Annotated in this window: 55 protein-coding genes, 4 tRNA genes and 1 pseudogene (1 of these 60 only partly in view); 15 read left to right on the forward strand and 45 right to left on the reverse strand. The window is 72.5% G+C overall.

The annotated features are described in order from the left end of the window. Window positions 1-689 (reverse strand): annotated as a pseudogene (locus ACYVDA_RS16920) (hypothetical protein); the annotation flags it as partial. Window positions 690-830: 141 nt separating this feature from the next. Then, window positions 831-1,829, reverse strand: coding sequence for a zinc-binding metallopeptidase family protein (locus ACYVDA_RS16925; protein ID WP_460819621.1), 999 nt, complete (start codon window positions 1,827-1,829; stop codon window positions 831-833). Window positions 1,830-1,896: 67 nt separating this feature from the next. Here ACYVDA_RS16925 and ACYVDA_RS16930 point away from each other — a divergent pair, with 67 nt between their 5' ends. Then, on the forward strand, window positions 1,897-2,631 hold the full coding sequence (locus ACYVDA_RS16930) for a dienelactone hydrolase family protein (protein ID WP_460819622.1): 735 nt from the start codon (window positions 1,897-1,899) through the stop codon (window positions 2,629-2,631). Window positions 2,632-2,670: 39 nt separating this feature from the next. Here the strand turns inward: ACYVDA_RS16930 and ACYVDA_RS16935 are convergent, their stop codons facing one another. Genes ACYVDA_RS16935 through ACYVDA_RS16945 form a run of 3 tightly spaced genes read right to left on the reverse strand, consistent with a single transcriptional unit; the run spans window position 2,671 to window position 5,932 of the window. Continuing rightward, complete coding sequence (locus ACYVDA_RS16935; protein WP_460819623.1) at window positions 2,671-3,372, reverse strand: glycosyltransferase family 2 protein; 702 nt, start codon at window positions 3,370-3,372, stop codon at window positions 2,671-2,673. Further along, window positions 3,369-4,781, reverse strand: coding sequence for a PIG-L family deacetylase (locus ACYVDA_RS16940; RefSeq protein WP_460819624.1), 1,413 nt, complete (start codon window positions 4,779-4,781; stop codon window positions 3,369-3,371). Before ACYVDA_RS16940 ends, ACYVDA_RS16935 begins: the two co-directional genes overlap by 4 nt. After that, window positions 4,778-5,932: an acyl-CoA dehydrogenase gene (locus ACYVDA_RS16945; RefSeq protein ID WP_460819625.1), complete on the reverse strand. Its 1,155-nt coding sequence runs from the start codon at window positions 5,930-5,932 to the stop codon at window positions 4,778-4,780. Before ACYVDA_RS16945 ends, ACYVDA_RS16940 begins: the two co-directional genes overlap by 4 nt. Before the next feature lie 172 nt (window positions 5,933-6,104). Between ACYVDA_RS16945 and ACYVDA_RS16950 the strand changes: the two genes are divergently transcribed. After that, on the forward strand, window positions 6,105-6,803 hold the full coding sequence (locus ACYVDA_RS16950; RefSeq protein ID WP_460819626.1) for a response regulator transcription factor: 699 nt from the start codon (window positions 6,105-6,107) through the stop codon (window positions 6,801-6,803). A 3-nt stretch (window positions 6,804-6,806) separates the two neighbouring features. Here the strand turns inward: ACYVDA_RS16950 and ACYVDA_RS16955 are convergent, their stop codons facing one another. Genes ACYVDA_RS16955 through ACYVDA_RS16975 form a run of 5 tightly spaced genes read right to left on the reverse strand, consistent with a single transcriptional unit; the run spans window position 6,807 to window position 10,930 of the window. Beyond that, a complete protein-coding gene (locus ACYVDA_RS16955; protein WP_460819627.1) occupies window positions 6,807-7,235 on the reverse strand; it encodes a type II 3-dehydroquinate dehydratase in 429 nt (142 codons plus the stop codon). Continuing rightward, a complete protein-coding gene (gene aroB, locus ACYVDA_RS16960; protein ID WP_460819628.1) occupies window positions 7,232-8,356 on the reverse strand; it encodes a 3-dehydroquinate synthase in 1,125 nt (374 codons plus the stop codon). Before aroB ends, ACYVDA_RS16955 begins: the two co-directional genes overlap by 4 nt. Beyond that, window positions 8,353-8,853, reverse strand: coding sequence for a shikimate kinase (locus ACYVDA_RS16965; RefSeq protein WP_460819629.1), 501 nt, complete (start codon window positions 8,851-8,853; stop codon window positions 8,353-8,355). The genes aroB and ACYVDA_RS16965 overlap by 4 nt, the downstream gene beginning before the upstream one ends. Further along, window positions 8,853-10,031: a chorismate synthase gene (aroC, locus tag ACYVDA_RS16970; RefSeq protein WP_460819630.1), complete on the reverse strand. Its 1,179-nt coding sequence runs from the start codon at window positions 10,029-10,031 to the stop codon at window positions 8,853-8,855. Before aroC ends, ACYVDA_RS16965 begins: the two co-directional genes overlap by 1 nt. A 44-nt stretch (window positions 10,032-10,075) precedes the next feature. Continuing rightward, complete coding sequence (locus tag ACYVDA_RS16975) at window positions 10,076-10,930, reverse strand: prepilin peptidase (RefSeq protein ID WP_460819631.1); 855 nt, start codon at window positions 10,928-10,930, stop codon at window positions 10,076-10,078. Window positions 10,931-11,179: 249 nt separating this feature from the next. Here ACYVDA_RS16975 and ACYVDA_RS16980 point away from each other — a divergent pair, with 249 nt between their 5' ends. Further along, entirely contained in the window at window positions 11,180-12,673 is a 1,494-nt protein-coding gene (locus ACYVDA_RS16980) for an HNH endonuclease signature motif containing protein (RefSeq protein ID WP_460819632.1), read from the forward strand. Window positions 12,674-12,832: 159 nt separating this feature from the next. Here ACYVDA_RS16980 and ACYVDA_RS16985 read toward each other — a convergent pair whose 3' ends face one another. From ACYVDA_RS16985 to ACYVDA_RS17055, 15 genes are all read right to left on the reverse strand, one after another. Further along, the gene (locus tag ACYVDA_RS16985) at window positions 12,833-13,663 is read right to left on the reverse strand and encodes a shikimate dehydrogenase (protein WP_460819633.1); all 831 of its coding nucleotides are present in this window, start codon (window positions 13,661-13,663) and stop codon (window positions 12,833-12,835) included. 3 nt (window positions 13,664-13,666) lie between these two features. Beyond that, entirely contained in the window at window positions 13,667-14,884 is a 1,218-nt protein-coding gene (mltG, locus tag ACYVDA_RS16990) for an endolytic transglycosylase MltG (protein ID WP_460819634.1), read from the reverse strand. A gap of 10 nt (window positions 14,885-14,894) precedes the next feature. Next, window positions 14,895-15,377: a Holliday junction resolvase RuvX gene (gene ruvX / locus ACYVDA_RS16995; RefSeq protein ID WP_460819835.1), complete on the reverse strand. Its 483-nt coding sequence runs from the start codon at window positions 15,375-15,377 to the stop codon at window positions 14,895-14,897. Further along, window positions 15,374-18,049 carry an alanine--tRNA ligase gene (alaS, locus tag ACYVDA_RS17000; protein ID WP_460819635.1) on the reverse strand — a complete coding sequence of 892 codons (2,676 nt, stop codon included), beginning with the start codon at window positions 18,047-18,049 and terminating at the stop codon, window positions 15,374-15,376. Before alaS ends, ruvX begins: the two co-directional genes overlap by 4 nt. 2 nt (window positions 18,050-18,051) lie before the next feature. Continuing rightward, on the reverse strand, window positions 18,052-18,345 hold the full coding sequence (locus tag ACYVDA_RS17005; protein ID WP_460819636.1) for a DUF6167 family protein: 294 nt from the start codon (window positions 18,343-18,345) through the stop codon (window positions 18,052-18,054). Further along, entirely contained in the window at window positions 18,342-18,860 is a 519-nt protein-coding gene (locus ACYVDA_RS17010) for a hypothetical protein (RefSeq protein WP_460819637.1), read from the reverse strand. The genes ACYVDA_RS17005 and ACYVDA_RS17010 overlap by 4 nt, the downstream gene beginning before the upstream one ends. 11 nt (window positions 18,861-18,871) lie before the next feature. After that, window positions 18,872-20,281 carry a replication-associated recombination protein A gene (locus ACYVDA_RS17015; RefSeq protein ID WP_460819638.1) on the reverse strand — a complete coding sequence of 470 codons (1,410 nt, stop codon included), beginning with the start codon at window positions 20,279-20,281 and terminating at the stop codon, window positions 18,872-18,874. Window positions 20,282-20,288: 7 nt separating this feature from the next. After that, entirely contained in the window at window positions 20,289-21,248 is a 960-nt protein-coding gene (locus ACYVDA_RS17020) for an ABC transporter permease (RefSeq protein ID WP_460819639.1), read from the reverse strand. Between the two features lie 13 nt (window positions 21,249-21,261). Next, entirely contained in the window at window positions 21,262-22,215 is a 954-nt protein-coding gene (locus ACYVDA_RS17025; RefSeq protein ID WP_460819640.1) for an ABC transporter permease, read from the reverse strand. Continuing rightward, window positions 22,212-23,333, reverse strand: a complete 1,122-nt coding sequence (locus tag ACYVDA_RS17030; protein WP_460819641.1) for an ABC transporter ATP-binding protein — start codon at window positions 23,331-23,333, stop codon at window positions 22,212-22,214. Before ACYVDA_RS17030 ends, ACYVDA_RS17025 begins: the two co-directional genes overlap by 4 nt. Then, window positions 23,330-24,370 carry an ABC transporter ATP-binding protein gene (locus ACYVDA_RS17035; protein ID WP_460819642.1) on the reverse strand — a complete coding sequence of 347 codons (1,041 nt, stop codon included), beginning with the start codon at window positions 24,368-24,370 and terminating at the stop codon, window positions 23,330-23,332. The genes ACYVDA_RS17030 and ACYVDA_RS17035 overlap by 4 nt, the downstream gene beginning before the upstream one ends. A gap of 5 nt (window positions 24,371-24,375) precedes the next feature. Beyond that, window positions 24,376-26,202 (reverse strand): ABC transporter substrate-binding protein, encoded by a 1,827-nt coding sequence (locus tag ACYVDA_RS17040; protein WP_460819643.1) that lies wholly within the window; start codon window positions 26,200-26,202, stop codon window positions 24,376-24,378. Between the two features lie 139 nt (window positions 26,203-26,341). Further along, complete coding sequence (aspS, locus tag ACYVDA_RS17045; RefSeq protein ID WP_460819644.1) at window positions 26,342-28,138, reverse strand: aspartate--tRNA ligase; 1,797 nt, start codon at window positions 28,136-28,138, stop codon at window positions 26,342-26,344. Further along, complete coding sequence (hisS, locus tag ACYVDA_RS17050; RefSeq protein ID WP_460819645.1) at window positions 28,135-29,511, reverse strand: histidine--tRNA ligase; 1,377 nt, start codon at window positions 29,509-29,511, stop codon at window positions 28,135-28,137. Before hisS ends, aspS begins: the two co-directional genes overlap by 4 nt. A gap of 4 nt (window positions 29,512-29,515) precedes the next feature. Beyond that, the gene (locus ACYVDA_RS17055; RefSeq protein WP_460819646.1) at window positions 29,516-30,232 is read right to left on the reverse strand and encodes an MBL fold metallo-hydrolase; all 717 of its coding nucleotides are present in this window, start codon (window positions 30,230-30,232) and stop codon (window positions 29,516-29,518) included. 165 nt (window positions 30,233-30,397) lie between these two features. Between ACYVDA_RS17055 and ACYVDA_RS17060 the strand changes: the two genes are divergently transcribed. Continuing rightward, on the forward strand, window positions 30,398-32,005 hold the full coding sequence (locus tag ACYVDA_RS17060) for a DUF349 domain-containing protein (RefSeq protein ID WP_460819647.1): 1,608 nt from the start codon (window positions 30,398-30,400) through the stop codon (window positions 32,003-32,005). Between the two features lie 343 nt (window positions 32,006-32,348). Here the strand turns inward: ACYVDA_RS17060 and ACYVDA_RS17065 are convergent, their stop codons facing one another. The 12 genes from ACYVDA_RS17065 to pgsA all read right to left on the reverse strand — a co-directional run bounded on the left by ACYVDA_RS17065 (window position 32,349) and on the right by pgsA (window position 44,723). Next, window positions 32,349-34,607, reverse strand: coding sequence for a RelA/SpoT family protein (locus ACYVDA_RS17065; RefSeq protein WP_460819836.1), 2,259 nt, complete (start codon window positions 34,605-34,607; stop codon window positions 32,349-32,351). A gap of 298 nt (window positions 34,608-34,905) precedes the next feature. After that, window positions 34,906-35,451: an adenine phosphoribosyltransferase gene (locus ACYVDA_RS17070; RefSeq protein ID WP_460819648.1), complete on the reverse strand. Its 546-nt coding sequence runs from the start codon at window positions 35,449-35,451 to the stop codon at window positions 34,906-34,908. Between the two features lie 43 nt (window positions 35,452-35,494). Further along, a complete protein-coding gene (gene secF, locus ACYVDA_RS17075; protein WP_460819649.1) occupies window positions 35,495-36,739 on the reverse strand; it encodes a protein translocase subunit SecF in 1,245 nt (414 codons plus the stop codon). An 8-nt stretch (window positions 36,740-36,747) separates the two neighbouring features. Continuing rightward, window positions 36,748-38,526 carry a protein translocase subunit SecD gene (secD, locus tag ACYVDA_RS17080; protein WP_460819650.1) on the reverse strand — a complete coding sequence of 593 codons (1,779 nt, stop codon included), beginning with the start codon at window positions 38,524-38,526 and terminating at the stop codon, window positions 36,748-36,750. A gap of 10 nt (window positions 38,527-38,536) precedes the next feature. Next, window positions 38,537-38,926 carry a preprotein translocase subunit YajC gene (gene yajC / locus ACYVDA_RS17085; protein WP_460819651.1) on the reverse strand — a complete coding sequence of 130 codons (390 nt, stop codon included), beginning with the start codon at window positions 38,924-38,926 and terminating at the stop codon, window positions 38,537-38,539. A 152-nt stretch (window positions 38,927-39,078) separates the two neighbouring features. Beyond that, window positions 39,079-40,161, reverse strand: a complete 1,083-nt coding sequence (gene ruvB, locus ACYVDA_RS17090) for a Holliday junction branch migration DNA helicase RuvB (protein ID WP_460819652.1) — start codon at window positions 40,159-40,161, stop codon at window positions 39,079-39,081. 9 nt (window positions 40,162-40,170) lie between these two features. Continuing rightward, a complete protein-coding gene (gene ruvA, locus ACYVDA_RS17095) occupies window positions 40,171-40,785 on the reverse strand; it encodes a Holliday junction branch migration protein RuvA (protein ID WP_460819654.1) in 615 nt (204 codons plus the stop codon). Then, entirely contained in the window at window positions 40,782-41,342 is a 561-nt protein-coding gene (gene ruvC, locus ACYVDA_RS17100) for a crossover junction endodeoxyribonuclease RuvC (protein ID WP_460819837.1), read from the reverse strand. The genes ruvA and ruvC overlap by 4 nt, the downstream gene beginning before the upstream one ends. 117 nt (window positions 41,343-41,459) lie before the next feature. Further along, entirely contained in the window at window positions 41,460-42,224 is a 765-nt protein-coding gene (locus tag ACYVDA_RS17105; RefSeq protein ID WP_460819655.1) for a YebC/PmpR family DNA-binding transcriptional regulator, read from the reverse strand. A gap of 1 nt (window position 42,225) precedes the next feature. After that, window positions 42,226-42,876, reverse strand: coding sequence for a pyridoxal 5'-phosphate synthase glutaminase subunit PdxT (gene pdxT / locus ACYVDA_RS17110; RefSeq protein WP_460819838.1), 651 nt, complete (start codon window positions 42,874-42,876; stop codon window positions 42,226-42,228). 253 nt (window positions 42,877-43,129) lie between these two features. Next, window positions 43,130-44,047, reverse strand: coding sequence for a pyridoxal 5'-phosphate synthase lyase subunit PdxS (gene pdxS / locus ACYVDA_RS17115; RefSeq protein WP_460819656.1), 918 nt, complete (start codon window positions 44,045-44,047; stop codon window positions 43,130-43,132). Window positions 44,048-44,090: 43 nt separating this feature from the next. Continuing rightward, the gene (gene pgsA, locus ACYVDA_RS17120; RefSeq protein ID WP_460819657.1) at window positions 44,091-44,723 is read right to left on the reverse strand and encodes a phosphatidylinositol phosphate synthase; all 633 of its coding nucleotides are present in this window, start codon (window positions 44,721-44,723) and stop codon (window positions 44,091-44,093) included. A 111-nt stretch (window positions 44,724-44,834) separates the two neighbouring features. On the opposite strand from pgsA, the gene ACYVDA_RS17125 reads away from it, so the two are divergent. Both ACYVDA_RS17125 and ACYVDA_RS17130 read left to right on the forward strand, forming a co-directional pair. Then, window positions 44,835-44,972, forward strand: a complete 138-nt coding sequence (locus tag ACYVDA_RS17125; protein WP_460819658.1) for a hypothetical protein — start codon at window positions 44,835-44,837, stop codon at window positions 44,970-44,972. Beyond that, a complete protein-coding gene (locus tag ACYVDA_RS17130) occupies window positions 44,969-46,117 on the forward strand; it encodes a N(5)-(carboxyethyl)ornithine synthase (RefSeq protein WP_460819659.1) in 1,149 nt (382 codons plus the stop codon). The genes ACYVDA_RS17125 and ACYVDA_RS17130 overlap by 4 nt, the downstream gene beginning before the upstream one ends. Window positions 46,118-46,121: 4 nt before the next feature. On the opposite strand, the gene ACYVDA_RS17135 is transcribed toward ACYVDA_RS17130, so the two are convergent. The 3 genes from ACYVDA_RS17135 to ACYVDA_RS17145 form a co-directional block, all read right to left on the reverse strand. Continuing rightward, window positions 46,122-46,664 carry an HIT family protein gene (locus ACYVDA_RS17135; RefSeq protein WP_460819660.1) on the reverse strand — a complete coding sequence of 181 codons (543 nt, stop codon included), beginning with the start codon at window positions 46,662-46,664 and terminating at the stop codon, window positions 46,122-46,124. After that, the gene (gene thrS, locus ACYVDA_RS17140; protein WP_460819661.1) at window positions 46,661-48,655 is read right to left on the reverse strand and encodes a threonine--tRNA ligase; all 1,995 of its coding nucleotides are present in this window, start codon (window positions 48,653-48,655) and stop codon (window positions 46,661-46,663) included. The genes ACYVDA_RS17135 and thrS overlap by 4 nt, the downstream gene beginning before the upstream one ends. Window positions 48,656-48,776: 121 nt before the next feature. Further along, window positions 48,777-48,848: transfer RNA gene (locus ACYVDA_RS17145), tRNA-Val, on the reverse strand. Window positions 48,849-49,187: 339 nt separating this feature from the next. Here ACYVDA_RS17145 and ACYVDA_RS17150 point away from each other — a divergent pair. Further along, window positions 49,188-49,613, forward strand: coding sequence for an SsgA family sporulation/cell division regulator (locus ACYVDA_RS17150; protein ID WP_460819662.1), 426 nt, complete (start codon window positions 49,188-49,190; stop codon window positions 49,611-49,613). Window positions 49,614-49,679: 66 nt separating this feature from the next. Here ACYVDA_RS17150 and ACYVDA_RS17155 read toward each other — a convergent pair whose 3' ends face one another. Beyond that, window positions 49,680-50,510: an aminotransferase class IV gene (locus ACYVDA_RS17155; protein WP_460819663.1), complete on the reverse strand. Its 831-nt coding sequence runs from the start codon at window positions 50,508-50,510 to the stop codon at window positions 49,680-49,682. Between the two features lie 148 nt (window positions 50,511-50,658). Here ACYVDA_RS17155 and ACYVDA_RS17160 point away from each other — a divergent pair. From ACYVDA_RS17160 to ACYVDA_RS17190, 7 genes are all read left to right on the forward strand, one after another. Further along, window positions 50,659-50,731: transfer RNA gene (locus ACYVDA_RS17160), tRNA-Gly, on the forward strand. Between the two features lie 35 nt (window positions 50,732-50,766). Continuing rightward, window positions 50,767-50,837, forward strand: a tRNA-Cys gene (locus tag ACYVDA_RS17165). A gap of 15 nt (window positions 50,838-50,852) precedes the next feature. Further along, window positions 50,853-50,924, forward strand: a tRNA-Val gene (locus tag ACYVDA_RS17170). A gap of 220 nt (window positions 50,925-51,144) precedes the next feature. Next, window positions 51,145-51,933, forward strand: coding sequence for a class I SAM-dependent methyltransferase (locus ACYVDA_RS17175; RefSeq protein ID WP_460819664.1), 789 nt, complete (start codon window positions 51,145-51,147; stop codon window positions 51,931-51,933). A gap of 159 nt (window positions 51,934-52,092) precedes the next feature. Beyond that, window positions 52,093-52,248, forward strand: coding sequence for a hypothetical protein (locus ACYVDA_RS17180; RefSeq protein ID WP_460819665.1), 156 nt, complete (start codon window positions 52,093-52,095; stop codon window positions 52,246-52,248). 28 nt (window positions 52,249-52,276) lie between these two features. Beyond that, window positions 52,277-52,429, forward strand: coding sequence for a hypothetical protein (locus ACYVDA_RS17185; RefSeq protein WP_460819666.1), 153 nt, complete (start codon window positions 52,277-52,279; stop codon window positions 52,427-52,429). Window positions 52,430-52,555: 126 nt separating this feature from the next. Next, entirely contained in the window at window positions 52,556-53,020 is a 465-nt protein-coding gene (locus ACYVDA_RS17190) for a hypothetical protein (protein WP_460819667.1), read from the forward strand. A gap of 28 nt (window positions 53,021-53,048) precedes the next feature. Here the strand turns inward: ACYVDA_RS17190 and ACYVDA_RS17195 are convergent, their stop codons facing one another. From ACYVDA_RS17195 to ACYVDA_RS17205, 3 genes are read right to left on the reverse strand one after another with little or no spacing between them, the layout of a single operon-like run. Further along, window positions 53,049-53,891: an alpha/beta fold hydrolase gene (locus tag ACYVDA_RS17195; protein ID WP_460819668.1), complete on the reverse strand. Its 843-nt coding sequence runs from the start codon at window positions 53,889-53,891 to the stop codon at window positions 53,049-53,051. A 25-nt stretch (window positions 53,892-53,916) separates the two neighbouring features. After that, entirely contained in the window at window positions 53,917-54,630 is a 714-nt protein-coding gene (locus tag ACYVDA_RS17200) for an enoyl-CoA hydratase (RefSeq protein WP_460819669.1), read from the reverse strand. 44 nt (window positions 54,631-54,674) lie between these two features. Next, a complete protein-coding gene (locus tag ACYVDA_RS17205; RefSeq protein ID WP_460819670.1) occupies window positions 54,675-55,130 on the reverse strand; it encodes an NUDIX domain-containing protein in 456 nt (151 codons plus the stop codon). Between the two features lie 147 nt (window positions 55,131-55,277). Between ACYVDA_RS17205 and ACYVDA_RS17210 the strand changes: the two genes are divergently transcribed. Continuing rightward, the gene (locus ACYVDA_RS17210) at window positions 55,278-55,655 is read left to right on the forward strand and encodes a LapA family protein (protein ID WP_460819671.1); all 378 of its coding nucleotides are present in this window, start codon (window positions 55,278-55,280) and stop codon (window positions 55,653-55,655) included. Here ACYVDA_RS17210 and ACYVDA_RS17215 read toward each other — a convergent pair. Continuing rightward, window positions 55,642-56,001, reverse strand: the 3' portion of a protein-coding gene (locus ACYVDA_RS17215) for a mismatch-specific DNA-glycosylase (protein ID WP_460819672.1). It continues 168 nt past the right edge of the window; the window shows 360 of its 528 coding nt (coding positions 169-528); its start codon lies off the right edge, out of view; it ends in the stop codon at window positions 55,642-55,644. The genes ACYVDA_RS17210 and ACYVDA_RS17215 overlap by 14 nt on opposite strands.

Consider the following 56,001-nt stretch of genomic DNA (forward strand, 5'->3'; position numbering starts at 1 on the left):
ACGTGTTGTCTTCCTAAGACCGCTTGGCCTCCGACTTCGGTCCCGCGCGCACGCCGACCGGGCGCGGCCGCGCCCTGCCGCCCGGGGGCCGTCGTGGTGCCCGTCGCGGTGCTGCTCGAGGAGGAGCCGTTCCCGCGGCCGGCGTTGCTGCTGCCGGGCGTGACGCCGCTGGGCGTCGTACCGCCCCGCGTGGCCGTGCCCCGGGGCGAGCCGGACGCGCCGCCGCTGCCGGACGGCGAGCCGGTGGTGCCGCCGGTGCTCGAGCCGGTCGCGACGCCCGGGTGCGCGGGGTCGGACGCCGTGACGGGCCGAGGTCCTGCGGCCCGCACCGTCATCGCGGCCGGTCGGGCCGCCGACCGGACCGTGGTGGTGGACGTGCTGCCCGGGGCCGGGTCCAGACCCAGGGCCAGGGTCAGCGGGAGGTCGCCAGCCCGGTCACCGCGACGCGCCGCCGCGGTGCCGGCCAGGCCGTCGCGAGCGGTGGTGTCCTCGCCGGACGCGCCACCGGAGCCGCCCAGCTGTCCCAGTCGGCCCAGTCCCGGCAGCCGGACGTCGGTCATCAGGGTGCCGACCAGGGCCACCATCACCAGCGCCAGCACCGCGCACGCGGCCCGCACCGACCACGACGTCAGCAGGGGGCGGGTCGAGGTGGCCGCGGTGAAGACGGGCCGGGTGGGAGCACTGGGCACGGGTTCCTCCGGACGGGACGGGCGGACGCGGACGGCGGCCCCGCGCGTCGACGCGTCCCCCCGGGCCCGAGGGAGCGTACGCCGATCCGCCCCGGACGGACAAAGCCGACGTCTCACCCCGCAGGCGTCGAGCCCGGCCGGTCAGCCGTCCGCGCGCAGCGTCGTCAGCGTGGAGACGAACTGCAGCTTGTCCAGGACCGGGCCCGGGATCACGAAGGGGTAGAGGTCGTCCTGGCCCATGCTGCGGTTGATCATGTTCAGCGCCACGCTCAGCGGCATCCAGATCCCGACCACCACGTCGCGGAAGTGCGTGAACGAGGTCAGCGTGCCGACGGTGGCCAGGCCGTACTGCGAGGCGGTCTCGATGGTGTCGCAGATGTGCAGGTAGTGGGCCCAGCTCTCGGCGAAGTCCTCGAAGGGGTGCATCGTGGCGTAGCTGGAGATGTAGCGCTCCTCCCACCCCTCGGGCGGGCCCTCGGCGTAGTGCCGGTCGATCTCGGCCTGGTAGTCCTTCGACTCGTCGCCGAACAGCTCGCGGCAGGCGGCGATCTTCTCCTCGCCGCGGACCAGCTGCCACTCGAAGTAGTGCCCGGACTCGTGGCGGAAGTGGCCGAGCATGGTCCGGTAGGGCTCGTCGAGCTGCTCGCGGAGGCGCTCGCGGTGGCCGGCGTCGCTCTCGGCCAGGTCGATGGTGATGATGCCGTCCGCGTGCCCGATCGTGACGTTCTCCGACACGCTGCTGAGCAGGTCGAAGGCCAGCCCGTTCTCGGGGTCCTCGTGCTTGCCCACGACCTGGAACCCCAGGGTGTCCAGCTCGGTGACCAGCTGGCGCTTGGCGCGCTCGGCGGCCCAGAACTGGCGCAGGCCCACGGCGTCGGAGTCGTGGGGGCGGGTCCGGGTCAGGTCGCAGCTGAAGCACTGGCCGCCCTCGGTCGGGGCCAGCCACGTGCAGCCCGACAGGGTGATGTTGCGGCAGACCCAGTGCTCCTGGCCGTCGGCGGCGACGTAGCGACCGGCGTCGTCGACCGGCACGATCGTGCGCTCCTCGCGGGAGTAGCCGAGCCGGGTGCCGCAGCTGACGCAGCGGGAATTCTCGAAGTGGAGCGGGTTGTCGCACACGCGACAGCGGTAGGCCTTCACGACCCGACCCTGGCACATCGGCTCAACGGCCGCCCCACCCGCCCGGGGGGTGGCAGGATCGCTGGGCATGAGCCCCCTCGACACCTGGACCACGGGTGAGCACCGCCACGGCGAGCAGACCTTCCCGACCTTCCGCAAGGGCACCGGCCCCGGGGTCGTCGTCGTCCACGAGATCCCCGGTCCCACCCCGGAGGTGATCGCGTTTGCCGAGGAGGTCGTGGCGGCCGGCTTCACCGTGGTGATGCCCCACCTGTTCGGCGTGCCCGGCAAGCCGGTGGGGGCGGCGTACGCCCTGGACAGCCTGCGCAAGGTCTGCATCAGCCGGGAGTTCACCTCGATGGCCACCGGGGTGACGACGCCCGTGGCGGGCTGGCTGCGCAGCCTGGCCCGCGAGCTGCACGAGGAGCTCGGCGGCCCGGGGGTCGGCGCCCTCGGGATGTGCTTCACCGGCGGCTTCGCCCTGGCGATGATGGTCGACGACTCGGTCGTGGCCCCCGTCCTGGCCCAGCCCTCGGCGCCCTTCCCGATCGGTCCGCGCCGCTCGCGCGACGTCAACCTGAGCCCCGAGGACCTGGCCGTGGTCAAGGAGCGCGCGGCGGCCGGCTGCCCGGTCCTGGGTCTGCGGTTCACCGGCGACGCGGCGGTCGGCCGACGCTTCGAGACCCTGACCGAGGAGCTCGGCGGGGCCTTCGTCAAGGTCGAGTTCCCCGGTCGCCAGCACGCCACGCTCACCCTGCACCGGCAGCAGGAGGCCGTCGACCGCGTCCTCGGCTTCTTCGACGAGCGGCTGCGCACCGGCTGAGGCCTAGAGAGCCCGGTGGTCCCGGTGGCCCGCCGGGGCTCAGGCCGTGTCGAACGCCCCGAGGTGCAGGTCGCTCAGGAAGCCGGCGAAGCCCTCCGGCGCCCGACCGTGCCAGCGACCCGACGTGCGCACGCGGGTGCGGTCGGTGGCACGCCACGGCACCCCCGCCGCGCGCATCCGCTCCACGAGGTCGACGTCCTCACCGGTCGCCAGGGGCGCGAACCCCCCGACCAGGTCGTACGCCGCCAGCGTGAACCCCAGGTTGGCGCCGTGCACGAACCCGTGACCCTCCCCCAGCGGGTGCAGCGCGTGCCACGCCAGCAGGTCGCCGGCCGGGAGGTCGCGGGGGTCGGGGGTGACCGTGCCGACCACCAGGTCGAGCCCCTGCTCGGCCAGCGCGAGCTGGGTGCTCAGCCAGCGCCGCGGCACGACCGTGTCGGCGTCGGTGCACGCCACCCAGGTCGGGAGCCCGCGGTCCAGGCGCCCGAGTCCGTGCGCGCGGGCCAGACCCACGACGCCGGCACCGACGACGTGGGCTCGCACGTCGGGGAAGGACGCGACCACCTCGGCCGAGCGGTCGGTGCACGAGTCGAGGACGACGGTGACGCCCACCGGGCAGCCCTGGACGCGACCGGCGAGGCGGGCGGCGACCAGAACCGACTCCAGGCACGCCGCGAGATGGGCCTCCTCGTCGCGCGCGGGGACCACCACCTCGACCCGGTCGAACCGGGACCGTCTCACGCGGAGTCCTCCGGGCCGGTGGCGTCGCGCGCGGGATCGGGCCACTGCCCGGGGTGGCACAGGACCAGCACCTCGACGTCGCGGTCGGCGTACGTCGCGGCGACCGGGAGCCCGCTCGCCTCCACGAACCGGGCGTGCACCGCCTCGGCGTCCAGGACCCAGCCCTCCACCGGGTGGCGCCAGTGGCACAGCACCAGGACGCCGTCGTGGCCGAGCGAGGCCCGCACGCGCTCGACCAGCGCGTCCAGCGCGACCGGGCTCAGGAAGTAGCCCATCTCCGAGACCACGACGAGGTCGAAATCGGGTCGGTCCGGCCACTCCCACGGGACGTCGTGGTCGGCGACCTCGACGTGGGGCGCGTCGGCGAACCGGGCCCGGGCCAGCGCCAGCGCGGCCTGGGACCGGTCGACGGCGACCACCCAGCCGGAGCGTCGGGCCAGGGCCTCGGCGAGGGCCCCGGTGGAGCACCCGAGCTCGAGCACCCGCTCGAAGCGGGGACGGGGCAGCAGCGAGAGCAGGAGGTCACGCTTGCGGCGCTCGTACCACCGGGTCTCGGCGCCCCACGGGTCGTCGTCGTCGCGGTGCAGGCGGTCCAGCGCGTCGTCGGGGCACTCGCGCGAGGGCGTGCGGACGAAGGTCTCGCGGCGTCCCCGGAAGTGCTCCAGCAGCCCGTCCGGGAGGACCTCACCGTCGCCGGCGGACGCCGACAGCGGCCGCACCTGGCTGACGTGGGCCTCGATCGCCGCGGCCTTGTCCTCGACGACGGGGGCGCCCAGCACGAAGCGCCCCAGGTCGTCCCAGGGCGCGGCCGCCGGGGTGGCCCAGTGCCAGAACCACACGGGGTACTCCCACAGGTCCGCCCCCGTGCGGCGGGCTGCGGCCGCGGCGGCGACGCCGGCGGCCTCGTGGTCGGGGTGGCCGTCCCGCCGCCAGGGCGCGACGACGACCGAGCGCCGTCCGTCACCGGTGGCCTCGACGACGGCCCGGGTCAGCGTCTCGACGTGGTCCGCGACCCCGCCGTCGGGCAGCTCCAGCAGACGTACGCCGTGGGCTTCCACGCCGAGCGCCGCGGCGGCGGCGTCCATCTCCACGCGGCGGCGGCGCGCGAGGTCCTCGGGCGTGTGCGTCGGGGAGTCGGGGTGGCTGCCCTCGCCCGCGGTCGCGACCACGAGGGACACCGGGACACCGGCCCGCACCGCGGTGGCGACCAGTCCCCCGGCCCCGAGGCTCTCGTCGTCGGGGTGGGCGGCGACCACGACCAGCCGCTCGACGCCGTGCAGGGTCAGGGGCTTCGCCGCGTCCCAGCGGGGGTCCTCGCGCCACGCCCGGGCGGGCGTGCCGGCCCCGGCGTGGGTGAACGCCACCGCGGGGGCTCCGGGCCCGGGCGTGGGCCGCTCCCCCGTGCTCACCACCAGCTCCCCACGACGTCGTCGGACCGCTGGTCCTCGGAGGCCTCCAGCACCGCGCGGCCCAGCGCCGCGCGGTCGCGCTCGGCGTGGTGCTGGCGCACGTAGAGTCGCAGGTCGTCGACCCGGCGGGCGTGCTCCTCCTCCAGGGCCAGCGGGCCCGGACCGAGGGCGTGGTCGGCCACCCGCAGCACCGTCTCCACGGTGTCGGCGACCAGGGTGCGCACCTGCAGGGCCAGGCGGGACGCGGCGGCGGGTCCGACCGCGGCACCGTCGACCGTGCGGGCCGCGGCGGCCAGCACGGCCCTGGCCGCGGCCAGGGCGACGTCGATCTCGCCGAGGTGGGCCAGGCCGACCTGGTCGGGCTCGCGCCGGGTCGAGGCCTGGTGGACCCGGCGGGCGACGCCGACCGCACCGCCGTACCAGATCGCGGCCACCCCGATGCCGCCCCAGGCGAACCCGGGTCGGGTGAGGTACCACCCCGGGGCCCCGACCGCCGTCGCGTCGACCCGCTCGAGCACCAGACCCGTGCTGGTGACCGCGGCCAGGCCCCGCGCCACCCACGGCGGGGAGTCCGGGTCGGTGCGCACCCCGGGGTCCACGAGGTCCACCAGGAACAGTCCGCGCTCGCGCTCGTCGACCCACGCGGTGACGAGGGCGTGGCTGACCTGGTCGGCCAGCGAGCACCACGGCTTGGTCCCGTCCAGGACCACGCTCCCCTGGAGCTCGGTGGCCTCGAGCCGGCGACCGGGCCCCTCGGCGGCGTAGACCCCGAGGGTCGCACCGGCCGGGCACTCCATCCCCGCCTCGGCCAGGATGGCGCAGGCGTCCAGGTGCGGCTCCACGACCCGGGCCACCGTCAGGTCGACCGCGCCCAGGGTGGCCAGCGCCTCCCAGAGCAGCTGCGTGCTGCCCTGCCCGGGGAGGGGCAGACGGCCCCCGAGCGCCTCGGCCAGGCGGAGCGAGGCGGTCACCCCGTCGCCCGACGCGGCCGCCTCGGTCGCGGCGCCGACCAGCGGCGCCAGCAGGTCGGCGTACGCCGTGGGGTCGGGCTGGTCGGAGCGGTCCCAGTCGGCGGGCCCCAGGCGCACCGCGCGGGGCGGGGCCGGGTCGGCAGGAGCCGGGCGGGTGGTCTCGGATCGACCAGGCGACACCCGGGTCCTCCGTCCTGTCGGGCCACAGCGGTGGCGCACCACGAGAGCTCGGCGACCGGGGGGTCGCCGTCCCCCACCCTCGCAGGGACCACCTGGGGCCGGTCACCCCCGCAGGGGTGAGCGTCCTGTCGCCTGCGCTCGCGAGGCGCGGACGATTGGGTAACGTTGGGCCATGTCCCAGCCCTCCGAACGCTCCGCAACCACCGGACGGACCTCGGGCCCGGTCCGCGTCGCGATCATGAACGACTACGAGGTCGTCGTCGCCGGCCTCCAGCGGATGCTGGCCCCGCACGCCGAGCGCGTGCGGGTCGTCGAGCTCGACAGCCGCACCCACCTGGTCAGCGACGTCGACGTGCTGCTCTACGACGCGTTCACCCGGGAGCAGGTCGAGGGGCCGGTCGCCGAGGTCCTGCAGTCGGCGAGCGCGCGCGTCGTGCTCTACACCTGGCACCTCGAGCCCGACCTGGTCCGCGAGGCGCTCGCGGCCGGCGCGAGCGGCTGCCTGGCCAAGTCCTCCTCGGCGCTGGACGTGGTGGAGGTGCTGGAGAAGGTGGCGGCCGGATCGGTCGTGGTGAGCCCCGACCCCGGGCCCGACGCGACGGTCGTGGGCGGTGACTGGCCCGGGCGCGACGCCGGGCTGACCGCGCGGGAGTCCGAGATCCTGGCCCTGATCGCGCAGGGCCTGAGCAACCAGGAGGTGGCGCGACGCGCCTACCTCTCGATCAACTCGGTCAAGACCTACATCCGCACGGCCTACCGCAAGATCGGGGCCGAGAGCCGCACCCAGGCCGTGCTCTGGGCGACCCAGCACGGCTTCACCCCCACCACCCGCCGGGTGTTCCTGGAGCCGGAGACCTCTCCCACGGCCTGAGGGTCAGGACCCCGCGAGGTGCGCCAGCGCCTGGCGGTAGCCGTCGATCCCCTGGCCGACGACCTCCGCGGCGGCGAAGGCCGTGATCACGGAGTGGTGGCGGAACTCCTCGGGACGGTTCCGCGGGTCGCTGATGTGGACCTCGACGAGCGGGGCGGTCAGCTGCGCGCACGCGTCGAGCAGGGCGTAGGAGTAGTGGGTCCAGGCGGCGGCGTTGAGCACGACGGGGGTCTGCTCGTCCGCCGCGGCGTTGAGCCAGTCCAGGAGGTCGCCCTCGTGGTTGGTCTGGCGCACCTCGACCTCGAGCCCCAGCTCGCGGCCCCACTGCTCGCACAGGCCCACCAGGTCGGCGTACGACGTGTGGCCGTAGACCTCCGGCTGCCGACGGCCCAGGCGCCCCAGGTTGGGTCCGTTGAGGACCAGGACCCTCACCGGTCGCCCTCCAGCACGGCGTACGCCGACCGCAGGACCTGCTCGTCGGGCCCGGTCAGGATCCTCGGCCGCCCGAGGTCCACGAGCACGACGAAGCGCAGCTGGTCGCCGCGCGACTTCTTGTCGACCCGCATCGTGGCCACGAGGTCCTCGAACGGCGGCACCTCGACCGGCAGGTCGGCCAGCCGCGTGGGCAGGCCGACGCTCGCCAGGGCGGTGCGGTGGTAGGCGGCCCCGGCCTCACCGAGCCGCCCGGTCAGCCGGGCGAGCTCGGCGACGTAGACCATGCCGAGGGCGACCGCCTCCCCGTGCCGCACGGCGTACGCCGTGCCGCGCTCGATCGCGTGGGCGAGCGTGTGGCCGTAGTTGAGGGCCTCGCGCCCCGGGTGCCCGTCGCGGCCGCCGGTCTCGCGGAGGTCGTCGACGACGACGTCGATCTTGACCTGGACAGCGCGCTCGACCACCTCGCGCAGCTCGGGCGAGGCGGGGTCGAGCACCCGGTCGCCCACCGCGTCGACGACGCGCAGGATCTCGTGGTCTGCGATCAGGCCGCACTTGACGACCTCGCCCATGCCGGCCACCAGCTCGGCCCGCGGCAGCGTGGCGAGCACGTCGAGGTCGCACACCACCCCGGCCGGCTCGTGGAAGGAGCCGACGAGGTTCTTGCCGGCGCCGGTGTTCAGCCCGGTCTTGCCGCCGACGGCGGCGTCGACCATGGCCAGCAACGAGGTCGGCACGTGCACCACGGCCACGCCGCGCAGCCACGTGGCGGCGATGAAGCCGCCCATGTCGGTCGTGGCGCCGCCGCCGACGGTCACCACCGCGTCCGAGCGGGTGAAGCCGGCGCGGCCGAGCTCCTCCCAGGCGTGGGCGGCGGTGGTCACGGTCTTGGCCTGCTCGCCGCTGGGCAGCGCGACCCTGAGCACCTCCAGGTCGCCCAGGTGGGCCTCGACGCGGTCGGCCAGGTCGCCCAGCTCGCCGTCGTGGACGACGGCCACGCGGCGCACGCCCGGGCCGAGCATGGACGCGACGACGTCGAGCACGTCGTGACCCACGACCACGTCGTACGGCGACGCGCCGCCGACGTGCAGCGTCGTCGGCGCCTCGCGCACCGGGCTCACCGGGCCGCCTCCTGCACGGCCGCGACGACGTCCTCGACCGAGCGCCCGTCGGTGTCCACCACGTGCGTGGCGACGGACTCGTAGACGGGGGTGCGCTCGTCGATGAGCTGCTTCATCCGGCCGCGGACGTTGCCCAGCAGCAGCGGCCGGGAGACGCCGAGGCCCACACGCGACGCCGCGTCGGCCAGGCCCACCCGCAGGAACACCACGCGGTGGTCGGCGAGCGCCGCGCGCACGTCGGACCCGGTCACGGCACCCCCGCCCAGCGCCAGCACGCCGTCGTGGCCGGCGAGCGCCGCGAGCACCGCTGCCCGCTCCAGCTCGCGGAAGCGCTCCTCGCCGGAGTCGACGAAGATGTCGGCGACGCTGCGGCCCTCGCTCTCCTCGACGTCGAGGTCGGTGTCGCGGAAGGTCACGTCCCAGGCCTCGGCGAGCCGACGCCCCACCGTGGTCTTGCCGGCGCCCATCGGGCCGACCAGGACCAGCCGCGGAGCCATCAGCGGAACCGGAGCGTGTCGAGGTAGCTCTCGACGTTGCGGCGGGTCTCGGTCACCGAGTCGCCGCCGAACTTCTCCAGGACGGCGTCGGCGAGCACCAGCGCCACCATCGCCTCGGCCACGATGCCGGCGGCCGGGACGGCGCACACGTCGGAGCGCTGGTGGTCGGCCACGGTGGCCTCGCCGGTGGCGACGTCGACCGTGCGGAGCGCGCGGGGCACCGTGGCGATCGGCTTCATCGCGGCCCGGACCCGGAGGACCTCCCCGGTCGACATGCCGCCCTCGGTGCCGCCCGAGCGACCGCTGGCGCGGCGCAGGGCGCCGTCCTCGGTGACGATCTCGTCGTGCGCGAGCGAGCCCGGGGTGGCGGCCAGCTCGAACCCGTCACCGACCTCGACGCCCTTGATGGCCTGGATGCCCATCAGGGCACCGGCCAGGCGGGCGTCGAGCCGACGGTCCCAGTGGACGTGGGAGCCCAGGCCCGGCGGGAGGCCGTGCACCACGACCTCCACGACGCCACCGAGGGTGTCGCCGTCCTTGTGGGCCTGGTCGATGCGCTCGACCATGGCGGCCGAGGCGTCGGTGTCCAGGCAGCGCACCGGGTCGGCGTCGAGGTGGGCCACGTCGTCGGGCCCGGGCACGGAGCCCGCCGGGGCCGGCACGCCGCCGAGCTCGACCACGTGGGAGACCATCCGGGCCCCGGTGGACTGCTCGAGGAAGGCGCTGGCCACCCGGCCGAGGGCCACCCGGGCGGCGGTCTCCCGGGCGGAGGCGCGCTCGAGGATGGGGCGCGACTCGGTGAAGTCGTACTTCTGCATGCCGACCAGGTCGGCGTGGCCCGGGCGCGGGCGCGTGAGCGGGGCGTTGCGGGCCAGGGCCTCGAGCTCCACGGGGTCGACCGGGTCGGCCGACATCACCTTCTCCCACTTGGGCCACTCGGTGTTGCCGACCTCGATGGAGACCGGACCGCCCTGGGACTCGCCGTGGCGCACGCCACCGGTGATCCGGACGGCGTCCTGCTCGAACTTCATCCGCGCGCCACGGCCGTAGCCCAGGCGGCGACGCGCGAGCGCCTCGGAGATGTCGTCGGAGGTGATCCGGACGTGGGCGGGAAGCCCCTCCAGGATCGCGGTGAGCGAGGGACCGTGGGACTCCCCGGCCGTGAGCCAGCGCAGCATGAGTCTAGTCTTTCACGCACGACCGACCGGCCCTGCGAGCGGCGTCAGTAGCCGAGACCGCGGGCGATCCAGGGCCCGGCCAGCCCGCCGACGGCCGCACCGACCAGCATGAACGGGCCGTACGGGAAGCGCTTGCGCAGGCTGCGGTTCCGGGCCGCCAGCGCGGCACCCCCGAGACCGCCCAGGAACACCATCAGCAGGGCCCCGACCAGCAGCTGCGACCAGCCCAGGAAGCCCAGCGCCGGTCCGAGGACGCGCGAGAGCCGGACGTCGCCGAACCCCCAGGCCCCGGCCACCGCCCAGAACAGCCAGAACCACCCCCCGAGCAGGAGCCACCCCAGCCCGGCCCGGTAGAGCGGGGCGAGGTCGTGGTCCACCAGCGCGGCCAGCGGCACCAGGACGGCCAGGGCGGCGTACGTCGGGTGGATGACGCGGGTGGGCAGCAGCGTGGTGCGCCAGTCGATGACCAGGAGGGCCACCCCCACCGGCACGAGCGGCAGCACGAACAGCAGCGCCCCGGTCCACCCGAGCGCGGCCCCGAAGGCGGCCCCGACCAGCCCCGACCAGCCCGCCAGGCGCAGCGCCATCCCCGGGGCGGCCGCGATCTCGGCGTACGGCTGCTTGGGGGGTGGTGGCGCCAGCGTCCCCCGTCGTACGCCCCCGGACGCCTGCGCCGCCGTCTCACCGGGTGGCCCGGAGGCCTCCGACGTGGCGGTGAGCTGGGGCTCGGGCTGGAGCTCGGGCTGGGGATCGGGTCGGACGTCCGGCGTCGGAGCGGGCTCCGCCTCGGGCGCGGGCTCGGGCGCGGGCTCGGGGATGCGCGCGATCCAGCGCGGGGACACCAGGCCCAGCCCTCCGGACACGACCAGCCCCACCGCCGCCGACCCGAGCCACTCCATGCGCCGAGGCTAGGCGAGACCGGCTCCTCCCCGCCCGCTTCTCCACAGACCCGCCGGCCCCCGCCGGCCGAGCAGGGCCGCCAGGCCCGTCGTCGAAACCCGAACCGCACGCCGCCGGCCACCTCGCCAGGCCCCGCCCGGCCACGCCCGGGCCGCGCCGCAGGAACTTCTCCACGAAGTTCTCCACCGTGTCCGTTTCAGCCCGCTTCCCGACGGGGTCTTGTCGGTGGTCGCTGGTTGAGTCTGGTCATGGCCACCTCCTCCCGCACCCGCCGATCGCGTCGCCCCGCGGTCACCCCGGTGCGGGTCGAGGTGCCCGACCTCGACGAGCCGACCGACGTCCTCGCCTACGCACGCGACCAGCGTGACGCCCGCGACCGCGCCGACGCACAGCTGTTCATGGCGGCCGCGGTCTGGGGTGAGCAGCACCCCGCCGAGTCGATCCACGACGCGGCCTGGATGGCACCCACCTACCTCGAACGGCCCCTGGCCGTCGCCGGCGACGGTGCACCACTGGTGGCGGAGTTCGCGATCCCCGAGCTCGCCGCCGCCCTGGGTCTGTCGACTGACTCCGGCCGCAGCCTGATCGGCAGGGCGCTGGAGGTCAAGCACCGCCTCCCCCGCCTCTGGGTACGCGTGGTCGCGGGTCAGGTGCCGGTGTGGCGGGCCAAGAACATCGCCGACCAGACCATCACCCTCACCCCCGAAGCCGCCGGCCACGTGGACAACCGGGTAGCGGCGTACGCCCACAGGGTCGGCTACGCCGCCGTCGAACGCCTGGTCACCGAGGCGATCGCGAGGTTCATGCCCGAGAGGGCTCGGGAGGACGCGGAGAGGGCCGCCGACGGCCGTCACGTCACGTTCCGCCACGACCGGCCAACCCCGGACTCGGCGATTGGCGGGATGACCTACCTCCACGCCCAGCTCGACACCGCCGACGCCCGCGACCTCGACAACGCGCTGTCTCACGAGGCCGCGGTGTTGAAGGCAGGCGGCTGCGACAAATCGCTGGACGTCCGTCGTGCCATGGCCGCCGGGGAGCTCGGACGCCGCCACACCCGTGACCAGCTCACCCTCGACCTGCTCACCACCCAAGACCACCAGGACACGGAGGCTCCGCGACCGGCTGCGCGACCCAAGGCACGCCAGGTGGTCCTGCACGTCCACCTCTCCCACGCCGCCATCACCGGCAGTGGTTCAGGTTGCAGCTGCGAGGGGAACGGATCTCGACAAGGTCGACGGGCCGAGGATGACCTCCACCTGGCCCGGGTCGAGGAGGGCCGACGCATCGTCACCGCCGACCAGGTCCGCGGCTGGTGCGCCAACCCCGACACCCAGATCACCGTCCGGGCCGTCGTCGACACCGAGGACCTGATCCACGTCGAGGCCTACGAGATCCCCGACCGGCTCCAGCACCAGGCCCAGCTCCGCGACCACACCTGCGTCTTCCCCTGGTGCAGCGCACCAGCGAGGAAGGCCGACTGCGACCACGTCATCGCCCACGCCGACGGCGGCCCGACCTGCTCGTGCAACCTCGCGCCCCTGTGCCGACGACACCACCGGCTCAAGACCCACGCACTGTGGACCTACACCACGGTCAGTCCAGGCGCCTACCTGTGGTCCAGTCCCCACGGCTACCAGTTCCTGCGCGACCCCGGCGGAACCAGAGACGTCACCACCGACCGACCACGAATGCCCCCCGGGCCGATCCATCTGCCACGCCAGCGAAAACCACCCACCTAGCCTCACCGCCCCGAGACCTGTCCAGACGGCACCACCTGGACAGGCCACCGGCGTGCCCAGACGCTGCTCCCCGGGTCACCGGGCCTCGACGACGGGCGCAGAACGCCCTGCTCGACCACCAGAGCCCGCGATCCCGAGCCTTCGCGCGTGGACCTCGCCTCAGGAACCGGCGGCAGCACCCGCTCGCCGGGCCAGCTCGGCTCGCGCAGCGGAGCGGAGCAGGTCGACGGGGACGGAGCGGCCGGTCATGAGGCTCACCTGGAGCGCCGCCTGGTGGGCGAGCAGGTCGAGTCCGCCGACGGCCGGGCGACCGGTGTCCTCGGCGGCCGCGAGGAGCGGGGTGAGCCAGGGGTCGTAGACGACCTCGAAGACCGCCGCCACGTCGTCGCAGGCCGACACGATCCGGGGTGTCTGCGCCGACGCCGGAACGGTCGAGACGACCAGGTCGGCGCGCAGGCCGGCGGCGTCCTGCAGCAGCCCGACGCTCACGCGCGGCCCCCGGGCGTACGCCGACACCACGGCGACCGTCTCCTCCGCCCGGGCCGGGTCGCGCACGAGCAGTCGGGCCTCCTGGCAGCCCAGCTCCCCCAGCGCCAGCAGCACCGAGGTGGCGGTCGCGCCACCGCCGAGCACCACGGCCGAGCGGATCGGGTCGTGGACGCGCTCGACGATCGCGGCCATCGCACCGGGCACGTCGGTGTTGAACCCCAGCCGCCTCTGGTCACCGAACACCAGCGTGTTGACCACCCCGGAGACCCTCGACCACTCGTCGAGCCGGTCCACCATCGGCACGACGGTCCGCTTGAGCGGCATCGTCAACGACAGCCCCCGCCACGTCGAGTCGAGTCCGTGGACGAACGGCTCGAGGGTGTCGGGCAGGACCTCGACCGCCTCGTAGGTCCAGTCCAGACCCAGGCGGGCGTACGCCGCCCGGTGCATCGCCGGGGACAGCGAGTGTCGGATCGGTGATCCGAGGACGGCGCACCGCACGGGTCAGCAGGCCGTGGAGGTCTGGCAGTACTGCCGGAACAGCGCGACGTTCTTGAGGTGCTGGGCGTAGGTGTCCGCGTAGCGCGTCTCACCGGTGCGCAAGTTGACCACGACCCAGAACAGCTGCTTGCCCGACGAGGGGTTCAGCGCCGCCTCGATCGTCTTCTCACCCGGCGACCCGATCGGGCCCGGCGGCAGGCCGGGGTAGCGGTAGGTGTTGTAGCGCGAGGCCGACTGCCGCTCGGCGTCGGTCGTGTAGACCGTGCCGGCCTTGCCGGAGATGTAGGCCACCGTCGCGTCGGACTGCAGCGGCATGTTCTGGTCCAGGCGGTTGTAGATCGCGCGGGCCACCTTGGGGTAGTCCTGGTCGCGGCTGGCCTCGAACTCCAGGATGCTGGCCACGGTCAGCACCTGCTCGCTGGTCAGCCCCAGCTTGGCCGCCTTGGTCTTGACGTCGAGCTGCTGCTCGACGGCCACGGTCTTGGCCACCATCTGCTTGACCAGCGCGAGGGCGGTCATCTTGGGCGGGACGGTGTAGGTCGCCGGGAACAGGTAGCCCTCGGGGTTGCCCTTGGCCTCGGCCGGCAGCCCGATCGCGGAGGGGTTGGCCAGCGCCTGGTTCACGGCGCGGCGGGTGAGGTCGGTCTTCTTCACGATCGTGGCCACGATCGTCTTGACCCGCGCCCCCTCGGGCACGGTCACGAGGCTCTGGACGAGGCTGGCGGGGTCGACGAGCACCCCGAGCGCCTCGCTGGCCTTCATCTGCTTCTTCAGCTCGTAGTAGCCGACTTGGATGTTGCGCGACTTGTCGTTGCCGGCGGCTGCCTTGGTGAACGCGTCGACGCTGGCGACGACGCCCGCCTGCTTGAGGTCGCGGGCGATCTGGGTCGACGTGGCGCCCGACTTCACCTGGTAGAGCACCTGACCGGTGCCGGGGCCCGCGTAGTCGGGGGCGTCGGCGAACTTGGCCTGGAGCTGGCCCAGGGCGTACTTGCCGCCGAAGTAGCCGCCGCCGACCAGGACGAGGAGCACCAGGAGCACCGGCAGGCAGCCGCGGAACCGGCGACGGCGCCGCCGCGGGGCGTCGTACGCCGCCCGGTCGTCCTGGTCGTCCCGGTCGTCGTGGAAGTCGTCGTCGTAGGGGTCCCCGTGGGGTCCCTGGTCGACCTGGTGGTCGGCGGAGGGGTCCTGCTCCTCGCGACCGAAGCCGATCTGGCTCACGCGTGCGTCCCTACTCGTCCGTGTCCTCGACCCGGACGAGCTCGCCGGCCTCGAGACCGGTCTGCCGTTCGCGTTCGAGAGCTCCCTGCAGGATCACGACGGCGGCGGCCTGGTCGACCACTGCACGACGCTTCTTGCCCTTCTTGCCCTGGGCCCGCAGCTGGCTCTCGGCCGTCACGGTGCTCAGGCGCTCGTCGCACAACCGCACGGGGACGGGGCGCACCCGCACCGCCAGGTCGTTGACGAACGCTCGCACCTTACCGGCCGAGGGCCCCTCGCCCCCGGACATCGAGCGCGGCAGGCCGACGTAGATGCGACGCGCGTCGAGCTCCTCGACCAGCTGCGCGAGCCGGTCCAGGTCGCCTCGGCCACGCTGCACGGTCTCCACCGGCGTGGCCAGGATGCCGGAGGGGTCGCTGCTCGCGACCCCGATGCGGGCGTCGCCCGGGTCGATCCCCAGGCGTACGCCGCGCAGGCCGGCGTCGGTGCTCAGCGGCCCGCCCGCCCCTCGTGCACGGCCGACCGGATCGCGGCGAGCGCCTGCGCGGCCTGGTCGACCTCGGTGCCACCCCCCTGGGCGACGTCGTCCTTGCCGCCGCCCTTGCCCCCGAGCACCTGCGAGGCGGTGCGCACCAGGGCGCCGGCCGAGAGCCCGGCCGCACGACCGGCCTCGTTGACCGCGACCACGACCGCGGCCTTGCCGCCGGAGGTCCCGACCACCGCGACCACCCCGGGGCGGTCCGAGGCCAGGCGCTGGCGCACGTCGAGCGCGAGCGTGCGCACGTCGCCGCCGCCCGCTCCCTCGACCTCGCGGGCCACCAGCGCCACGCCGTCGACGTCCTCGGCGGCGGAGGCGAGGTCGGCGGCACCGGCCAGCAGCTGGGCCACCCGCGCCTTCTCGACCTCCTTCTCGACCGACCGCAGCCGCTCGACCAGGTCCTGCACGCGACCGACGAGGTCGTCGGGACGGGTCTTGAGCAGCGTGGTCAGCTCCCCGACCAGGTCGCGCTCGCGCGCCAGGTAGGAGAAGCCCTCGACGCCGGTGAAGGCCTCGATGCGCCGGTTGCCCGAGCCGACCGAGGCCTCGGAGGTCACCACCACGGTGCCGACCTGGCTGGAGTGCTCGACGTGGGTGCCGCCGCACAGCTCGCGCGACCAGGGGCCGCCGATCTCGACGACCCGCACCTGGCCCACGTCGTAGGTCTCGCCGAACAGTGCCAGCGCGCCCCACTCCTTGGCCTCGGGCAGGGTCATGTACTGCCACGACACCGGGAGGTCGGCGCGCAGGGCGCGGTTGGCGACGTCCTCGACGTCGCGCACCTGCTGCGGGCTCAGGGCGCTGGTCCACCCGAAGTCCAGGCGCAGGTAGCCCGGGCGGTTGTAGGAACCGGCCTGCAGCGCGGTCGGGCCGAGCACCTCGCGCAGCGCGGCGTGCACCACGTGGGTGCCGGAGTGCGCCTGGCGCGCGCCGGTGCGCCACTCGGGGTCGACGCGGGCGTGCACGGCCGCGCCGGCGGAGAGCTCGCCGTCGAGCACCCGCACCTGGTGGACAACCAGACCCTTGACCGGTCGCTGGACGTCGAGGACCTCCAGCGTGCCGCCGTCGAACTCGATGGTGCCGGCGTCGGCCGCCTGCCCACCGGACTCGGCGTAGAACGGGGTGCGGTCCAGGACCAGCTCGCCGACCTCGCCGCTGGCCAGGGTGCTCACGGCCCGCCCGCCGCCGAGCAGCGCCAGCGGACGCGACTCGGTCTCGAGGGTCTCGTAGGCCAGCCACTCGGTCGGGCCGTGCTCGGTGAGGATGTCGCGGTAGGTGCCGGTGTCACCGTGGCCGCCCTTCTTGGCCTTGGCGTCGGCCCGCGCGCGCTCGCGCTGCTGGGTCATCAGCTGCCGGAAGCCGGCCTCGTCGACCGAGAGGCCCTGCTCGCTCGCCATCTCCAGGGTCAGGTCGATCGGGAACCCGTAGGTGTCGTGGAGCGCGAACGCCTGGTCGCCGGCGAGCTGGCTGCCACCGGCCGACTTCACGCCGGCCGCCGCGGTGTCGAAGATCGTGGTGCCGGTGCGCAGGGTCTGCCGGAAGGCGTCCTCCTCGGCGTACGCCACCTTCGCGATGCGCTCCCAGTCGGTGTGCAGGCCGGCGTACGTCTCGCCCATCTTGTCGCGGCTGACGGGCATCAGCTCGGGCAGCGCGCGGTCCTCGTAGCCGAGCAGCCGCATCGAGCGCACGGCCCGGCGCAGCAGCCGCCGCAGCACGTAGCCACGGCCCTCGTTGCCGGGGGTGACGCCGTCGCCGATCAGCATCATCGAGCTGCGCACGTGGTCCGCGACCACCCGGAACCGCACGTCGTCGCCGGGGTCGACGCCGTAGCGGCGGCCGGTGAGCTCCATGGCGCGCTCGATCACGGGGTACATCACGTCGATCTCGTACATGTTCTTCTTGCCCTGGAGCAGGAAGGCGACGCGCTCGAGGCCCATGCCGGTGTCGATGTTCTGCTTCGGCAGGGCGCCAGCGATGTCGAAGTCGGTCTTGGACCGCACGGCCGAGAGCTCGTCCTGCATGAAGACCAGGTTCCAGATCTCCAGGTAGCGGTCCTCGGCGCCGAAGTCGCCGTCGGCCCCGAACTCCGGACCGCGGTCGTAGAGGATCTCCGAGCAGGGGCCGCCGGGGCCCGGCACGCCCATCGACCAGTAGTTCTCGCTCTTGCCCAGCCGGATGATCCGGTCGTCGGGCAGGCCGGTGATCTTCTGCCACAGGGCCACGGCCTCGGGGTCGTCCTCGTAGACGCTGGGGTAGAGCTTGCTCTCCTCCAGGCCCCAGCCGCCGTCGGCGACCGGCTTGGTGACCAGGTCCCAGGCCAGCTCGATGGCGCCGGTCTTGAAGTAGTCGCCGAAGCTGAAGTTGCCGCACATCTCGAAGAAGGTGCCGTGGCGGGTGGTCTTGCCGACGTCCTCGATGTCGGGGGTTCGGATGCACTTCTGCACGCTGGTGGCCCGCGGCCACGGGGGCGTCTCCTGCCCGAGGAAGTAGGGCTTGAACGGCACCATGCCCGCGTTGACGAACAGCAGGTTCGGGTCGGGCACCAGCAGGGAGGCCGAGGGCACCACCTGGTGGCCGGCCGCCTCGAAGTGCGTGAGGAAGGCGCGGCGGATGTCGGCGGTGTCCATGGCTAGCTGATCTCCGGTTCGGTGGTGGTGGACGGGTCGAGCGGTGCGGGCGTGGGGCCGGGGGCGATCTCGGGCGGGCCGGCGGGCCGGTCCAGGCCCAGGCGGGTGCGGAGCTCGGTCTCCTTCTCGCGCTGGCCGGCGCGGACCTCCTCGCCGAACAGCTGGGCCCCCAGGGCGAGACCGGCCCACCGGTCGCGCAGCCCGTCGGGGGTGAAGGACTCGGCGGCGCGACGGGCCTTGGTCATGGCGTAGACCCCGGCCCCGGCCCCGATCACGAACCAGGTGCCGCGACTCATGCGGCCTCGGCCGGGGTGGTGCCGGGGGCCGATCCGACGGGCGTGGTGCGCTCGCGGCGCCAGGCGTCCTTCATCTCCCGGCGTCGCTGCTTGCGGGCACGGCGGGTCTCTCGGCGCACCTCGAAGCGGATCCGGTTGCGCGACTCGGCCGACAGCGCACGGCGTACGCCGTGGCCCAGGGAGACCGCGCGCACCAGGGGCTCACCCAGCGTGGCGCTGAGCAACAGCCGGTCCGGGACGGCGGCGCGGTCGGTGCCCGTCGCGGGCTCGCTCCCCGCGTCCGTGATGACGTACGCCGAGGGCTGGTCCTCGCCCCGGTGGCCGGCCGGTCGCTCGACGCGGGTCGCCAGCGCGTCGAGCCGGGCCGCGAGCGCAGCGGTCTCGGCCCGGGCGGCCGCCAGCTCGGCGCGGTCCCGCCTGCTCCGGGCCGCACCCGCCAGCAGGGCGACCACGAGGACGAGGAGGACCACGGCGATGACTCCGGCGCCGACGACGACGGGCAGGGCGATCTCCATGGGGTCCGACCCTACCTGCCCCGGACGAGACGCCGGATGCGCTCCCAGCGCTCCTTGACCGCGCCCTCGGCACCCAGCGAGGTCGGGACGTAGTAGGTGGCGTCGGCGACCACGTCGGGGGCGTACTGCTGCTCGGCGATCCCGAAGGGCGCGTCGTGGGAGTACTGGTAGCCCTTCCCGTGACCGAGCTTCTTCGAGCCCGCGTAGTGGGCGTCGCGCAGGTGGGAGGGCACCGGCCCGATCTTGCCCGCGCGCACGTCGGCGCTGGCCGCGTCCACCGCCTTGATCACCGCGTTGGACTTCGGGGCCAGGGCCAGCGCGATCACGGCCTGGGCCAGGTTGAGCCGGGCCTCGGGCATGCCGATCAGCTGCACGGCCTGCGCCGCGGCGACCGCCGTCGTCAGCGCGGTGGGGTCGGCCAGCCCGATGTCCTCGCTGGCCAGCACCACCAGGCGGCGCGCGATGAACCGGGGGTCCTCCCCCGCCTCGACCATCCGCGCGTAGTAGTGCAGCGCCGCGTCCGCGTCCGACCCCCGGATCGACTTGATGAACGCGCTGATCACGTCGTAGTGCTGGTCGCCTTGCCGGTCGTAGCGCACGGCCGCCCGGTCGACGGCCCGCTCGCAGGCCTCGAGGTCGACCTCCACCGGCTCGGGCGCCTCGTCGGTCGCGCCCTCCTCGTCGGTCGCGCCCGTCGGGACCACCGCTCCCGCCGCGGCCTCGAGGTAGGTCAGCGACCGCCGCGCGTCCCCGCCGGCGAGCCGGACCAGGTGGTCCAGGGCGTCGTCGGTCAGGCGCACGCGCCCGCCGAGCCCGCGCTCGTCGGCCAGGGCCCGCTCGATCACGCCCCGCACGTCGTCGTCGGTGAGCGGCTCCAGGGTCAGCAGCAGCGAGCGCGAGAGCAGCGGGGAGATCACCGAGAAGAACGGGTTCTCGGTCGTGGCCGCCACCAGGGTCACCCAGCGGTTCTCCACACCCGGCAGCAGCGCGTCCTGCTGGGCCTTGGAGAAGCGGTGCACCTCGTCGACGAACAGCACCGTCTCCTGGCCCGTCCTGACCAGGCGGTTGCGGGCGGTGTCGATCGCCGCCCGCACCTCCTTGACCCCGGCGGAGACGGCCGACACCTCGATGAAGTGCCGGTGGGTGACACCGGAGACGATCGAGGCGATGGTGGTCTTGCCGGTGCCCGGCGGGCCCCACAGGAGCAGCGCCATCGACTGGTCACCCTCGACCAGCCGGCGCAGCGGGGACCCCGCGGCGAGCAGGTGCTGCTGGCCGACCAGCTCCTCCAGCACCCGTGGGCGCATCCGCACCGCGAGCGGGGCCGAGGCATGCGCGTTGCCCGAGAGCGTGCCGCCCCCGGGACCCGGGGTCCCAGGAGCGCTGTCGGCCCCCTCGTAGGTGAAGAGCCCGTCGCTCACCCGGTGGTCACTCCAGCCGGACGCGGGGGTCGAGCACGGCGTAGGCGATGTCGACCAGGATGTTGGCGATCACGATCGCGACCGAGGCGACCAGCACGATGCCCAGGATCAGCGGCAGGTCCTGGTTGCGGATGGCCTGGATCGAGGTGCGGCCGATGCCCGGCAGGCTGAACACGGTCTCGGTCAGCACCGCGCCGCCGATCAGCGTGGCCACGTCGATGCCGAACTGGGTCACGACCGGCGTCAGCGCGCTTCGCAGCGCGTGGCGGTAGACCACGCGGCGCTCGGAGATCCCCTTGGACCGGGCGGTCTTGATGTAGTCCTCGCCCAGGACCTCGAGCATCGACCCGCGGGTGAGCCGGGTGTACGTCGCCGCCGAGATCATCGCCAGCGTGATCCACGGCAGGATCAGGTGAAAGACCCACTGGTTCAACCCGGCCGAGAGCGGCTTGTAGCCGCCGGGCGGGAAGATCTGGAAGCCCGCGAGCGTGAGCTTGTAGTACAGGAAGTAGATCAGGCCCAGGCCGAGGACGAACGACGGCACCGAGTAGAAGATCAGCGAGATCACGGTCAGGCTGCGGTCGGCGAAGCTGCGGGGGCGTACGGCGGACACCACCCCGCTGACCACGCCGAGCACCACCCAGAGGATGGCCGAGCCGACGACCAGCGACAGCGTGATCGGCAGCGCCTGGCCGATGACCTGGGTGACCGGGAGCTGGAAGTAGTAGTCGGTGCCGAGGTCGCCCTTAAGGGCGTTGCCGGCGAACCGGAGGTACTGCTCCCAGATCGGGTCGTTGAGCCCGAGCCGCTGCTCGATCAGCCGGATCGAGGTGGGGGTGGCGTTGTGGCCGGCCATCCGACGGGCGACGTCGTTGGGCACCAGGAAGAACAGCGCGAAGACCAGCACCGAGATGATCCAGATGACCAGGATCCCGGTGAGGATGCGCTTGAGCAGGAACTTCAGCACGAGGGACTCGTCCTCACTTCGCCAGGATGCGGTCGATGCGCGGGTCGACCGCGTCGCGGACGCCGTCACCGAGCAGGTTGAAGGCCAGGGTCGTCAGCACCAGGGCGAGGCTGGGGAACGCGAGGTACCACCAGGCCTCCTGGTAGACGCCCTGGGAGCTGCTGATCATGCCGCCCCAGTCGGGGGTCGGCGGCTGGATGCCCAGCCCCAGGAACGACAGCGCCGCCTGGGTCAGGATGACGACGGGCACCAGCAGGCTCGCGTAGATGATCACCGGGGCCAGCACGTTGGGCAGGATGTCGACGACCATGATCCGGGTGTTGCTCGCTCCCAGCGACCGGGCGCCCTCCACGAACTCGCGCTCCTTGAGCGAGAGCACCTGACCGCGCACGATCCGGGCCACCGAGGCCCAGCTGAAGAAGCCGATCACCAGGACCGAGATGGTCAGGCTGGGGCTGAAGATCGAGACCAGCGAGATCGCGACCAGCAGGAACGGCACCGACAGGACGACGTCGACCAGGCGGGCCAGCACGGTGTCGACCCAGCCGCCGAAGTAGCCGGCCGTGATGCCGACCGCGGTGCCGACGGCGACGGTCAGCAGGGTGGCGACGACGCCGACGCCGAGCGAGACCCGGGCGCCGTAGGCGATCCGGACCAGGATGTCGCGGCCCAGGTCGTCGGTGCCGAACCAGAAGGTGCCGTTGGGGCCCACCGGCAGGCCGCTCTCGTCCAGACCCGTCTGGCGGTACTGGGTGTTCGGGGAGTGACCGGTGATCGCGGCGACGAGCGGGGCGAAGATCGCGAGCAGCACGATCAGGACGATGAAGAGCAGCGAGATCATCGCGACCTTGTCGCGGCGCAGCCGCCGCCAGGCCAGCTCCCAGGGGCCGCGGCCCTTGATCGCGGCCGGCTTCGCGGCCTCCGGGGGCTCGGGGGTGGTGCGGGGGGCGGACTCGTCGACGCTCATCGCGCGGCCTCCTCGTTCTCGGGGCCGCCGGGGACCGTGGTGGCCACGCCGTCCACCCGGACCACCTCGGTGTCCTCGATCTGCGGCTTGAAGTCGGTGAGCTTCTGCTCCGGCGTCATCGGGTGCAGGCACGCGTGGAGGTGGGTGTCGGCGTCACCGGGGAAGGACACCTGGAGCGGGACGGTCTCGACGCAGTCGCGCTGGGCCTTGGGGCAGCGCGGGTGGAACCGGCACCCGGTCGGCGGGAAGATCGGCGAGGGGATGTCACCGGCGAGCACGATCCGCTCGCGCGCCTCGGCGGCGTCCGGGTCGGCCGGCGGGAGCGCGGAGAGCAGCGCCCGGGTGTAGGGGTGCCGGCTGTTGTCGAACAGCTCGTTGGCCGGGGCGGTCTCGACCACCTTGCCGAGGTACATCACCGCGATCCGGTCGCTGACGTGGCGCACCACCGACAGGTCGTGGCTGATGAAGATGTAGGTCAGGCCGAACTCCTTCTGGAGGTCGTCGAGCAGGTTGAGCACCTGCGCCTGGATCGAGACGTCGAGGGCCGAGACCGGCTCGTCGCACACGATGATCTTGGGCTTCAGCGCCAGGGCGCGGGCCACGCCGATCCGCTGGCGCTGGCCGCCGGAGAACTCGGCCGGGAACCGGTTGTAGTGCTCGGGGTTGAGCCCCACGAGCTCCATCAGCTCCTGGACCCGCCGCTTCTGGCCGCCCTTGTCGTCGATCTTGTGGATGCGGAAGGCGTCGCCGATGATCGAGCCCACCCGGCGCCGGGGGTTCAGCGAGCCGTAGGGGTCCTGGAAGACCATCTGCATCTCGCGGCGCAGCGGGCGCATCTCGCGGCGCGACAGCGTGCTGATGTCGGTGCCGTCGAACTCGACGGTGCCGTCGGTGAGGTCGTAGAGACGGGTCAGGCACCGGGCCAGGGTCGACTTGCCGCAGCCGGTCTCCCCCACCAGTCCCAGGGTCTCCCCCGGGTAGACCTCGAGGCTGACGTCGTCGACGGCCTTGAGGGTGTCCTTGCCGCCGCCGAGCAGCCGGTTGCTGCTCACGGGGAAGTGCTTCTTGACGTTGCTCGCACGCAGCAGGGGCGTGGCAGCCGGGGCTGCGGAGGTCATGCGACTCCTTCGTTCTCGTCCGTGGCGAGCAGGGAGGCCCGCAGCTCGGTGCGCAGCTGCTCGCGCTCCTCGCGGTGCCCGGGCAGGAAGCACGCCGAGTCGTGCCCGGGCGTGCGGAAGACCTCGAGCAGCTCGGGGGTCTCCTCCCGGCAGCGGGCGAAGGCGTAGGGGCACCGGGGGGCGAACGGGCACCCCGCGGGCAGGTTGATCAGGCTGGGCGGCGCGCCCTTGATCGGCAGCAGCCGCTCGCCGATGCTGTCGCGGCGCGGCAGCGAGGCCAGCAGCCCCTCGGTGTAGGGGTGGTGGTTGGCGTAGAAGGTGTCGCGGCGCGAGGCCCGCTCGGCCACGCGACCGGCGTACATCACCACGACGTCGTCGGCCATCTCGGCCACGACCCCGAGGTCGTGGGTGATCAGCACGATCGCGGTGCCGAACTCCTCCTGGAGCCGGCGCATCACGTCGAGCACCTGGGCCTGGACCGTCACGTCGAGCGCGGTGGTCGGCTCGTCGGCGATCAGCAGGTCGGGGTTGAGCGCCATCGCCATCGCGATCATCACGCGCTGGCGCATGCCGCCGGAGAACTGGTGCGGGTAGTCGTCCACCCGCTGGCGCGGCTTGGGGATCCCCACGAGACCGAGCAGCTCGACGGCGCGCTCCTTGGCGGCCTTCTTGCTGACGTCCTTCTTGTGGGAGCGGATCATCTCCACGATCTGCCACCCCACGGAGTACGCCGGGTGGAGGCTGGTCAGCGGGTCCTGGAAGATCATCCCGATCCGCACGCCGCGGATCGCCCGCAGCTGCTTGTCGGTGGCGGTCAGCAGGTCGACACCGTCGAACCTGGCCTGACCGCTGACCTGGGCACCGCGGGTGAGTCCGGTCAGCGTCTGCGTCGAGACGCTCTTGCCGCTGCCGGACTCACCCACGATGCCGAGGGTCTTGCCACGGTCCACCTCGAAGGAGACGCCTCGTACGGCTTGGACGACTCCGTCATCGGTCTTGAAGGAGACCTTGAGGTCGTCGACTTCGAGGAGGGCCATCTACATCACTCCTGGTAGCTCTTGTCGATCCAGACGTTGGCCGGGTCGAACTGCTGGAACGCCTCGATGTAGATGGCGTTGTGGACGTGCTCCGCGTGGTAGTTCGCGGTCTTGGGCTGGGTGATCGGGAAGAACGCGGCGTTCTTCATGACCGCCTTGTCGGCCTCGGCCCAGAGCTTGTCCGAGTCCGCCTGGGTCAGGGCCGTCGAGGCCTTCTTGATCAGCGCGTTGGTGGCGCTGTCGTCGTAGAGACCGTAGTTGGAACCGTTCGGCGGGAACGACGGGGCCCCCGAGAACAGCGGGGCGAAGAAGGACAGGGCGGCGTTGCCGTACCAGTCCGAGCCCCAACCACCGAGCGACAGGTCCCAGACGCCGGACTTGGCCTTCGACGGGTCCTGGAGGTACTTGGTGTAGAAGTCCGCGTTGCTGGCCGAGACCCCGACGACCTTCAGCCCGACCTTGGACAGGTCCTGCTGGATGGTCTGGAAGCTCTTGGTGCTGCCCTCGGACTCGTTGCGGTAGAGCACCTTGATGGTGGTGCCGCTCTTGACGCCGGCCTGCTGGAACAGCGCCTTGGCCTTGGACGTGCTGTGCGGGTACAGGTCGAAGTTCTCCGACCCGTCGATGTTCTCGGGCAGCACGTGGCTCAGCGGCGTGTTGACCTCCTTGCCACCGAGGACCTGGACCAGGTTGTCGCGGTCCAGGGCGTAGGAGAGGCCCTGACGGAACTTCACGTTCTGCATCGCCTTGTTGGCGTTGGGCGACTGCAGGTTGTAGATCACGTAGGGGTTGGTCGAGGACGTCTCACCGATGTTCAGGTTCGGGTCCTTCTTCTTGACCAGGCCGGGAACCGCGGTGGGCGGCGGGAAGGTGTCCCACGCCATGTCGGCTTCCTTGGTGTTGGCCTCCAGCTGCTGCTGGATGTTCTCCTGCTGACCGGTCTCGTTGACCTCGACCTTGTTGACGTAGGCCTTGCGGATCGGGTCCGTCGAGGGGTCCCACGCGGGGTTGCGGGAGAACGAGATCGACTTGGTCGGCTGGTAGTCGTCGATCTTGTAAGGGCCGTCGGAGATCTGGTTCTGGCCCAGCTTGGTGCTGCCCGGGGCGTACTTCAGCACCTCCTTGGGGGCCGGCGAGAAGGCCGGGAGGGTCAGCATGTCGACCATGTACGACGCCGGCTGGGTCAGCTTGAAGACCACGGTGCTCGCGTCCTTGGCCACCACGCCGGGCAGGTCGGTGCCCTCGATGTACTTCTCCACGTCGGCCGCGGTCGCCGGCTTGGCGCCCTTCTTGGCGTACGGCGCGGCGAAGTCGGCGCAGAACTTGGAGTACCCGTCGATCAGGTTGGCGAAGTCGGGCGTGCCACCGAAGGGCTGGATCGGGTTGCAGGTGCGCTTGACGCCGCGGACGACGTCCTCGGCGGTGACCGCACGCTCGGGGGAGGTGTTCCACTTCACGCCCGAGCGCAGCTTGATCGTGTAGGTCTTGCCGTCCTTGCTGATCCCGCCGTTGCTCGTGCTGGGGATCTCGGTGGCCAGGTCGGCGTAGGGCTTGTCGGTCTGGCCCTTCTTGGCCGGGAACGTGAAGAGCTGACGGCTCCACAGGCGCAGCCCGAGGTAGCCGCCGGAGTAGTAGGAGACGTTGGGGTCCATGTAGTCGACGTCACCGACGCCGAGCATGTTCAGGGTGCCGCCCTTGACCGGCGTGCCAGCGCCGCTGTCGGACGACGAACCCGACCCGCCTGAGCCACCGACGCCGCACCCGGCGGCGATCAGCACGGTCACCGACGCCGCGGCGACAGCCGCGAGCCCCCGGCGCTTTGTGTTCTTCATCTGTTTCCTCCTCGAGTCCCGACCGGCGGCCGGACCGCCTCACCCTAAGAACGTGACCCGGGTCGCTCAACGCGAGCCACCCCGGACTGGGCATTCGTTACCTATCCGAGACGTGTCGGACATCGACCGACGGTCTTCCTCAGACGTCGGCGGGAGACGGGACCTTCTTCGGCTCGGGGCCGTCCACACCGGCCTCCTTGCGCTGCTGCGGCGTGATCGGGGCCGGCGCCTGGGTGAGCGGGTCGTAGCCGCCCCCGGACTTGGGGAACGCGATCACCTCGCGGATCGACTCGGCGCCGGCGAGCATGGCCACGATCCGGTCCATGCCGACCGCGATCCCGCCGTGGGGCGGCGCGCCGAACTTGAAGGCGTCAAGCAGGAAGCCGAACTTCTCCTGCGCCTCGTCCTCGGTCAGGCCCATCACGGCGAAGACGCGCTTCTGCACGTCCTCGCGGTGGATCCGGATCGAGCCGCCGCCGAGCTCGCTGCCGTTGCAGACGATGTCGTAGGCGTAGGCCAGGGCGCTGCCGGGGTCGGTGTCGAAGGTGTCGGCGTACTCCGGCTTGGGACCGGTGAAGGCGTGGTGCACGGCCGTCCAGGCGCCCGCCCCCACGGCGACGTCACCGCTGGCGACCGCGTCGGAGCTGGGCTCGAACATGGGCGCGTCCACGACCCAGGTGAAGGCGAAGGCGCTCTCGTCGATCAGGCCGCCGCGGCGGCCGATCTCCAGGCGGGCCGCGCCGAGCAGGGCCCGGCTGGGCTTGGCCGCGCCGGCCGCGAAGAAGATGCAGTCGCCCGGCTGGGCCCCCACGTGGGCGGCGATGCCGGCGCGCTCGTCCTCGGAGATGTTCTTGGCCACCGGGCCGGTCAGCTCGCCGTCCTCCTTGACCAGGAGGTAGGCAAGCCCGCGGGCGCCGCGCTGCTTGGCCCACTCCTGCCAGGCGTCGAGCTGCTTGCGGGGCTGGCCGGCGCCACCGGGCATGACCACGGCACCGACGTAGTCGCTCTGGAAGACCCGGAACGGCGTCTGGGCGAAGAAGTCGGTGCACTCGACCAGCTCCAGGCCCATCCGCAGGTCCGGCTTGTCGGAGCCGAAGCGGCGCATCGCCTCGGCGTACGTCATCCGCGGGATCGGCCGGGGGATCTCGACGTCGATCGTGGCCCACATCGCGGCCAGGACGTCCTCCATCAGGGCCATCACGTCGTCCTGGTCGACGAAGCTCATCTCGATGTCGAGCTGGGTGAACTCCGGCTGCCGGTCGGCGCGGAAGTCCTCGTCGCGGTAGCAGCGCGCGATCTGGTAGTAGCGCTCGAGGCCGGCGACCATCAGCAGCTGCTTGAACAGCTGCGGGCTCTGCGGGAGGGCGTACCAGCTGCCCGGCTGCAGGCGGGCCGGCACCAGGAAGTCACGCGCCCCCTCGGGGGTCGAGCGCGTCAGGGTCGGGGTCTCCACCTCGACGAAGGCGTGCGCGTCCATCGTGTCGCGCACGGCCTTGTTGACCTTGCTGCGCAGGCGCAGGGCGGCGGCCGGGCCGCTGCGCCGCAGGTCGAGGTAGCGGTGGCGCAGGCGCGCCTCCTCCCCCACCTCGCCGCCGCCGGTCGCGGTGTCGTCGATCGGGAAGGGCAGCGGTGCGGCGGCGCTGAGCACCTCGACCTCGGAGGCGACGACCTCGATCTCGCCGGTGGGCAGCTGCGGGTTCTGGTTGCCCTCGGGGCGCAGGCCGACGGTGCCGGTGACCTTGAGGCAGTACTCGCTGCGCAGCTGGTGGGCGACCGCCTCGTCGCGGATCACCACCTGCACGACGCCGCTGGCCTCGCGCAGGTCGATGAAGGCCACGCCGCCGTGGTCGCGGCGGCGCGCCACCCACCCGGCGAGGGTGACGACGGTGTCGACGTGCTCGGCCCGGAGGGTGCCGGCGTCGTGGGTGCGGATCACTGCTGCTCCTGTTCGTTGCTGCGGACGCGCGGGCGGAGGTCCTCCACCGGCGGTGTCCAGGTCGTGAGGTCGACCGGCGACTGGTCGCCGGTGCGGATGTCCTTGATCTCGTGGGGCTGGTCGGTCCCCGACGGGAAGAGGACGAAGGGGATCCCGCGCCGCTCGGCGTACTTGATCTGCTTGCCGAACTTGGCCGCGGTGGGCGCCACCTCGCACGGTACGCCGTTGCCGCGGAGCTGCTCGGCGGCGGCGTCGCTGGTCGCGCGGCTCTCCTCGTCGGTGACGGCGACCAGGACGGCGCTCGGCACCGACCGGTCGGCCACCAGGGTGCCGCGCGAGAGCAGGGGCACCAGCAGGCGGCTGACGCCCAGGGAGATGCCCACGCCGGGGTACGTCGTGCGGCCGTCGCTCGCCAGGGAGTCGTAGCGGCCGCCCGAGCAGATCGAGCCGAGCGACTCGTGGCCGTGCAGGCGGGTCTCGAAGACGGTGCCGGTGTAGTAGTCCAGGCCCCGGGCGATGGACAGGTCGGCGACGATCTCGACGCGGTCGGTGACCAGCGGCGCGCAGCCCGCGACGACCGCGGCCAGCTCGGCCAGGCCCTCCTCGAGCAGCTCGTGCTCGACGCCGAGGGCGCGCACCCGCTCCACGAAGGAGGTGTCGGGCGTGCAGATGGTCGCCAGCTCCAGGCAGCGGTCGGCCTGCCCGGCGTCGAGCCCGGCGTCGGCGACCAGGAGGGCGTGCACCCGCTCGGCGGGGAGCTTGTCGAGCTTGTCGACCACCCGCATGACGGCCTCGACGTCGGTGGCGCCGAGGCCGGCGTAGAAGCCCTGGATCAGCTTGCGGTTGTTCACCTGGAGCCGGAAGCCCGGCAGGCCCAGCAGCTGGGGGTCGGCCAGGCGTCCCATCGCCGAGAGCATCACCCGCGCCACCTCGACGTCGTGGTGGAAGGCGAGGGTGTCGCGGCCGATCACGTCGATGTCGGCCTGGGTGAACTCGCGGAAGCGGCCCTCCTGGGGGCGCTCGCCGCGCCAGACCTTCTGCACCTGGTAGCGACGGAACGGGAAGTCCAGCTTGCCGGCGTTCTCCAGCACGTAGCGCGCGAAGGGGACCGTCAGGTCGAAGTGCAGGCCGAGCTGCTTGGCGGGGTCGACCTCGTCCTGGCCGGTGTCGTGGATGCGTCGCAGGACGTAGACCTCCTTGGAGGTCTCGCCCTTGCGCAGCAGCTGGTCCAGCGGCTCCACGGCGCGGGTCTCGACGCCGGAGAAGCCGTGCAGCTCGAAGGTCTCGACGAGCCGCGCGACGACCTGCTGCTCGACCACGCGCTGGGCGGGCAGCAGCTCGGGGAACCCGCTGAGCGGGGTGGGCTTGCTCATGGGACTACAGACCTCGCGTGACGGGGCTCGACGGGCCGCTCTCGTCGAGCAGCTCGAGCAGGTAGGGGTTGGTGGCGCGCTCGCGGGCGATGCTGGTCTGCTCGCCGTGGCCCGGCAGCACGACGACGTCGTCGCGCAGCGTCAGGACCTTCTCGCGCAGGCTGCGCAGCATCGTGGGGTGGTCCCCGCCGGGCAGGTCGGTGCGGCCGATGGAGCCGGCGAAGAGCAGGTCGCCGGAGAACATGATCTCGGCGACGTCGGGCTGGTCGTCGTACGGCGTCCGGAAGGTGACCGATCCCTCGGTGTGGCCCGGGGTGTGGTCGACCACGAACGACAGGCCGGCGAGCTCGAGGGTCTGGAGGTCGGTGAGCTCCTCGACACGGTCGGGCTCGGCGAACTCGTACCTGCCCCCGAGCAACATCGAGGTGGTCTCCGCCGACATCCCCGCCATCGGGTTCGCCAGCAGGTGCCGGTCGCGCGGGTGGATCCAGGCGGTGGCGTCGTACGTCCCGGCGACGGGGGCCACGCACCACATGTGGTCCACGTGCCCGTGGGTGACCAGCACGGCGACCGGCTTGAGGCGGTGCTCGCGCACCACGTCGGCCACGCCGGGGGCCGCGTCCTTGCCGGGGTCGATCACCACGCACTCCGCGCCGGGGCCGGTCGCCGCGACGTAGCAGTTGGTGCCCCACGGCCCGGCCGGGAAGCCTGCGATCAGCACGTGTTCGTCTCCTGGTTCGGGAGTGGATCAGGGGTCGCGTCCCGGGGTCGGGGACTGAGCAAGCCTACTGTCCCGGGCGGGGTGGCCCGGCATGGCTACGATGAACCCCGGTCGGCCCCGGGCCGGCCCGCTTCCCCCTACCGACGCAGAAACAGGTGCAGCCACGTGACCGCGCACGGCAACTCCCCCGTCGACGAGCAGGACCCCGCCGCCTCGAGCGAGACCGGCGCGGCCCCCGACGAGACGGCCTCCACCGGCGCCGCCCCCGAGTCTCCCTCCTCCGGGGCCGTCGGCCCGGAGTCGGACGCACCCCAGGTCCCCGAGGACAGCGCTCCCCAGACCGAGGCTCCCGAGGTTCCCGAGGTCGCTCCCGCTGCTGACGCCCCGGCCGCCCCGACCCCGGCGACCGCGCGGCCTCGTCCGGTCCCGCGTCCCGCGGCTCCCCGCCCGCCCCGGGCAGCCCCGGCCGCACCGGCCCCGGCCGCCTCCGACCCGACGCCCCCGATCTCGGTCGACCAGGGCCCCGTGACCCAGGAGCCGGACGGCGGGGTGTCGGTCCGGTGGGGCCGCGCCGACGCCGACGGGACCGTCCACGTCCGCACCGCCGACGGCGAGCGCACCGTCGGCCAGCTCGCCCAGGGCACCCCCGAGCAGGCGCTGGCCTTCTTCACCAACCGCTACGACGCGCTCGCCTTCGAGGTCCAGCTGCTCGAGCAGCGGGTCCGCAACGAGGCGCTCTCCCCCGAGGAGGCCGCCGAGTCGGTCAAGCGCGTCGACGGCCAGGTCCAGGAGGCCAACGCGGTCGGCGACCTGGTCGGGCTCCACGACCGCCTCGGCGCCCTCGCCCCGCTGATCTCGGAGCAGCGCGGCAAGCGCCGCGACGAGAAGGCCAAGCGGATGCAGGAGTCGCTGGGCCGCAAGACCCAGATCGTGGAGGAGGCCGAGTCGATCTCCCAGGGCAAGGACTGGCGCAACGGCGTGAACCGGCTGCGCGACCTGCTCGAGGAGTGGAAGGCACTCCCCCGGCTGGAGAAGAAGAAGGACGACGAGCTGTGGCACCGGTTCTCCGGCGCCCGCACGGCGTACACCCGTCGTCGCAAGTCGCACTTCTCCGAGCTCAACGAGCAGCGCGAGGGCGCCAAGGCGGTCAAGGAGCGGCTCCTGAAGGAGGCCGAGCAGCTGAGCACCTCGACCGAGTGGGGCCCCACCTCGCTGCGCTACCGCCAGCTGATGCAGGACTGGAAGGCCGCCGGCTCGGCTCCCCGCGACGTCGAGGAGAAGCTGTGGCAGCGCTTCCGCGGCGCCCAGGACGTGTTCTTCGGGGCCCGTGACGCCGCGAACGCCGAGCAGGACAAGGAGTTCGAGGGCAACGCGGAGAAGAAGCGCGAGATCCTCGTCGAGGCCGAGGCCCTGCTGCCCGTCAAGGACCTGGACACCGCCAAGCGGCTCTTCCGCGACATCGCCGACCGCTGGGACGCCGCCGGCAAGGTGCCGCGCGACCAGATCAAGCCCCTCGAGGCGCGCATCCGCAAGGTCGAGGAGGCGATCCGCAAGGTCGAGGACGACCGCTGGAAGCGCAGCGACCCCGAGAAGTCGGCCCGCGCCGACGACGTGCTGAGCCAGCTGCGCCGCGGCATCGCCGACCTCGAGACCGACCTGGAGAAGGCCCGCTCCGGCGGCGACGACAAGCGCGCCCAGCGCCTCGAGAACGACCTGGCGTCGCGCCGGCAGTTCCTGGAGATGGCCGAGCGCGCCGCCTCCGACTTCAGCTGACCCACCGGGATCAGAGGGGACTCCCCCGGCCGCAGCCGGGCCAGGGAGATTCCCCACCCCCGCCAAGAGAGGGGCATGGCAACACGCCGTACCCCGCCGACCGGGGCATCGCAGCACGCCGTACGCCGCCCACCGGGGCATCGCAGCACGCCGTACGCCGCCGAGCGGGGAATTGCACCCCGCCGGTCGTTCACGGATCCCCCGGTCGACACGTCACTGCGTGCTGGGATCCCCCGGTCGGCACCTCACTGCGTGCTGGGATTCCCCTCTCAGCAACCCTGCAGGGGGTTCCCCTCTCGGCGGGCCGGGGCGCGCGGGGACCCCCCTCTCGGCGTACGCCGGGTCAGTGGGTGACGCGGTAGGCGTCGAAGACCCCGTCGACCTGGCGGACGGACTTGAGGATCGCGCCGAGGTGCTTGGGGTCGCCCATCTCGAAGGAGAACTTGCTCTTGGCCACGCGGTCGCGGCCGGTGGTCAGGCTCGCGGACAGGATGTTCACGTGCTGGTCCGAGAGCACCATGGTGATGTCGGAGAGCAGGCGGGCGCGGTCGAGGGCCTCGACCATGATCTGCACCAGGAACGTCGACTGCGAGCTGGGTGCCCACGCCACCTCGGCGAGGCGCTCGGGCTGGCTGAGCAGGGAGGCGGCGTTGGTGCAGTCGCGGCGGTGCACCGAGATGCCGTCGCCGCGGGTGACGAAGCCGAGGATCTCGTCGCCGGGCACCGGGGTGCAGCACCGCGCGAGCTTGACCAGCACGTCGGTGGCGCCCTTGACCACGATGCCGGAGTCCTGACCCGCGGCGCCGCGGCGACGCGGACGGGTGATCGTGACGGCCTCGGCCAGGTCCTCGGCCGCGCCGTCGCTGCCACCGGAGACCTCGACGACCTTGCGCACCACCGTCTGGGCGCCCAGGTTGCCCTCCCCCACGGCGGCGTAGAGCGAGGAGACGTCGGCGAGCTTGAGCTCCTGGGCCACCTGGGTGAGCGACTCGTGGGTCATCACGCGCTTGAGGGGCAGCCCCTCCTTGCGCAGCAGCCGGCCGATCTGCTCCTTGCCCTGCTCGATGGCCTCCTCGCGGCGCTCCTTGGTGAACCAGTGCCGGATCTTGCTGCGCGCGCGGGGTGACTTCACGAAGGTCAGCCAGTCGCGGGTCGGCCCGGCGTTGGGCGACTTGGAGGTGAAGACCTCGACGACGTCGCCGTGCTCGAGCACCGACTCCAGCGGGACCAGCCGCCCGTTGACCCGGGCGCCGATGGTGTGGTGCCCGACCTCGGTGTGGATGGAGTAGGCGAAGTCGACCGGCGTCGACCCGATCGGCAGCCCGATGACGTCGCCGCGCGGGGTGAAGACGAACACCTCGGCGGAGTTGATCTCGAAGCGCAGCGAGTCCAGGAACTCGCCCGGGTCCTCGACCTCGTTCTGCCAGTCCAGCAGCTGGCGCAGCCACTGCATGTCGTTGTCGGCGTCGGTGGCGCGGCCCTCGGTGCCGGCGCGCACGTCCTCCTTGTACTTCCAGTGCGCCGCGACGCCGTACTCCGCGCGACGGTGCATCCCGAAGGTGCGGATCTGCATCTCGACCGGCTTGCCGGAGGGACCGATCACGGTGGTGTGCAGCGACTGGTACATGTTGAACTTGGGCATCGCGACGTAGTCCTTGAACCGCCCGGGCAGGGGGTTCCAGCGGTTGTGCAGCACCCCGAGGACGCCGTAGCACTCGGGGTCGCTGTCGACCAGGATGCGGATGCCGACCAGGTCGTAGATGTCGGAGAACTCGCGGCCCCCGTGGATCATCTTCTGGTAGATCGAGTAGTAGTGCTTGGGCCGACCGGTCACGCGCGCGTTGATCCGCGAGGTGCGCAGGTCCCGCTCGACCTGGTTGATCACCTCGGCCAGGAACTGGTCGCGCGAGGGCGCCCGCTCGGCGACCAGCCGCACGATCTCGTCGTAGATCTTGGGGTGCATGGTCGCGAAGGCGAGGTCCTCCAGCTCCCACTTCAGCGTGTTCATGCCGAGGCGGTGGGCCAGCGGGGCGTAGATCTCCAGGGTCTCGCGCGACTTGCGCTCCTGGGTCTCCTGCTTGACGTAGCGCAGCGTGCGCATGTTGTGCAGCCGGTCGGCGAGCTTGATGACCAGGACCCGGATGTCCTTGCTCATCGCGACGATCATCTTGCGGATCGTCTCGGCCTGCGCGGAGTCGCCGTACTTCACCTTGTCGAGCTTGGTGACGCCGTCGACCAGCAGTGCGACCTCGTCGCCGAAGTCCCGGCGCAGCTGGTCCAGGGTGTACGGCGTGTCCTCGACCGTGTCGTGCAGGAGCGCGGCGACCAGCGTCGGCTCGGTCATGCCGATGTCGGCCAGGATGGTCGTGACCGCGAGCGGGTGGGTGATGTAGGGGTCGCCGCTCTTGCGCATCTGCCCGCGGTGGAACTTCTCGGCCGTGTCGTAGGCCCGCTCCAGCAGGGCCAGGTCGGCCTTGGGGTGGTTCGCGCGCACGGTGCGGAACAGCGGCTCCAGCACCGGGTTGCCGTTCTGCCCCCGGGTGCCGATCCGCGCGAGCCGGGCGCGTACGCCGCGGCCGGTGACCGGTGGGCGCTCGGGCATCGCCGTCGCACCGCCCAGCGGCGCGTTGTCGGCCCGTACGCCGGTCGGGTTGGTGCCCGCGGCGGCAGCATCGAGCTCGGCGCGACGGGCAGCGGCCTGGCGGGGAGCGTCGGCACGCGTGCGGGCGTCACCGGTGGTGACGCCGTCGGCCTGCTGCTCACGGGCGGGAGGCGTCGTGGCTGCGGGCTCGGAGAGCGCGTCCGTCACGAGGTGGTCCTCGGCCACGGCCACTCCCCTCCACGCATCGGCACTTCAGCAGAGTCTAGGCGGACCCGGGAAGGCCCCGTGACCGACCGCCTCAGACGGTGTGCAGGACGGTCAGCGGCAGGTCGCCGACCGTCTCGCGACCGGGCAGGAAGCTGAGCTCCATCAGCACCCCGAGCCCGTGCACCACCCCGCCACCCTGCTCCACGAGCTGGACGGTGGCGCGCGCGGTGCCACCGGTGGCCAGCACGTCGTCGATGACGAGCACGCGGTCGCCCTCGTCGAGCGCGTCGACGTGCATCTCGAGGGTCTCCTGGCCGTACTCCAGCTCGTAGGCGACGGCCCGGGTCTCCCAGGGCAGCTTGCCGGGCTTGCGCACGGGCACGAAGCCGACGCCGAGGTGGAGGGCGACCGGGGCGGCCAGGATGAACCCGCGCGCCTCCATGCCGACGACCTTGTCGACCACGACGTTGCCCTGCTCGTCACGACCGGCGGCGGCGAGCGCCTCGACGACGGCGGTGAACGTGCTGTGGTCGTCGAGCAGCGGGGTGATGTCCTTGAAGGTCACCCCCGCCTTGGGGAAGTCCTGCACGTCGCGCACGAGGGAGTCGATGCGCTCGCTGAGCGGGGCCTGGGTCACGGGTGCCTCTCGGGGCCGGTCGTTCGGGGCGGGTGGTGGTCGGTCACTTGCCGCGCTTGGAGCGCGGCTGCCGGCTGGGCTGGGTGCGTCGCGACGACCCGCCCTCGCGCAGGGGTGCCTTGGCGTCGGGGACGGTGCGTCCCGAGCCGGACGCCTCGGGACGGCGGGCGGGGGCCCGCACCGGGGAGGCCGCGGCACGGTCCTCGTCGCGCACCTCGAGCGTGTCCTCGTCGTCCTCGAGCTCGGCGGGGCGGTCGCTGACCGGCATGCCGTCGTGGAACGTCGGCACCTCGGCGTAACGGTCGACGTCGCGACGCTGGCGGGCGCGGGCCCGCGCGTCGGAGGCGGTGATGTCCTTCTCGCTCGACTTCAGCTGCACCGCGAGCGGCGTGGCGATGAAGATCGAGGAGTAGGCACCGGCGGCCATGCCGACGAACAGCGACAGGGCGAGGTCCTTCAGGGCGCCGGAGCCGAGGGTGGCCACGCCGACGTAGAGGATCGCCGCCACCGGCAGCAGCGCGACGATCGAGGTGTTGATCGAGCGCACCAGCGTCTGGTTGATCGCGAGGTTGGCCTGCTCGGCGTACGTCCTGCGGCTGCCCTTGGTCGACCGGGTGTTCTCCTTGACCTTGTCGAAGACCACGACCGTGTCGTAGAGCGAGAAGCCGAGGATGGTCAGCAGGCCGGTGACCGTCGCCGGCGTGACCTCGAAGCCCGAGAGCGCGTAGACGCCGACGGTGATCACGATGTCGTGGGCCAGCGCCACGATCGCCGCGACCGACATCTTCCACTCGCGGAAGTAGGCCCAGATGAAGAGCACCACCAGGACCAGGAAGACGCCGAGGCCGGTCAGGGCCCGGTTGGCGACCTGGGAGCCCCAGCTCGCGCCGACGTCGGAGGCCGAGATCGCCTGGTCGGCGTTGACGCCGGTGGCCTTGGCGATGGCCGTGGTCACGGTCTGCGCGTCGGTGTTGCTCAGCTGCTCGGTCTGGACGCGGATCGACTGGCCCGAGGTGTTCACCGTCGGCGACTTGGCCTGCTCGATGCCGGTGTCGGCCACCGCGGTGCGGATCTTGTCGACGTTGCCCTGGGTGACCTGGTTGGCCGGGAGGCTGACGGTGTACTCGACGCCGCCCTTGAACTCGATGCCGAAGTTGAGGCCCTTGGTGCTCAGGCCGATGATCGCCAGCAGCACGATCACGCCCGAGATGGCGTACCAGAGCCACTTGCGACCGACGAAGTCGATCGAGACGTCACCCTCGTAGAGGCTGTTGCCCAGCCTGCTCATGCGTCCCATCAGACCCGCCCTCCTGCCAGACGCGTGTCGCGTCCGGTGTTGAGGCTGTCCACGCCCAGCGTCTCGCTGGACAGGCCGGACAGCCGGTGGCCGCTGTTGAAGAACGTACGCCGGGCCAGCAGCGTCATCGTCGGCTTGGTGAAGAAGAAGAAGACCGCGACGTCGATGACCGTGCTGACGCCGAGCGCGAAGGCGAAGCCGCGCACCACGCCGATGGCGAAGATGTAGAGCACCACCGCGGCCAGCAGCGAGATCGTGTCGGCCGCCAGGCAGGTGTTCCGCGCCTTGGCCCACCCGGTCTCCACGGCGACCCGCATCGAGCGGCCCGCTCGCATGTCGTCACGGATGCGTTCGAAGTAGACGATGAAGGAGTCCGCGGTGATGCCGACCGCGACGATCAGACCTGCGATCCCGGGCAGCGTCAGGGTGAACCCGGCCGCCGTGGCCAGCACCAGGACGACGGCGTACGTCACCGCCCCGGCCACGACCAGCGAGGCGATCACGACCAGCCCGAGCCCGCGGTAGTAGATCAGGCAGTAGAGCATCACGATGCCCAGGCCGATGGCCCCGGCCAGGATGCCGGCCGAGAGCTGGTTGCCGGCCAGCGAGGGCCCGATCGTCTCGGTGGTGGAGTCGAACTTCAGGGGCAGCGCGCCGAACTTCAGCGAGTTGGCCAGCGAGCTGGCCTCGCTCTCGCTGAAGGAGCCGCTGATCTCGGCGTTGCCGTCGAGGATCGGCTGGTTGAAGCCGGCGTAGGAGATGACCTGGCCGTCGAGGACGATCGCGAACGTGCCGCCGTTGGCGTTCAGGGTCCGGGAGATGGTGCCGAAGGTGTCGACCGCCTTGCCCTTCAGGCTCAGGTTGACCACGAACCCGCCGCCGGTCTGCGGGGTGCCGTAGGACGCGGTCTTGAGCGAGGTGCCCTCGATGACCGCCTTGGACAGCAGGAACTTCAGGCCCTTGGAGTCGCAGGTGACCAGGGGCTGGCTCGGGTCGTCCTTGACCTGCTTGGCCGCGTTCTTGCCCGTGGGGCACTGGTAGGCCTGCAGCTTTCGCAGCCAGGTCTCGCCGGGGTTCTGCGCCCAGGCGATGGGGTCGTCGATGCTGGCGCCCTTGGCGGTCAGCTGGGGCGTCTGCTGCTGGGTGGTCGCGCCGGTCGGGGCGGCCGTGGGCGCGGCGGAGGCCGTGCTCGACGCGGCCGCGGACGGGCTGGGCGTGGAGCTGGCCCGCGCGAACGGGGCCGGGCGCGGGTTGCCCGAGGCCGACTTGGACGGGCTCACCTTGTCCGGCGTGGCGGAGGAGGACGCGCCCGGGCTGGCGCTGCCGCTGGGGCTGGCGCTGCTGCTGGGGCTGGCGCTGCCGCTGGGTGAGGGGCTCGCGCTCTGGGACGTGGCCGGGGTGCCCGGCTGCGGCGACCCGACCGAGGCCAGGCGGAACCGCAGCTGGGCGGTGCGCTTGACCTGGTCGACCAGGTTGGAGGCGTTCCTGCCCGGGATCTCGACGACGATGTTGCGGTCGCCCTGGGTCGTGACCTCTGCCTCGGTGACGCCGGTGCCGTTCACGCGGGCGTCGACGATGCTCGCGGCCTCCTTGAGCTTGGCCTGCGTGACGGCCCCGCCCTGGGCGGTCGCCGACAACGTGATCCGGGTGCCGCCCTCGAGGTCGAGGCCCAGGCGGGGCGTGAAGCTCCCGCCGAGCGCGGCGAGGCCGTAGAGCACGATGATGACCAGACCCAGGATGGCCAGGGTGCGACCGGGTCGGAGCTGCTTCTTCGCCACGCGGGCTCTCCTAGTCCTGGCCGGGGCGCGGGCCCCGGTCGTCGATCTCGCCGGTCGTGCCGGTCGCGTCGTGGGGCTCGTCCCCCGGGAGGTGGTCGGCAGGGCTCTGGGCGGGGCTCTCGGTGGGGCGCTCGTCGGGCAGGTCCTCCACCCGGCGTACGACGACCTGGCGGGCGACGGTGAGCACCACGCCCGGGGCCACCTCGACCTGTACCCGGGTGTCGGTCAGCGACCGGACGGTGCCGAAGATGCCGGCCGAGAGCACGACCTCGTCCCCGACCGCCAGCTCCGCCTGCAGGGTCTGCACCTTGCGCTGCTGGTTGCGGGCCGGACGCATGACCACGGCCCAGAACAGCACGAGCGCGGCCAGGATCACGAGCAGCTGCGCGGCGGCAGGCACGAGTTCACCAACTCCAAGGGAAGGGGGATCAGGTCAGGGCGCTCGGGTCGCGGGACGACCTCGAGGTCGAGGAGCCCGGCGTCCCGCCGCGGTCGGACCGGTCGCAGGGACCGGCTCAGCGCCGACAAGGGAGTGTAACCGCCCCCACCCGCTCAGCCGGACTCCGTGCCGAACAGCGTGTCACCCGAGCCTTGACCTGCAGGAACGGCGAGTCCGAGGTGGCTCCACGCGGCCGCCGTCGCCACCCGGCCCCGTGGGGTCCGGGCCAGCAGACCCAGCCGAACCAGGAACGGCTCGGCGACCTCCTCGACGGTCTCGCGCTCCTCCCCCACGGCCACGGCCAGGGTCGAGGCACCGACGGGGCCACCGCCGAAGCGACGGACCAGGGCGTCCAGGACGGCTCGGTCGAGCCGGTCCAGCCCCGAGGCGTCGACCTCGAAGAGGTCCAGCGCCGCGCGGGCCACCTCGCGCGTGACCACCCCGTCGGCGCGGACCTGGGCGTAGTCGCGCACGCGACGCAGGAGGCGGTTGGCGATGCGGGGGGTCCCCCGCGACCGCATGGAGATCTCCTTGGACCCGTCGCTGCGCAGCTCGACGTCCAGCAGCCCGGCCGAGCGCCGCACGATCCGGTCGAGGTCCTCGGGCTCGTAGAACTCGAGGTGGGCGGTGAACCCGAAGCGGTCGCGCAACGGGCTGGGGAGCAGCCCGGCCCGGGTCGTCGCCCCCACGAGGGTGAAGGGCGGGATCTCCAGGGGGATGGCGGTGGCACCGGGACCCTTGCCGATGATCACGTCGACCCGGAAGTCCTCCATGGCCATGTAGAGCATCTCCTCGGCCGGGCGCGACATCCGGTGGATCTCGTCCACGAACAGGACGTCGCCCTCGTTGAGTCCCGAGAGGATCGCGGCGAGGTCGCCGGCGTGGGTGATCGCGGGGCCGCTGGTCAGGCGCAGCGGGGCGCTCATCTCGGCGGCCACGATCATGGCCAGGGTCGTCTTGCCCAGGCCGGGAGGCCCGCTGAGCAGCACGTGGTCCGGCACCCGCTCGCGCGCCCGCGCCGCCTCGAGCAGCAGGCCGAGCTGCTCGCGCACCCGCTCCTGGCCGACCACCTCGTCCAGGGTGCGCGGCCGCAGCGCGGCCTCGACCACGCGCTCGTCGCCGTCGGCGTCGGCCGCCGTCAGCGCCCGCCCGGAGACGTACGCCGCCTCGGCCGCCTCGAGCTGGGACTCGTCCATGGGCACCGGCTAGGCCTTGCTCAGGGCGCGCAGCGCGCTGCGGAGCAGGACGGCGACGTCGGGGACGCCCATCATCTCGGCCTCGGGCTGGACCTCCGCGACGGCCCGGTCGGCCTCCTTGGCGCTCCACCCCAGCCCGACCAGCCCGGTCTGCACCTGGGCCTGCCAGTCGACGGTGCCGAGGCGGGCAGCACCCGCGGCAGCGGTGCCCGGTGCGAGACCCGGGGCGCCGATCCGGTCGCGCAGCTCCAGGATGATCCGCTGGGCGCCCTTCACCCCGATGCCGGGCACGGCGGTGAGGGTCTTGACGTCGTCGGCGGCCACGGCCCGTCGGAGGGTCTCGGGCCGGTGCACGGCCAGCATCGCCTGGGCGAGCTTGGGGCCGACGCCGCTGGCCGTCTGCACGAGCTCGAACATCTGCTTCTCGTCGTCGTCGACGAACCCGAACAGGGTGAGCGAGTCCTCCCGCACGACCATGCTGGTGGGGAGGACCACCTCGTGCCCGAGCCGGAGCCCGGCGAGGGTGTCGGGCGTGCACTGGAGGTCGAGACCGACCCCGCCGACCTCGAGGACGGCCGAGGTGGGGCCGACGGCCGCGACGCGGCCCCGGACGAAGGCGATCACCGGACGGTCCTCCTGCTGGTCGGGGCGGGGGTGCGGCGCGAGGCGGCCAGGGCCTTGCGCTGGGCGGCGGCGGCCTCCTCCAGGCGTTGGGAGGCTCCCCCGCGCCAGACGTGGCAGATCGCCAGGGCGAGCGAGTCGGCGGCGTCGGCGGGCTTGGGCACGGCGTCCAGGCGGAGCAGCCGGGCCACCATGGTCCCGACCTGCGCCTTGTCGGCCCGGCCGTTGCCGGTCACGGCCGCCTTGACCTCGCTGGGGGTGTGCAACGCGACCGGGAGGCCACGTCGTGCGGCCACCAGCATGGCCACGCCGCTGGCCTGGGCGGTGCCCATCACCGTGCTGACGTCGCTGCGGCTGAAGACCCGCTCGACGGCGACGGCGTCGGGACGGGTGCGGTCGAGGAACTCCTCGAGGCCGACCTCGAGCAGTCGCAGCCGGTCGGAGACGTGCAGGTCGGTGGGGGTCCGCACCACGCCCACGTCGACCAGCGACAGCGGCCGCCCCAGGGAGCCCTCGACGACGCCGACGCCGCACCGGGTCAGCCCGGGGTCGATCCCCAGCACGCGCATCGACTCAGCTCCCTGTCGTCCGAACACCTGTTCGCACCACGCTAGGCGAGCCGCCTCCCGGGGCCGGCCGCGACACTCCGGCAGCCGGCCGCGGGCTGACGCGCGGGATCAGGCCTCGAGGGACTCCATCACGTCGTCGGAGACGTCGAAGTTGGCGTAGACGTTCTGCACGTCGTCGAGGTCCTCGAGCGCCTCCACGAGCCGGAACACCTTGCCGGCGCCCTCGGAGTCCAGCTCGACCTGCATCGAGGGGACGAACGACGCGTCGGCGGAGTCGTAGTCGACCCCGGCCTCCTGGAGCGCGGAGCGCACGGCCACCAGGTCGGTGGGCTCGCTGACGACCTCGAAGGAGTCGCCGAGGTCGTTGACGTCCTCGGCGCCGGCCTCGAGGGTCGCCTCGAGCACGTCGTCCTCGCCGACCTGCTTGCCGTCCTGCTCGACGGGCACCACCACGACGCCCTTGCGGTGGAAGAGGTAGGAGACCGAGCCCGGGTCGGCCAGCGAGCCGCCGTTGCGGGTCATCGCCGTGCGGACCTCCATCGCGGCGCGGTTCTTGTTGTCGGTCAGGCACTCGATCAGGAACGCGACGCCGTTCGGGCCGTAGCCCTCGTACATGATCGTGGAGTACTCCGCGCCGCCGGCCTCGGCGCCGGACCCGCGCTTGACCGCGCGGTCGATGTTGTCGTTGGGGACCGAGGACTTCTTGGCCTTCTGGATGGCGTCGAAGAGCGTCGGGTTGCCCGAGACGTCACCGCCGCCCATCCGGGCGGCGACCTCGATGTTCTTGATCAGCTTGGCGAACATCTTGCCGCGACGGGCGTCGATGACCGCCTTCTTGTGCTTGGTGGTCGCCCACTTGGAGTGGCCTGACATGTCAGCGCCTTCCTTCCTGCGTCGTCGTCGTCGGCTCGGCCTCCCCGGGCTGCGGGGCCGACCCCGCTCCCGCCAGGCTCGACACCACGAGGTCGTGGAAGAGCCGGTGGACCCGGGTGTCCTCCCCCACCTCGGGGTGGAAGGAGGTCGCCATCAGCGGTCCCTGACGGACCGCGACGATCCTACCCGCGGCCTCTCCCGTCGGCACCCGCGCGAGGACCTCCACCCCGGGGCCGACCGACTCCACCCAGGGGGCGCGGATGAAGACCGCGTGCACCGGGTCGCCGAGACCGGTCATCTCGACCTCCCCCTCGAAGGAGTCGACCTGGCGGCCGAAGGCGTTGCGCCGCACCGTGACGTCCAGCCCCCCGAGCGTGACCTGGCCCTCCTCGCCGTCGAGCACGCGGTCGGCCAGCAGGATCATGCCGGCGCAGGTCCCGAGCACCGGCATCCCGGCCGCGACCCGGCTGCGGACGGGTTCGAGCAGCCCGAACACCCGGAGCAGGCGGGCCATGGTCGTGGACTCCCCACCGGGCAGGACGAGGGCGTCGCAGGCCGCGAGCTCCTCGGGACGGCGTACGCCGAGGCAGGGCACCCCCAGCGCCCGCAGGGCCCGGAGGTGCTCCCGCACGTCCCCCTGGAGGGCGAGCACCCCGATCGTGGGACCGGCGGGGTCGACGTGGGGCGGGACCGCGAGGTCGGGGGTGTCGGCGGGGTCGGTGGGGTCGGTGGGGTCGTGGAGCGGGGCGGGCACCGGCACACCCTAGGGGGCGGACGGGCCGGGCCCCGGTGTGGTGCCTCCCCCGCGGCGGCACCACACCGGGGCCCGGTGGGTCGGCCGCCTCAGGCGGCCACGTCCATGATGTCCGAGAAACCGACAAACATGACGAATTGGATTAAATGGACTACCAGCCACGCTCGGCGAGGCGGTGCGGCTGCGGGATGTCCTCGACGTTGATGCCGACCATGGCCTCGCCCAGGCCGCGCGAGACCTTGGCGACGACGTCGGGGTCGTCGTGGAAGGTGGTGGCCTTGACGATCGCCTCCGCGCGCTGCTGGGGGTTGCCGGACTTGAAGATGCCCGAGCCGACGAAGACGCCCTCGGCGCCCAGCTGCATCATCATCGCGGCGTCCGCCGGGGTGGCGATGCCGCCGGCGGTGAACAGCACGACGGGGAGCTTGCCGTTGCGCGCGACCTCCACGACGAGGTCGTAGGGCGCCTGCAGCTCCTTGGCCGCCACGTAGAGCTCGTCGGGCGAGAGCGCGGCCAGGCGCCGGATCTCGCCGCGGATCGTGCGCATGTGGGTCACGGCGTTGGAGACGTCACCGGTGCCGGCCTCGCCCTTGGAGCGGATCATGGCCGCGCCCTCGGTGATCCGGCGCAGCGCCTCGCCCAGGTTGGTCGCCCCGCAGACGAACGGCGCCTGGAAGGCCCACTTGTCGATGTGGTTCGCGTAGTCGGCCGGGGTGAGCACCTCGGACTCGTCGATGTAGTCGACCCCGAGGCTCTGCAGCACCTGGGCCTCGGCGAAGTGACCGATGCGGGCCTTGGCCATCACCGGGATCGAGACGGTGGCGATGATGCTGTCGATCATGTCGGGGTCGCTCATCCGGGAGACGCCGCCCTGGGCGCGGATGTCGGCCGGGACCCGCTCGAGGGCCATCACCGCGACGGCGCCGGCCTCCTCGGCGATCTTGGCCTGCTCGGCGGTGACCACGTCCATGATCACGCCGCCCTTGAGCATCTCGGCCATGCCGCGCTTGACGCGGGAGGTGCCGGTCTCGGGGGAGGTCTGGGGGATCGAGGAAGGGATGTCAGCCATGGCTGGATCTTACGTCCGGAGCCCCCGGCTCCCCCACCCGGGATCAGGCGCCCGGGAGCGGCCCACCGCTGCCGGCCAGCGCCTGCTTGCGGACCTTCAGCACGCGCAGCAGCACCGTCTGGGTGTTGGCCAGCGCGAGCACCCACAGCGCGACGTAGATCAGCACCGGCAGACCGAGCAGGCCCGCCAGTCCGGTCGCGACCAGGATCAGCACCAGCCGGTCGGCCCGCTCGGCCAGACCGCCACGGGCGTCGAGGCCGAGCGACTCGGCCTTGGCGCGGGCGTACGACGTGACCGCCCCCATCACCAGGCAGTAGAGGCTCAGGCACAGGTAGAGGTAGTGGTCCCCGGGACCGGCGAAGTAGAGCACCAGCCCGCCGAAGATCGCGCCGTCGCCGATGCGGTCCAGGGTGGAGTCGAAGAACGCGCCGAACACCGAGGAGCGCCCCGAGGCCCGGGCCATCGCCCCGTCGACCAGGTCGCTGAACACGAACGCGGTGATCACCAGCACCCCGACGAGCAGGTGGCCGCCGGGGAAGAAGATCAGCGCTCCGGCGGACACCCCGAGGGTGCCCACCAGGGTCACCGCGTCCGGGCTGATGCCCAGCCGCAGGAACAGCCGCACGATCGGCGCCAGCACGACGCCCTGCCAGAAGGTCTTGAAACGGTCCAACATCAGGGTCAGGAGGCTACCGCCCGGCGAGGTCCACCTCGACCTCGCCCGACGGAGGAGGGCGTACGGTCGCAGCACGGAGCCATCCAGGCGATCCGATTCGAAGGACCCCCCATGAGCGACAAGTCGCCACGGCAGAGCATGACCAAGAAGACCGGCAAGTCCATCAAGGAGAAGCGCGCCGACAAGCGGGGGGCTGCGGAGCAGACGAGCCTCGTGGCCAAGGAAGACGCCAAGGGCAAGAAGAGGTGACCCCGGCGCCCCTCACGGTGGGCGTCATCGGGTCCTCGGGCAAGGAGAACGAGCACCGTCTCCCCCTGCACCCCGAGCACCTCTCCCGGATCCCGGTCGAGCTGCGGTCGCGGATCACCCTCGAGCACGGCTACGGCGCGCGCTTCCGGCGCTCCGACGCCGAGCTCGCGGCGTACGTCGGCGGGTTCGCCTCCCGCAAGGAGATCGTCGCGACCGCCGACGTCGTGGTGCTGCCCAAGCCGCAGCTCGAGGACGTCGCGGCCATGCACGCCGGTCAGGTCCTCTGGGGCTGGCCGCACCTCGTGCAGGGTCGGGAGATGACCCAGCTGGCCATCGACCGCGGCCTGACGATGATCGCGTTCGAGTCGATGAACCACTGGACCGTCGACGGGTCGGTGGGTCTGCACGTCTTCCACAAGAACAACGAGCTGGCGGGCTACTGCTCGGTGCTGCACGCCCTGGAGCTCACCGGCACGACCGGTGACTACGGGCGACGGCTCAGCGCCGTGGTGATCGGCTTCGGTGCCACGGCCCGGGGCGCGGTGACCGCCCTGAACGCCCACGGCGTGCACGAGGTGGCGGTGCTGACCAACCGCGGTGTCGCGGCCGTCGGCTCGCCGATCCACTCGGTGCGGATCCGGCAGTTCGACCACGACCCGGAGGCGCCGTACCTCAGCCACGTGATCACCGAGCGGGGGCGGGTGCCGTTGGCGTCCTACCTCGCCGAGAACGACATCGTCGTGAACTGCACGCTGCAGGACACCGCGGCGCCGCTGACCTTCCTGACGGTGGCCGACCTCGAGGAGTTCCGCCGCGGGAGCCTGGTGGTGGACGTCTCCTGCGACGAGGGCATGGGGTTCGAGTGGGCGCGCCCCACCGGCTTCGAGGACCCGATGTTCACCGTGGCCGACCGGGTCGACTACTACGCGGTCGACCACAGCCCGTCCTACCTGTGGAGCTCCGCGACCTGGGAGAACAGCGAGGCGCTGCTGCCGTTCCTGCCCGTGGTGATGGCGGGCGCGCCGGCCTGGGAGGCCGACGAGACCGTGCGCCGCGCGATCGAGGTGCAGGACGGCGTCGTGCGCAACGGGGCGATCCTGGCCTTCCAGGGACGCCTGGACGTGCCGCCCCACCGGGTGGCCTGAGGGCTCAGCCGGTCGGTCGGTCCCAGGCCTCGGCGAGCAGCTCGCGGGTGTCGCCGAGGAGCTGGGGCAGCGTCTTGGTGGCACCCACGACGGTGATGAAGTTGGCGTCTCCGGACCAGCGCGGGACCACGTGCTGGTGGAGGTGGTCCGAGAGCGACCCGCCCGCGACGCCGCCGAGGTTGAGGCCGACGTTGAAGGCGTGCGGTCCGCTCACGCGCCGGAGCACGCGGACGGCCTGCTGCGTCATCGCGGTGAGCTCGTGGGCCTCGGCGTCGTCGAGGTCCTCGAGGTCGGCCACGTGCCGCAGCGGCAGCACCATCAGGTGCCCGGGGTTGTAGGGGTGCAGGTTCAGCACCGCGAAGCACCGCTCCCCCGTGGCCACGACCAGGCTCTCCTCGCGCGGCAGGTGCTCCATCGCGCAGAACGGGCAGCCGTCGTCGGCGGGGCGGGCCGGGGCGACGTACGCCATCCGGTGGGGGGTCCAGAGCCGGTCGAAGCCCTCGAACCCCTCACGCGTCGACCCCGCCGGGTCCTGGGTGCCGCTCACACCTGCACCCGGGACGCCACCGCCTCCGCCACGCGCGCGATCGCCTCCTCCACGGGGACGCCGTTGTCCTGGCGACCGTCGCGGTAGCGGAAGCTCACCGCGCCGGCCTCGACGTCGTCGTCGCCGGCGATCACCATGAACGGCACCTTCTGGAGCTGGGCGTTGCGGATCTTCTTCTGCATCCGGTCGTCGGAGTGGTCGACCTCGACCCGGATGCCCTGCGCCTTCATCCGTCGCGCGATGTCGGCCAGGTAGTCGTGGTGGCGTTCCGCGATCGGGATGCCCTGCACCTGGACCGGCGCCAGCCAGGGCGGGAACGCCCCGGCGTAGTGCTCGACCAGGACGCCCATGAAGCGCTCGATCGACCCGAACTTGGCGGAGTGGATCATCACCGGCTGCTGGCGCGAGCCGTCGGCCGCGACGTACTGCAGGTCGAAGCGGGGGGCCGAGGGCATGTTGAAGTCGTACTGGATGGTCGACATCTGCCAGGTGCGCCCGATGGCGTCGCGCGCCTGCACCGACACCTTGGGGCCGTAGTACGCCGCGCCGCCCGGGTCGGGGACCAGGTCGAGACCGGTCTCCACGCAGACGTCCTCCAGGACCTTGGTCGCCACCGCCCACTCCTCGTCGGAGCCGATGAACTTGTCGGGCTTGGAGTCGTCGCGCGTCGAGAGCTCGAGGTAGAAGTCGTCGAGGCCGAAGTCGCGCAGGAGGCTGAGCACGAAGTCGAGCAGGTGCCTGATCTCGTCGGGGGCCTGCTCGGGGGTGACGTAGGAGTGCGAGTCGTCCTGGGCGAAGCCGCGCACGCGGGTCAGGCCGTGGATGACGCCGGACTTCTCGTTGCGGTAGACGTGCCCGAACTCGAACAGGCGCAGCGGCAGCTCGCGGTAGGAGCGCTGGCGCGAGCGGAAGATGAGGTTGTGCATCGGGCAGTTCATCGCCTTGAGGCGGTAGTCCATGCCGTCGACGTCGAGGGCCGGGAACATCCCCTCGCCGTAGTAGGGCAGGTGCCCGGAGGTGTAGTAGAGCCCCTCCTTGGCGATGTGGGGGGTGCCGACGTACTCGAAGCCCTCCTCGATGTGGCGCCGACGGACGTAGTCCTCCATCTCGCGCTTGATCACGCCGCCCTTGGGGTGGAAGACCGGCAGGCCCGACCCGATCTCGTCGGGGAAGCTGAACAGGTCGAGGTCGCGCCCCAGCTTGCGGTGGTCGCGCCGCTCGGCCTCCTCGAGGCGGTGCAGGTGCTCCTCCAGGGCCTCCTTGGACTCCCAGGCGGTGCCGTAGATGCGCTGGAGCTGCTTGTTCTTCTCGTCCCCGCGCCAGTACGCCGCCGCCGACCGCATCAGCTTGAAGGCCGGGATCCGCTTGGTGGTGGGCAGGTGCGGCCCGCGACACAGGTCCTTCCAGGCCACCTCGCCGCGACGGTCGACGTTGTCGTAGATGGTCAGCTCGCCGGCCCCGACCTCGGCGCCGGCGCCCTCGGCCGCGTCCGCTGCCGAGCCCTTGAGGCCGATGAGCTCGAGCTTGTAGGGCTCCTGCGCCAGCTCGGCACGGGCGTCGTCGTCGGAGATCGGGCGACGCTCGAATCGCTGGTTGTCCTTGACGATCTTGCGCATCCGGGTCTCGATCTTGACGAGGTCCTCGGGCACGAACGGCGTCTCGACGTCGAAGTCGTAGTAGAAGCCGTCCTTGATCGGCGGGCCGATCCCCAGCTTCGCGGCCGGGAAGAGGTCCTGCACGGCCTGGGCCATCACGTGGGCGGTGGAGTGGCGCAGGATGTCGCGACCGTCGGCGCTGTCGAGCAGGACGCCCTCGACCTCCTCGCCGTCGGCCAGCTCGGTCGCGAGGTCACGCAGCGTGCCCCCCACGCGGGCGGCGACGACCTCGGGCTCGTCGCGGAACAGCTCCCAGGCCTTGGTGCCCGCCGTCAGCGTCCGCTCCTCGCGCGCGTCGGCGCCGGGACGGACGAGGGTGACCTGGATGTCGGGCACGGGGCAGCTCCTGGAACGGGGACGGGTGGCGCAGGACCCGGCGATCGTAACGAGGTCCGGGTACGACGAACGCCCCGGCGCGGTGCCGGGGCGTCGTGGTGGACGGGTGGGTCCTGCTGGGTGGGCGATACTGGGTTCGAACCAGTGACCTCTTCGGTGTGAACGAAGCGCGCTACCACTGCGCCAATCGCCCGGGTGGTCCACGTTGCGGTGGAACCCTGCCCCGCCTCGTCCTGCGGTGCGTCGAGAACACTAGCGCAGACCGTCCGGCCCCACGAACCGGCCCCCGGACGAACGCCTCGCGTATCCCTAGTCTCGAAATTCGGCACCCCACCCGGTCCACCTGACTAGACCATTGACCTGCAGAAATAGACCAGTAGGGGAAAACAGGTAGACCACCCCTGGGATGTATCGGACATTTCGGAACTTCACCCTGCATGGAGACTCGTTGTTGCGCAGACTCCTCTCAACGCGTGAGGGCGCGGGACGAGGACCTCGATCAAGAGGCCCGGTCGAACACGAGGGAGTCACCATGAAGCAGACGAGGACCGCCCAGGTCATCACCGAGAGCGTCGAGCTGGAGTTCGTCGACCCGCAGGGAGAGGCCACCTCCATCGAGGCCGACCTGGTCTTCGACCCCGCCGACCCCTACGCGGTGACCACGGTCTTCCGCACCGGCGTGCAGGAGGTCCTGTGGACCTTCGGCCGCGAGCTGCTGGTCGAGGGCCTCTACGAGCCCACCGGCGACGGCGACGTCCACGTCTGGCCCTGCCTGAGCTCGACCGGCAGCGCCGTCGTCATCATCGAGCTGTGCTCCCCCGACGGCGAGCTCCTCGTGCAGGCCAGCTCGCGCATCGTGGCCGGCTTCGTCGCCCGCATGCTGGCCGCCGTCCCCGACGGCCAGGAGAGCGCGTTCGTCAACTTCGACACCGAGCTGAGCGCACTGCTCGCCTCCTAGCGGCGCACCCCGGGCCCTCGGGCCCGATCGGCCACCGCCGCCCTCGCACCTCGAGCAGCCGGACCCCTAGGGGTCCGGCTGTTCTGCTTCCCGGACGCGCCACAGGTCCATCAGCTCGCGGGTGACCGGCCCCGGCGCGTCCAGCTCGCGGCCGTCGACCCGGTGGACGCCCTGGACGTCCCGGGTGGTGCTCAGCAGGAACACCTCGTCCGCAGTGTCGAGCACCTCGACCGGCTCGTCGACCTCGCGCACGTCGGCCCACTCCAGCAGCAGCGCCCGGGTGATTCCGGCCAGGCACCCGGCGGCCAGGGTCGGCGTACGCACCTCGCCGTCGACGACGTAGCCCACGTTGCTGCCCGTGCCCTCGCACAGGTGGCCGGCCAGGTTGGCGAAGATCGCCTCGCTGGCCCCGTGCTCGGCCGCACGGGCGAGCGCGACGACGTTCTCGGCGTACGACGTGGACTTGACGCCGGCCAGCGCCCCGCGCTCGTTGCGGGGCCACGGGACCCGCGCCACCGCCGTGGTGCCCGGAGAGGGGTCCATCGAGGTGGCGACCACGACCAGCGTGGGCCGCGACTCCCCCGCTGCGACGCGTCCCGACCCCAGCGGCGACGGACCGGCCGTGCAGGTGATCCGCAGCTTGCCCAGGGCGACGTGCTCGGCGGCCAGGGCGGCCCGCACGCCCTCGCGGACCCGGTCGGCGTCGGGCGCCGGCAGCCCGAGGGCCGCAGCGGAGCGTCCGAGCCGCTCGAGGTGGCGGCTGAGCGCGAACGGCACGCCGTCGACGACCTTGACGGCCTCGAAGACCCCGTCGCCCACGGTGAACCCGTGGTCGGTGACCCCGAGGACGGGCGCCCTCGGGTCGTCCAGCAACCGACCGTCCACCCACGTCTGCATGGCCGGCACCCTATGCCGAGGGCAGCGTCCAACCGGCCCCACCAGCCCCAACGCGACCGAGGGACCCCCGTTTTTGCACTCCGCGCAACGTCCGCTACTGTTCTTCTCGCACCGCAGGAAGCCCCCCGGGGATGCCAGCGGAACGCAAGCGGACGTAGCTCAGTTGGTAGAGCGCAACCTTGCCAAGGTTGAGGTCGCGAGTTCGAGCCTCGTCGTCCGCTCGTTTTTGTTAAACCGGGTCATGTCTGGCCTCCACGGTGGGTTGGCCGAGAGGCGAGGCAACGGACTGCAAATCCGTCTACACGGGTTCAAATCCCGTACCCACCTCGAACTCAAGATCTAGGGCGATTGGCGCAGCGGTAGCGCGCTTCCTTGACACGGAAGAGGTCACTGGTTCAAACCCAGTATCGCCCACCGAACAGAAACAGCCTCTGACCTGCGGAAACGCAGCCTCAGAGGCTGTTCGTCATTGACCACGTGTCCACGCTCTCGAGGCCCGCTCGTCCGGTCCGCGCCGCACAGGGGTGCTCCCAGTCCTGCACCCCGGATGTGCTGTCGACGGCCGGCTGACAGTGGACCAGGGGTATGTGAGTAGATGTCGGTTTCCGGTCCCCCCGCTCGTACGTTGGTGGTCATGGACAACGGCGAACTCGGCAGCTGGGGCTCCCCCGACGTGGTCTCCCGCTACGCCACGGAGGGATTCTCTGATCCGGGGGAGGCGGCCGCGATGTCGGCGATCGACACGCAGGCGCGGGGATCCGTGCTGGACGTGGGAGTGGGCGGAGGTCGTACCACCGGCCTGCTGCACAGGACCGCGCGGTCCTACGTGGGGGTCGACATCTCAGCAGAGATGCTCGAGCTCGCGCGCAGCCGGTTCCCCGGTGTCGACCTGCGGGTCGCAGACGCACGGGACCTCGGTGACTTCGACTCGAACGCCTTCGACCTCGTGGTCTTCAGCTTCAACGGGATCGACGCGCTCGACCACGCGGGCCGCCTCGAGGCGATCCGGGAGCTGAGCCGCGTCCTGGCGCCCAGGGGCAGGCTCGTGTTCTCGAGCCTGAATCGCGACGGAGCCAGCTGCGACGAGCGGCCGTGGACCTTCTGGCGAGGACGGCAACCCCGTGAGGTGGTGCTCGATGTCGCCAGGAAGGTGCGCCACCCGCGACGTGAGGTTCGAGCGGTGCGCAACTACCGACGCACCCGGTCCCTCGCGGTGCGCGCGGCCGACTGGAGCGAGGTGCCCATGCGCTCGCACGAGTTCCGGTTCCTGGTCCACTACGCGACCGTCGGCGCCACCGTCGCCATGCTGCGCGACGTGGGACTGGCAGTGGAGTCCGCGCACGACAAGGGGGGTCGGCCGGTGGACCCCCACGAGGAGCACTCCGACGCCGACTACGTGCACTACGTGTGCCGCCCCGTCTAGATACTCCTCGACCGGGCCGGATGCCGAGGACGCGCGCTGCCGCGAGGTGGGGCAGGACGAGACCTTCCGACTCCCCACCAGCGCCGTGGTCCCTCGTCGCGCCCTCGCCCGTGGTCTCGGGCAGGGTGCTCACACCCGAGCTCGGGGTACTGGGCGTCCATGACGACGACACCGGCCGGCCCCGTGCAGGACCCCGACCAGCAGCCCATCATCCGACCCGACGAGGATCCCGGGCACCGGCCCGACCCGGACATCACGCCGGCGCCCGAGGACGTACCGGACGGCCCTCAGGTCGTCGCGGACCCGGAGGGTTGAGACCGGCGCTCGCGGGCACGGGACGGTCATGACGACTGCACCCCTCGAGCCCGTGACCGACCCCGGCGCCGTGCCGGACGACACCCCGGAGGCCTCCCCCGAGGTCAGCCCGATCGCGCCGGGCGAGGACCCGGGCGTGACCCCGCAGAGCGATCCCGAGGTGCAGCCGCAGCCGGCCTAGGTCTCAGCACCGCCAGGTGAGACCTCCCTCACCTTCGGGTCTGCTGTGACGGATGGGGCGAAGGGGGAACATAGGAGGAGCGCGCTGCTTCCCCACGCGCCTTCGTACGATCCCCAGGCGGTCCCGGTGTCACTCCACCCCGTGCGGCACGAGCTGCGCACCTTCGAGCAGCTGCACACCTTCCTGCGCCTCCGAGCGCGCGACAGCCTCGGGGACCAGGGCGGCGCGGGCCTGCGGCTGCTGCGCGAGCTGCGCCTCGCCCAGGCCGAGGTCCGCAGCCGCCCCGACCGCCGCGGCGCGGTGATCGTGCGGCTGCGTCGGCTCGCCCTGGCCCACCGTGCCCACCCGGACTTCGACGAGGCCTGGGAGCTGCCCTCGCCGGACGCGCACGTCTCCGAGGCGATGGACCTGCTGGTGAACGAGCGCGGCGTCGACCTCGGGACGGCCGCCCAGCTCCTGACGGCGTACGCCGAGGTGGCCCGCTGCGAGCTCGTCGACGCCGCCACCGTGGTCATCGAGGCGCACGCCGACTCGCTCTCGCCCGACGACTCCCCCCGGACCGGGGACGCGGGCGACCTCGAGCCCGCCTGAGGCCGCCTGAGGTCGCCGGACGAGGGGGTCAGGCGCCGGCGGCGACCCGGCGGCGTACCTCCTCGGCGACCACGTCGGGCACCTCGTCCGGCGACCAGTGGCTCACCCCGGGCAGCCGGACGAACCGGTAGTCCCCCGTGACGTGCGCCGCGCACCCGGTCGCCGCGGCCTCGCTGGTGGCCCGGTCCGCCTCGCCCCAGACGTACGTCGTGGGCACGTCGACGGCCGGCATCCGGCCCAGGTCGCGCCCCATCGCGCGGTACCACCCCAGCGCCGGGGTGAGCGCGCCACCGGCCATCAGCTCGACGTAGTGGTCGACGTCGTCCGCGCCCACCACCCCGTCGTAGATCGCGCGGAGCTCCCGGGCGTCGTCGGCCAGGAGCTGCTCCTCGTGCCCGGGCCGCCGGAAGTCCGCGAGGTACGCCGAGAGCCGGCGCTGCTCGGGGTCCTCGGCCACGGCGCGACCGAAGGCCGCCAGGTGCGGGATGGACAGCGCGGTCAGGGTCAGCACGTGGGGTGCGTGCATCGCCGCGAGCTGCCACCCCACCGAGGCGCCCCAGTCGTGCCCCACCACGTGGACCCGGTCGTGGCCCAGCGCGGCGGCCACGGCGAGGGCGTCGGCGGCCAGCTCCCGGACCTCGTACGCCGACACCTCGGCCGGCCGCGCGCCCGGGGAGTAGCCGCGCTGGTCGGGGACAATCAACCGGTGGTCGGCCTCGAGCCGCTCCACGACCGGCCACCACGAGCGGGACGACTGCGGGAACCCGTGCAGGAGCAGCACCGGCGGGGCGTCCTGCGGCCCCGCGACGGTGACGTCGAAGGTGAGGCCGTCGTGCTCGACCGTGGTGCGTCGCCAGTCCGCTCGCGTCATGACAGGGAGCCTCGCACGGGACGGCTCAGCGGCCGGTGAACACCGGCGCGCGCTTCTCGCGCCGGGCCGCCGACGCCTCGGCCACGTCCGCGCTGGCCCAGCACGCCGCGAAGGTCCGGGCGACCTGCGCGTCGTCGGCGCCGTTGAGGACGCCCTTGCTGTGCGCCAGCGACAGCGGGGCCAGGCGGGCGATCTCGTGGGCCCAGCCCACGGCGTCGTCCAGGTCACCGGCCCGGTCGGCCAGCCCGTGATGGAGGGCCTCCTCGGCGTCGAGGAGCTCGGCGGCCAGCATCAGCCGCCGGGCCACGCCGCCGCCGGCCACCTCCGCGAGCGTGCGGATGGTCCAGGCGTCGACCGCCATCCCGTTGCGGGAGGTCGGCACGCCGAACCGCGCGGTGGGGGCCGCCACGCGCAGGTCGCAGGCCAGCGCCAGCTGCGTGCCCGCTCCGATCGCGGGCCCGTTGACGGCCGCGACGAGCGGCACCGGCAGCTGCGTCAGCCCGTGCAGCATCGCGTAGAGGGCCTCGATGAACTCGTCGCCGTACACCCCGTCGAGGTCGGCCCCCGAGCAGAACGACGACCCCCGGCCGGTCACGACCAGGACGCGCGCGCCCGCCTCGACCTCGGCGGTCGCCGCCTCCAGCAGGGCCCGGCACAGGGTCAGGTCCAGCGCGTTGCGGCGGTCCTCCCGCTGCAGCTCGAGCACGGACACGTCGTCGGTTCGCGAGACTCCCAGCACGCCGGTGAGCCTACGAGGGACGGCGCGGGGCCGGTCGGCCGGTCTCAGCCGAGCAGGGCCTCGCGCAGCGTCGGCCAGTGCGCGCGCAGGCCCGGGTGCAGGGCGTAGCTCTCGACCTGGGCCAGGTCCACCCAGACGGTGCGCTCGGCCTCCCAGCTGGTCGAGCCCGCCGCCGCCAGCTCGGGGTGCTCGGGCAGCTCGGCCTCGGCCAGGACGTAGGTGTAGGCCCAGTCGCCGTGGTCGGTGCCGACGACCGTGCTCGTGACACGCAGGGAGCGGGGGTCGAGACCCGCCTCCTCGTGGGCCTCGCGCAGGGCCGCCGCGCGCACCGACTCACCACGCTCGAGGGCGCCGCCCGGCACGCCCCAGGTGCCGCCCTGGTGCACGTGGACCGACCGCTTCTGCAGCAGGACCGCGGTGCGGGCGGGGTCGCTGAGCAGCAGCCCGGCCGCGCCGTACCGGCCCCAGTGACGCTCGCCGCACGAGCACGTCTTCCACACCCCCCGATCCTGGCAGGCCACCGGTGAGCAAGCCCACGCGCGTCTCGGGCGCGATCGCGCATCACCGGATGGGCAGAGGGGTACCTTGCCGACGACGGCCGCACTTCTCAGGGCCCGTCCCCCGCACGACGACGCAGGAGCACCCACGTGAGCACCGAGCAGCCCACCCCCGAGCGGCCCACCGGCCCCACGAGCAGCGCCCCCACCACCGGGTCGACGAAGGCCGAGCAGCCCGGCAAGCCCGGCAAGGGCGTGAAGGCCGACAACCCGCTGCGCGGCTCGCGCACGAGCGGCACCTGGGTCGCCGTGCTGCTGCTGGTCGTCGTGCTGGTGCTGCTGGCGGTCTTCATCCTGCAGAACACCCAGAAGGCCCAGGTGTCGTTCTTCGGCTGGACCGGTCAGGCGCCGCTGTCGGCCACCCTGCTGATCGCCGCCGCCGGCGGTGCGCTGATCGTCGGTGCGGCCGGGGCCCTGCGCATCCTCCAGCTGCGACGCCGCGTGAAGCGCGAGCTCAAGACCCGCTGACGCCGCCCCCGTCGGACAGGCCCGACGCCTGGGCCAGCTCGCGCCACCACGCGAGGCGGTGCGGGCGTCCGTCGTAGTCCTTGCGGCGGTTGGCGCCGCTCGGACCCGGCAGCACGAAGACCTGGGCGCCGCCGAGGTACCACTGCGTCGGTCCCAGCACCCGCGGCGGCCGCTCCCCCAGGGCCCGCGCCGCGGTCTGCGCGACGCCCTTGCCGGTGAAGGCGAACCACTCCGGCTGCCACCGCTCGACCTTGGCCACGAGCTCGTCGACGTCGACGCTCGGCGGGTCCCAGTGGCCCACGAGGTCCGTCGTCCCCAGGCCGTACGCCGGGAGGCGGTGCTCGTC

This window comes from Nocardioides korecus (genome assembly GCF_054778395.1).

What these genes read in the sequence shown, in the direction of transcription:
- ACYVDA_RS17175 (WP_460819664.1), top strand. Translation starts at nt 51,145, where the DNA reads ATGGACAACGGCGAACTCGGCAGCTGGGGCTCCCCCGACGTGGTCTCC.
- secF (WP_460819649.1), bottom strand. Translation starts at nt 36,739, where the DNA reads ATGAGCAGGCTGGGCAACAGCCTCTACGAGGGTGACGTCTCGATCGAC.
- ACYVDA_RS16930 (WP_460819622.1), top strand. Translation starts at nt 1,897, where the DNA reads ATGAGCCCCCTCGACACCTGGACCACGGGTGAGCACCGCCACGGCGAG.
- ACYVDA_RS17125 (WP_460819658.1), top strand. Translation starts at nt 44,835, where the DNA reads ATGAGCGACAAGTCGCCACGGCAGAGCATGACCAAGAAGACCGGCAAG.
- ACYVDA_RS17035 (WP_460819642.1), bottom strand. Translation starts at nt 24,370, where the DNA reads ATGGCCCTCCTCGAAGTCGACGACCTCAAGGTCTCCTTCAAGACCGAT.
- aroC (WP_460819630.1), bottom strand. Translation starts at nt 10,031, where the DNA reads ATGCTGCGCTGGCTCACGGCCGGGGAGTCCCACGGTCCCTCGCTCACC.
- hisS (WP_460819645.1), bottom strand. Translation starts at nt 29,511, where the DNA reads ATGAGCAAGCCCACCCCGCTCAGCGGGTTCCCCGAGCTGCTGCCCGCC.
- ACYVDA_RS17005 (WP_460819636.1), bottom strand. Translation starts at nt 18,345, where the DNA reads ATGAGTCGCGGCACCTGGTTCGTGATCGGGGCCGGGGCCGGGGTCTAC.
- ACYVDA_RS17180 (WP_460819665.1), top strand. Translation starts at nt 52,093, where the DNA reads ATGACGACGACACCGGCCGGCCCCGTGCAGGACCCCGACCAGCAGCCC.
- ACYVDA_RS17040 (WP_460819643.1), bottom strand. Translation starts at nt 26,202, where the DNA reads ATGAAGAACACAAAGCGCCGGGGGCTCGCGGCTGTCGCCGCGGCGTCG.
- ACYVDA_RS17155 (WP_460819663.1), bottom strand. Translation starts at nt 50,510, where the DNA reads ATGCAGACGTGGGTGGACGGTCGGTTGCTGGACGACCCGAGGGCGCCC.
- ACYVDA_RS17150 (WP_460819662.1), top strand. Translation starts at nt 49,188, where the DNA reads ATGAAGCAGACGAGGACCGCCCAGGTCATCACCGAGAGCGTCGAGCTG.
- ACYVDA_RS17105 (WP_460819655.1), bottom strand. Translation starts at nt 42,224, where the DNA reads ATGTCAGGCCACTCCAAGTGGGCGACCACCAAGCACAAGAAGGCGGTC.
- ACYVDA_RS17195 (WP_460819668.1), bottom strand. Translation starts at nt 53,891, where the DNA reads ATGACGCGAGCGGACTGGCGACGCACCACGGTCGAGCACGACGGCCTC.
- ruvB (WP_460819652.1), bottom strand. Translation starts at nt 40,161, where the DNA reads ATGGACGAGTCCCAGCTCGAGGCGGCCGAGGCGGCGTACGTCTCCGGG.
- alaS (WP_460819635.1), bottom strand. Translation starts at nt 18,049, where the DNA reads ATGGACACCGCCGACATCCGCCGCGCCTTCCTCACGCACTTCGAGGCG.
- ACYVDA_RS16980 (WP_460819632.1), top strand. Translation starts at nt 11,180, where the DNA reads ATGGCCACCTCCTCCCGCACCCGCCGATCGCGTCGCCCCGCGGTCACC.
- ACYVDA_RS16975 (WP_460819631.1), bottom strand. Translation starts at nt 10,930, where the DNA reads ATGGAGTGGCTCGGGTCGGCGGCGGTGGGGCTGGTCGTGTCCGGAGGG.
- ACYVDA_RS17010 (WP_460819637.1), bottom strand. Translation starts at nt 18,860, where the DNA reads ATGGAGATCGCCCTGCCCGTCGTCGTCGGCGCCGGAGTCATCGCCGTG.
- pdxS (WP_460819656.1), bottom strand. Translation starts at nt 44,047, where the DNA reads ATGGCTGACATCCCTTCCTCGATCCCCCAGACCTCCCCCGAGACCGGC.
- ACYVDA_RS17185 (WP_460819666.1), top strand. Translation starts at nt 52,277, where the DNA reads ATGACGACTGCACCCCTCGAGCCCGTGACCGACCCCGGCGCCGTGCCG.
- ACYVDA_RS17025 (WP_460819640.1), bottom strand. Translation starts at nt 22,215, where the DNA reads ATGAGCGTCGACGAGTCCGCCCCCCGCACCACCCCCGAGCCCCCGGAG.
- pgsA (WP_460819657.1), bottom strand. Translation starts at nt 44,723, where the DNA reads ATGTTGGACCGTTTCAAGACCTTCTGGCAGGGCGTCGTGCTGGCGCCG.
- ACYVDA_RS16965 (WP_460819629.1), bottom strand. Translation starts at nt 8,853, where the DNA reads ATGGCTCCGCGGCTGGTCCTGGTCGGCCCGATGGGCGCCGGCAAGACC.
- ACYVDA_RS17065 (WP_460819836.1), bottom strand. Translation starts at nt 34,607, where the DNA reads ATGCCCGAGCGCCCACCGGTCACCGGCCGCGGCGTACGCGCCCGGCTC.
- ACYVDA_RS17030 (WP_460819641.1), bottom strand. Translation starts at nt 23,333, where the DNA reads ATGACCTCCGCAGCCCCGGCTGCCACGCCCCTGCTGCGTGCGAGCAAC.
- ACYVDA_RS16950 (WP_460819626.1), top strand. Translation starts at nt 6,105, where the DNA reads ATGTCCCAGCCCTCCGAACGCTCCGCAACCACCGGACGGACCTCGGGC.